Source organism: Agrobacterium sp. 22-209-1, from assembly GCF_053522485.1.
In genome coordinates, this window is the sequence record NZ_JBNWCH010000014.1 from 1 (window position 1) to 56,617 (window position 56,617).

Annotated in this window: 55 protein-coding genes and 1 tRNA gene (1 of these 56 cut by a window edge); 15 read left to right on the top strand and 41 right to left on the bottom strand. The window is 59.3% G+C overall.

The annotated features are described in order from the left end of the window. Window positions 1-158: 158 nt before the first annotated feature. From ACQZ48_RS21660 to ACQZ48_RS21680, 5 genes are all read right to left on the bottom strand, one after another. Window positions 159-617: a hypothetical protein gene (locus tag ACQZ48_RS21660; protein WP_191217378.1), complete on the bottom strand. Its 459-nt coding sequence runs from the start codon at window positions 615-617 to the stop codon at window positions 159-161. Continuing rightward, window positions 614-1,546 (bottom strand): STM4504/CBY_0614 family protein, encoded by a 933-nt coding sequence (locus ACQZ48_RS21665; protein WP_448729450.1) that lies wholly within the window; start codon window positions 1,544-1,546, stop codon window positions 614-616. The genes ACQZ48_RS21660 and ACQZ48_RS21665 overlap by 4 nt, the downstream gene beginning before the upstream one ends. 368 nt (window positions 1,547-1,914) lie before the next feature. Further along, a tRNA-Arg gene (locus ACQZ48_RS21670) sits at window positions 1,915-1,991 on the bottom strand. 217 nt (window positions 1,992-2,208) lie between these two features. Continuing rightward, window positions 2,209-3,627, bottom strand: a complete 1,419-nt coding sequence (locus ACQZ48_RS21675) for an ATP-binding protein (RefSeq protein ID WP_162520446.1) — start codon at window positions 3,625-3,627, stop codon at window positions 2,209-2,211. 250 nt (window positions 3,628-3,877) lie between these two features. Beyond that, entirely contained in the window at window positions 3,878-5,926 is a 2,049-nt protein-coding gene (locus tag ACQZ48_RS21680) for a methyl-accepting chemotaxis protein (RefSeq protein ID WP_448729451.1), read from the bottom strand. Between the two features lie 351 nt (window positions 5,927-6,277). On the opposite strand from ACQZ48_RS21680, the gene rpmH reads away from it, so the two are divergent. From rpmH to yihA, 4 genes are read left to right on the top strand one after another with little or no spacing between them, the layout of a single operon-like run. Continuing rightward, the gene (gene rpmH / locus ACQZ48_RS21685; protein WP_003493611.1) at window positions 6,278-6,415 is read left to right on the top strand and encodes a 50S ribosomal protein L34; all 138 of its coding nucleotides are present in this window, start codon (window positions 6,278-6,280) and stop codon (window positions 6,413-6,415) included. A gap of 36 nt (window positions 6,416-6,451) precedes the next feature. After that, the gene (gene rnpA / locus ACQZ48_RS21690) at window positions 6,452-6,835 is read left to right on the top strand and encodes a ribonuclease P protein component (protein ID WP_077984445.1); all 384 of its coding nucleotides are present in this window, start codon (window positions 6,452-6,454) and stop codon (window positions 6,833-6,835) included. Beyond that, on the top strand, window positions 6,835-8,637 hold the full coding sequence (yidC, locus tag ACQZ48_RS21695; RefSeq protein ID WP_191217376.1) for a membrane protein insertase YidC: 1,803 nt from the start codon (window positions 6,835-6,837) through the stop codon (window positions 8,635-8,637). The genes rnpA and yidC overlap by 1 nt, the downstream gene beginning before the upstream one ends. Next, window positions 8,634-9,287, top strand: a complete 654-nt coding sequence (yihA, locus tag ACQZ48_RS21700; protein WP_035263945.1) for a ribosome biogenesis GTP-binding protein YihA/YsxC — start codon at window positions 8,634-8,636, stop codon at window positions 9,285-9,287. Before yidC ends, yihA begins: the two co-directional genes overlap by 4 nt. A 12-nt stretch (window positions 9,288-9,299) precedes the next feature. Here the strand turns inward: yihA and ACQZ48_RS21705 are convergent, their stop codons facing one another. Further along, complete coding sequence (locus ACQZ48_RS21705) at window positions 9,300-9,677, bottom strand: hypothetical protein (protein WP_080791464.1); 378 nt, start codon at window positions 9,675-9,677, stop codon at window positions 9,300-9,302. A gap of 271 nt (window positions 9,678-9,948) precedes the next feature. Between ACQZ48_RS21705 and argB the strand changes: the two genes are divergently transcribed. Continuing rightward, the gene (argB, locus tag ACQZ48_RS21710; RefSeq protein ID WP_003503698.1) at window positions 9,949-10,833 is read left to right on the top strand and encodes an acetylglutamate kinase; all 885 of its coding nucleotides are present in this window, start codon (window positions 9,949-9,951) and stop codon (window positions 10,831-10,833) included. Between the two features lie 46 nt (window positions 10,834-10,879). On the opposite strand, the gene ACQZ48_RS21715 is transcribed toward argB, so the two are convergent. Then, window positions 10,880-11,797, bottom strand: a complete 918-nt coding sequence (locus ACQZ48_RS21715) for a DMT family transporter (protein ID WP_077984442.1) — start codon at window positions 11,795-11,797, stop codon at window positions 10,880-10,882. Window positions 11,798-11,903: 106 nt separating this feature from the next. Here ACQZ48_RS21715 and ACQZ48_RS21720 point away from each other — a divergent pair, with 106 nt between their 5' ends. Together ACQZ48_RS21720 and ACQZ48_RS21725 are read left to right on the top strand one after the other, a co-directional pair. Continuing rightward, window positions 11,904-12,617: a pyrimidine 5'-nucleotidase gene (locus ACQZ48_RS21720; RefSeq protein WP_077984441.1), complete on the top strand. Its 714-nt coding sequence runs from the start codon at window positions 11,904-11,906 to the stop codon at window positions 12,615-12,617. Between the two features lie 100 nt (window positions 12,618-12,717). Then, the gene (locus ACQZ48_RS21725) at window positions 12,718-13,326 is read left to right on the top strand and encodes an EF-hand domain-containing protein (protein WP_191217374.1); all 609 of its coding nucleotides are present in this window, start codon (window positions 12,718-12,720) and stop codon (window positions 13,324-13,326) included. 40 nt (window positions 13,327-13,366) lie between these two features. Here the strand turns inward: ACQZ48_RS21725 and ACQZ48_RS21730 are convergent, their stop codons facing one another. Further along, on the bottom strand, window positions 13,367-13,624 hold the full coding sequence (locus tag ACQZ48_RS21730) for a BQ00720 family protein (RefSeq protein WP_003520040.1): 258 nt from the start codon (window positions 13,622-13,624) through the stop codon (window positions 13,367-13,369). Between the two features lie 56 nt (window positions 13,625-13,680). Continuing rightward, on the bottom strand, window positions 13,681-14,106 hold the full coding sequence (locus ACQZ48_RS21735) for an Hsp20 family protein (RefSeq protein WP_137409699.1): 426 nt from the start codon (window positions 14,104-14,106) through the stop codon (window positions 13,681-13,683). Between the two features lie 206 nt (window positions 14,107-14,312). On the opposite strand from ACQZ48_RS21735, the gene ACQZ48_RS21740 reads away from it, so the two are divergent. Next, a complete protein-coding gene (locus ACQZ48_RS21740) occupies window positions 14,313-15,257 on the top strand; it encodes a nucleoside hydrolase (protein ID WP_077984438.1) in 945 nt (314 codons plus the stop codon). Window positions 15,258-15,328: 71 nt separating this feature from the next. On the opposite strand, the gene ACQZ48_RS21745 is transcribed toward ACQZ48_RS21740, so the two are convergent. Continuing rightward, window positions 15,329-17,656 carry a methyl-accepting chemotaxis protein gene (locus ACQZ48_RS21745; protein WP_191217373.1) on the bottom strand — a complete coding sequence of 776 codons (2,328 nt, stop codon included), beginning with the start codon at window positions 17,654-17,656 and terminating at the stop codon, window positions 15,329-15,331. Between the two features lie 167 nt (window positions 17,657-17,823). Continuing rightward, complete coding sequence (locus ACQZ48_RS21750; RefSeq protein WP_137409698.1) at window positions 17,824-18,684, bottom strand: LOG family protein; 861 nt, start codon at window positions 18,682-18,684, stop codon at window positions 17,824-17,826. Window positions 18,685-18,829: 145 nt separating this feature from the next. On the opposite strand from ACQZ48_RS21750, the gene dapD reads away from it, so the two are divergent. From dapD to ACQZ48_RS21765, 3 genes are read left to right on the top strand one after another with little or no spacing between them, the layout of a single operon-like run. After that, window positions 18,830-19,684, top strand: coding sequence for a 2,3,4,5-tetrahydropyridine-2,6-dicarboxylate N-succinyltransferase (gene dapD, locus ACQZ48_RS21755; protein WP_059759385.1), 855 nt, complete (start codon window positions 18,830-18,832; stop codon window positions 19,682-19,684). Window positions 19,685-19,698: 14 nt separating this feature from the next. Then, a complete protein-coding gene (gene dapE, locus ACQZ48_RS21760) occupies window positions 19,699-20,895 on the top strand; it encodes a succinyl-diaminopimelate desuccinylase (protein WP_191217372.1) in 1,197 nt (398 codons plus the stop codon). After that, a complete protein-coding gene (locus ACQZ48_RS21765; RefSeq protein ID WP_191217371.1) occupies window positions 20,879-21,475 on the top strand; it encodes a hypothetical protein in 597 nt (198 codons plus the stop codon). Before dapE ends, ACQZ48_RS21765 begins: the two co-directional genes overlap by 17 nt. Before the next feature lie 19 nt (window positions 21,476-21,494). On the opposite strand, the gene truA is transcribed toward ACQZ48_RS21765, so the two are convergent. The 3 genes from truA to def are packed head-to-tail and all read right to left on the bottom strand — an operon-like array spanning window position 21,495 to window position 23,782. Beyond that, window positions 21,495-22,289, bottom strand: a complete 795-nt coding sequence (gene truA / locus ACQZ48_RS21770) for a tRNA pseudouridine(38-40) synthase TruA (protein ID WP_191217370.1) — start codon at window positions 22,287-22,289, stop codon at window positions 21,495-21,497. After that, window positions 22,289-23,224 (bottom strand): methionyl-tRNA formyltransferase, encoded by a 936-nt coding sequence (gene fmt / locus ACQZ48_RS21775; RefSeq protein ID WP_448729452.1) that lies wholly within the window; start codon window positions 23,222-23,224, stop codon window positions 22,289-22,291. The genes truA and fmt overlap by 1 nt, the downstream gene beginning before the upstream one ends. A 45-nt stretch (window positions 23,225-23,269) precedes the next feature. Beyond that, window positions 23,270-23,782 carry a peptide deformylase gene (def, locus tag ACQZ48_RS21780; protein WP_191217368.1) on the bottom strand — a complete coding sequence of 171 codons (513 nt, stop codon included), beginning with the start codon at window positions 23,780-23,782 and terminating at the stop codon, window positions 23,270-23,272. A 149-nt stretch (window positions 23,783-23,931) separates the two neighbouring features. Between def and ACQZ48_RS21785 the strand changes: the two genes are divergently transcribed. Both ACQZ48_RS21785 and ACQZ48_RS21790 read left to right on the top strand, forming a co-directional pair. Further along, window positions 23,932-25,125 (top strand): DNA recombination protein RmuC, encoded by a 1,194-nt coding sequence (locus tag ACQZ48_RS21785; protein ID WP_191217367.1) that lies wholly within the window; start codon window positions 23,932-23,934, stop codon window positions 25,123-25,125. A 54-nt stretch (window positions 25,126-25,179) separates the two neighbouring features. Next, window positions 25,180-26,079, top strand: coding sequence for a ribokinase (locus ACQZ48_RS21790; protein ID WP_191217366.1), 900 nt, complete (start codon window positions 25,180-25,182; stop codon window positions 26,077-26,079). 63 nt (window positions 26,080-26,142) lie between these two features. On the opposite strand, the gene trmB is transcribed toward ACQZ48_RS21790, so the two are convergent. From trmB to sppA, 27 genes are all read right to left on the bottom strand, one after another. Continuing rightward, window positions 26,143-26,841, bottom strand: coding sequence for a tRNA (guanosine(46)-N7)-methyltransferase TrmB (gene trmB, locus ACQZ48_RS21795; protein ID WP_191217365.1), 699 nt, complete (start codon window positions 26,839-26,841; stop codon window positions 26,143-26,145). Window positions 26,842-27,010: 169 nt separating this feature from the next. Beyond that, window positions 27,011-28,273 (bottom strand): methionine adenosyltransferase, encoded by a 1,263-nt coding sequence (gene metK / locus ACQZ48_RS21800; RefSeq protein ID WP_077984429.1) that lies wholly within the window; start codon window positions 28,271-28,273, stop codon window positions 27,011-27,013. A gap of 190 nt (window positions 28,274-28,463) precedes the next feature. Continuing rightward, the gene (locus ACQZ48_RS21805; RefSeq protein WP_077984475.1) at window positions 28,464-28,883 is read right to left on the bottom strand and encodes a helix-turn-helix domain-containing protein; all 420 of its coding nucleotides are present in this window, start codon (window positions 28,881-28,883) and stop codon (window positions 28,464-28,466) included. Window positions 28,884-29,022: 139 nt separating this feature from the next. Then, a complete protein-coding gene (gene lnt, locus ACQZ48_RS21810; RefSeq protein ID WP_191217364.1) occupies window positions 29,023-30,606 on the bottom strand; it encodes an apolipoprotein N-acyltransferase in 1,584 nt (527 codons plus the stop codon). Window positions 30,607-30,828: 222 nt separating this feature from the next. Beyond that, window positions 30,829-31,974, bottom strand: coding sequence for a hemolysin family protein (locus ACQZ48_RS21815; RefSeq protein WP_077984427.1), 1,146 nt, complete (start codon window positions 31,972-31,974; stop codon window positions 30,829-30,831). A 15-nt stretch (window positions 31,975-31,989) separates the two neighbouring features. Beyond that, window positions 31,990-32,496 (bottom strand): rRNA maturation RNase YbeY, encoded by a 507-nt coding sequence (gene ybeY / locus ACQZ48_RS21820; RefSeq protein WP_077984426.1) that lies wholly within the window; start codon window positions 32,494-32,496, stop codon window positions 31,990-31,992. Between the two features lie 10 nt (window positions 32,497-32,506). Then, window positions 32,507-33,562 (bottom strand): PhoH family protein, encoded by a 1,056-nt coding sequence (locus ACQZ48_RS21825; protein WP_077984425.1) that lies wholly within the window; start codon window positions 33,560-33,562, stop codon window positions 32,507-32,509. 40 nt (window positions 33,563-33,602) lie between these two features. Next, a complete protein-coding gene (gene miaB, locus ACQZ48_RS21830; RefSeq protein WP_191217363.1) occupies window positions 33,603-35,006 on the bottom strand; it encodes a tRNA (N6-isopentenyl adenosine(37)-C2)-methylthiotransferase MiaB in 1,404 nt (467 codons plus the stop codon). Window positions 35,007-35,071: 65 nt separating this feature from the next. Next, the gene (olsA, locus tag ACQZ48_RS21835) at window positions 35,072-35,866 is read right to left on the bottom strand and encodes a lyso-ornithine lipid O-acyltransferase (RefSeq protein WP_077984424.1); all 795 of its coding nucleotides are present in this window, start codon (window positions 35,864-35,866) and stop codon (window positions 35,072-35,074) included. 30 nt (window positions 35,867-35,896) lie between these two features. Next, window positions 35,897-36,325 carry a Fur family transcriptional regulator gene (locus tag ACQZ48_RS21840; RefSeq protein WP_142914212.1) on the bottom strand — a complete coding sequence of 143 codons (429 nt, stop codon included), beginning with the start codon at window positions 36,323-36,325 and terminating at the stop codon, window positions 35,897-35,899. A 64-nt stretch (window positions 36,326-36,389) separates the two neighbouring features. Continuing rightward, window positions 36,390-36,884 (bottom strand): GNAT family N-acetyltransferase, encoded by a 495-nt coding sequence (locus ACQZ48_RS21845; RefSeq protein ID WP_077984422.1) that lies wholly within the window; start codon window positions 36,882-36,884, stop codon window positions 36,390-36,392. Window positions 36,885-36,936: 52 nt separating this feature from the next. After that, window positions 36,937-37,605 (bottom strand): tRNA (adenosine(37)-N6)-threonylcarbamoyltransferase complex dimerization subunit type 1 TsaB, encoded by a 669-nt coding sequence (tsaB, locus tag ACQZ48_RS21850; RefSeq protein WP_173987989.1) that lies wholly within the window; start codon window positions 37,603-37,605, stop codon window positions 36,937-36,939. A gap of 19 nt (window positions 37,606-37,624) precedes the next feature. Next, entirely contained in the window at window positions 37,625-38,188 is a 564-nt protein-coding gene (locus ACQZ48_RS21855) for a NifU family protein (protein ID WP_077984420.1), read from the bottom strand. A 145-nt stretch (window positions 38,189-38,333) separates the two neighbouring features. Continuing rightward, window positions 38,334-38,825 (bottom strand): universal stress protein, encoded by a 492-nt coding sequence (locus ACQZ48_RS21860; RefSeq protein WP_003503758.1) that lies wholly within the window; start codon window positions 38,823-38,825, stop codon window positions 38,334-38,336. A 114-nt stretch (window positions 38,826-38,939) separates the two neighbouring features. Next, window positions 38,940-40,004: a tryptophan--tRNA ligase gene (trpS, locus tag ACQZ48_RS21865; RefSeq protein ID WP_077984419.1), complete on the bottom strand. Its 1,065-nt coding sequence runs from the start codon at window positions 40,002-40,004 to the stop codon at window positions 38,940-38,942. Between the two features lie 103 nt (window positions 40,005-40,107). Beyond that, on the bottom strand, window positions 40,108-40,512 hold the full coding sequence (locus ACQZ48_RS21870; RefSeq protein ID WP_137409692.1) for a VOC family protein: 405 nt from the start codon (window positions 40,510-40,512) through the stop codon (window positions 40,108-40,110). Next, complete coding sequence (murJ, locus tag ACQZ48_RS21875; RefSeq protein ID WP_448729453.1) at window positions 40,512-42,101, bottom strand: murein biosynthesis integral membrane protein MurJ; 1,590 nt, start codon at window positions 42,099-42,101, stop codon at window positions 40,512-40,514. The genes ACQZ48_RS21870 and murJ overlap by 1 nt, the downstream gene beginning before the upstream one ends. Before the next feature lie 4 nt (window positions 42,102-42,105). Beyond that, on the bottom strand, window positions 42,106-44,934 hold the full coding sequence (locus tag ACQZ48_RS21880) for a [protein-PII] uridylyltransferase (RefSeq protein ID WP_077984416.1): 2,829 nt from the start codon (window positions 44,932-44,934) through the stop codon (window positions 42,106-42,108). Between the two features lie 96 nt (window positions 44,935-45,030). Beyond that, window positions 45,031-47,682 (bottom strand): DNA mismatch repair protein MutS, encoded by a 2,652-nt coding sequence (mutS, locus tag ACQZ48_RS21885; protein WP_448729458.1) that lies wholly within the window; start codon window positions 47,680-47,682, stop codon window positions 45,031-45,033. A gap of 189 nt (window positions 47,683-47,871) precedes the next feature. Further along, window positions 47,872-48,753 (bottom strand): l-ornithine N(alpha)-acyltransferase, encoded by an 882-nt coding sequence (olsB, locus tag ACQZ48_RS21890; RefSeq protein ID WP_077984415.1) that lies wholly within the window; start codon window positions 48,751-48,753, stop codon window positions 47,872-47,874. 94 nt (window positions 48,754-48,847) lie between these two features. Then, window positions 48,848-51,094 (bottom strand): ATP-binding response regulator, encoded by a 2,247-nt coding sequence (locus tag ACQZ48_RS21895; RefSeq protein ID WP_448729454.1) that lies wholly within the window; start codon window positions 51,092-51,094, stop codon window positions 48,848-48,850. A 55-nt stretch (window positions 51,095-51,149) separates the two neighbouring features. Next, entirely contained in the window at window positions 51,150-51,638 is a 489-nt protein-coding gene (gene lspA, locus ACQZ48_RS21900) for a signal peptidase II (RefSeq protein ID WP_137409688.1), read from the bottom strand. Continuing rightward, window positions 51,638-52,498 carry a TrmH family RNA methyltransferase gene (locus ACQZ48_RS21905; RefSeq protein WP_173987981.1) on the bottom strand — a complete coding sequence of 287 codons (861 nt, stop codon included), beginning with the start codon at window positions 52,496-52,498 and terminating at the stop codon, window positions 51,638-51,640. The genes lspA and ACQZ48_RS21905 overlap by 1 nt, the downstream gene beginning before the upstream one ends. Then, entirely contained in the window at window positions 52,495-53,628 is a 1,134-nt protein-coding gene (locus tag ACQZ48_RS21910; protein WP_089153264.1) for a class I SAM-dependent methyltransferase, read from the bottom strand. Before ACQZ48_RS21910 ends, ACQZ48_RS21905 begins: the two co-directional genes overlap by 4 nt. 93 nt (window positions 53,629-53,721) lie before the next feature. After that, the gene (locus ACQZ48_RS21915) at window positions 53,722-54,063 is read right to left on the bottom strand and encodes a LapA family protein (protein WP_162520623.1); all 342 of its coding nucleotides are present in this window, start codon (window positions 54,061-54,063) and stop codon (window positions 53,722-53,724) included. 66 nt (window positions 54,064-54,129) lie between these two features. Continuing rightward, entirely contained in the window at window positions 54,130-54,456 is a 327-nt protein-coding gene (locus tag ACQZ48_RS21920) for an integration host factor subunit beta (RefSeq protein ID WP_219256707.1), read from the bottom strand. 2 nt (window positions 54,457-54,458) lie between these two features. Continuing rightward, complete coding sequence (sppA, locus tag ACQZ48_RS21925) at window positions 54,459-55,412, bottom strand: signal peptide peptidase SppA (protein ID WP_374636270.1); 954 nt, start codon at window positions 55,410-55,412, stop codon at window positions 54,459-54,461. A 234-nt stretch (window positions 55,413-55,646) separates the two neighbouring features. On the opposite strand from sppA, the gene lptC reads away from it, so the two are divergent. Continuing rightward, window positions 55,647-56,312, top strand: a complete 666-nt coding sequence (lptC, locus tag ACQZ48_RS21930) for an LPS export ABC transporter periplasmic protein LptC (protein WP_077984409.1) — start codon at window positions 55,647-55,649, stop codon at window positions 56,310-56,312. 13 nt (window positions 56,313-56,325) lie between these two features. Then, window positions 56,326-56,617 carry the 5' portion of an LptA/OstA family protein gene (locus ACQZ48_RS21935; protein ID WP_077984408.1) on the top strand. It continues 272 nt past the right edge of the window, so only the first 292 of its 564 coding nucleotides appear in the window; it begins with the start codon at window positions 56,326-56,328; the stop codon falls past the right edge of the window.

The following is a 56,617-nucleotide window of genomic DNA, read 5'->3' on the forward strand; positions in this document are numbered from 1 at the left end:
AGTTCGTAGCGGCGGCGTGTCATCATAGCTCCTAATTCGGAAGCCTTGAATCACGCGGAACGCAATGCGCCAAGAGAATTTATGAGTTTACCGCCTAGGTCCTGATACTCGTGCAATCGAGACCTAAGATATTCTGTATCGTCCATCACCGGCATCGGTCAGTCCTCTTTGTCAGCATCAATGACTTTGTATGTCGCGCCAGAGGTATCTTTCTGCGTGATTTCATCGATGAGGTACTTTGCAAACATCGCCCCTCCCCCGAGAACCATCCATAGCGGTACTCCTACAGCTCCTCCGAGAGCCGCAATTCCCGCGTTGGCACCACCAAATACGGTAATCCCTACAGCGGCTGCACCCATTCCTATTCGCTGTGCAGCAGAGCGGTTATCCCAACCATATTTCTTTGATTGCTTGGCTATTATCTTTAGGGCGGGTAACACGACCTTGCTTTTCGCCGTCAAGGTTAGGGCCTTCTTGGCCTTCATAGGAGCCGAGATTGATTCCCCTCTTATCTCTAATAGCTTTGCTGCCCATTCCCTTATCTCATCCCCTTCGGATTGACTGACCTGCTTTGCAATCGTCACGGCCAACTGACGTTGTTTATCATTCTCAGTCACTTCAGTTCCTTCTCTGCCGTCGTCAGGAAGACAAGTGTGGAGGCCGTCATATGGAGCATGTAAGCCGTGAGGTAGTCGGGAACTTCTTGGGGAACCGCACCTTGCCCATGACCGCTTAGCTTGTTCCGTCCAGTCGGAATGCTGCTTTCGAGGAGGCTTCTCAGTGACGTCATCTGTTGTTGCCAGAATGGGGGAATAAGACCGTTAGACAGGCATACGTCAATCAATGCCTTAGCTGTGTCAGTCGTCTTGTGCGCCCACCCCCTCTTGTCGCAGATGGCCTTCATGGTCGATTCAAACGCCTTTAGGCAATCGTTCAGGGCTTCCTTGTTGTTACCGTGCCTGTAGTGCTCGTAGGCTGACAGGAACTCCTCATGCGGGCCTGCATAGTCCTTTGTGTTCAAGAGTCGGATAGCTGGTTTGACAGCCTCTGTATGGACGAGTTCCGAATCTACGCGGATGATCTCTCCGTCTACGAACCGATAACCGACCCCGCTCTCTTTGAATCGGGTATTCAACTCATCAAGAACCGCATCTACGTTCTCATTGTAACGGTGGTAGCTACTATAATCGATGGTTCGAGTAAGCCTGTCGATGGCTTTCATTGTAAGCTCTACGACATCGAGGCAACGTTCTGTATCTGGCTCACTCACTAAAAACTTATATATTTCCTCATCGGGATCGAGTCTGCGATAATCCTTCCCCGCAAGACGGTAAACTCCATATTCCTTACATAACGTATCAACAATGAGTTTGAAGGTTGCGTAGACACGACCTCTACTTAAATCACCACTGGGATTGAGACCCTGTTTTATCAAGTACTCGATTTGAATCCTAAGCGTTTTAGGTAATTCATCATATGTGTATACGTCAGGGACTTCGCCCCTAACTCGCTTTTGACGCTTCGAATAAAGATCAACTACAGCCATATCATCCACCGACATAGAATCGCAGAGGGTATATTAGCTCACTGAGATTCGAGTGTAAGACGGCATCTCTACCATCCCCCGAAAATCAGGAATTTTTGTGAGAAAATCTTTAGGTGCAATACACTACTGCACTAGGCACCCCGTTCCCCCTCCCTACCGGCTACCCTAGGGGGTATGCACTACGAGCTAGAGAATCTATCGTCCATAGCGAACCGGAGGTTCTTAAGAGCTTCGCTCGACCATTCGAGTGGCGTAGAGGATTTGGCACTGTCAAAGGGATTGTCATTACAGGGTCATTACATTTCCTGCTCACCATCACGAGCAGAAGCAGGCCCAAGAGACTAACGTATTGTAACAGAAGAGAGAAATGGCGCACCCGAAGAGATTCGAACTCCTGACCCCCAGATTCGTAGTCTGGTGCTCTATCCAGCTGAGCTACGGGTGCGTGCCGTTCCGGTCGTTTCCGGTGGCGTGGCGATCCTCTAAAACGTCCTCATTCCGAATGCAAGCGATTTCGCTTCGAAATTGTCATTTTTCCGCAGCAATTCATGTATCTAATTGATTTTGTTTGATATTCCATGAAGATCATTTTCCACGGGCCAGATACCATGTCCGTTTGGGTGTGGAGAACGATTGTGCGAACCCACTGCGGAGCAGGTTTTTCAGGCGGTTCTAGCCGCCTGTACGGAAGCGGCGCGGTCGGCGATCTCGATGCGGAACTGCGTGCCGGGACCGGGCTTTTCGACGAGCGCGATCGTGCCGCCATGGGCAAGCACGAGTTCGCGGGCAATGACCAGCCCGAGGCCCGTGCCGCCGGAGCGAGCCGAACCCCTGAAAGCGGAAAACAGGTTCTCCTTCGCCTTGCGCGGCATTCCCGGTCCATTGTCATCGATGACGATGCTGACGACGCTGCCAGCCCTCTGGGCCGAGATGGAGAGGTGTCGAAGCCCGGCATTCGCGGTATCGGATTGCAAGGCCTGAACGGCATTGCGACAGAGATTGTGGATGACCCGGAAGAGCTGCTCGGAATCCGCATCCACCGTGAGATCGGAGGGAACGCTGTCCTGAAACTCGATGCCACTATCCGGATCGAGCGCCAGAATATCGCGCACATCCCGCACCAGAAGGCTCAACTGCACCATCTTGCGTTTCGGCGCGCCTTCGGTCGCCTGGCCATAGGCCAGAACCTCGCCGGTATAGGCCACGGCGCGGTCGATGGTGCGCAAGAGTTTCGGCGCGAAGCTCCTGACCATCGGGTCCTTGGCATCCACCAGACGGTCTGACATGAGCTGGGCGGAGGAGAGGATATTGCGCATGTCGTGGTTGATCTTCGAGACCGCGAGGCCGAGATCCACGAGGTTCTTCTGCTGCCGCAGGGTCTTCTGCAGTTCGGTCTGCATATCGGCGAGGTGGCGGCCGGCAACCGATAGTTCATCCGTTCCCTCATCAGGTACGAAAATCCGCTCGGGATTGCCCGGGTCCTCGGAGAAGTTCTGCATGCCGAGCGTCAGCCGGCGTATGGGCCGGATCATGATGCGGTTGATGGAGATGAAGATCAGGCCTGCGGTGATCAGCGACAGGACGATGGAAATCAGGAAAACGTTGCGGGCATAAGCAAGCATTGCCGCCCTAAGCTTGTTTTCGCCAAGCACCAGTTCGATGATCGTGTCGCTGTCGCCGACGACGTCGAAAACGCGGATGATGCGGTTGCCGCCGAACAGCAGGGTGGAAAAGGCGTCCCGCACCGCCGCCACCTGCGAAACGTCGGAAAGATCATATTGCTCATCGACGCCCGGCGGCGTTTCCGCCACGGCGAGCAAGCGCGACGTGCCGTCCTTGCGCAGGGCGATAAGCTTCGCTCCGGTTGCCATCAGCGTGTCGTTCTGCACGCTTCTCGGCAGTTCAGCCTGCAGGCCGTCGATGACAGCCCCGGCGGCCGCAGCCGTATTCAGACGGTCGCGCAACCATGAAAGACGCATATTGGCGACGGAAGGTACGAAGATCAGCACTTCGGCGATCATCACGAAGATGACTGTGAGCAACAGCAACCGCCCCGAAAGACCGGCGGTCAATCCCGGCATGCAATGCACCGGATCGTCTTGCGTGCGGTCCAAGCTGTCTACGCCTTTAGAAAACACCGGGCCATGATCCTGTATGCGCGCCGCTGCTTGCGTGGAACGGCTCGGTTTATATGCAGCGATGATAATAGGACCTAATGGATATTTTTCCAATGCGCTGCAAAATAAAGGTTTTCATTGCCGGAAAAACAAACGCCGCCCGGCAGGGGCGGCGTTCGAAGGTAAGCCGGTTTGGAAGCGGACCGCTGGTCGTCTAGAATTCCTGCCAGTCGCCATGTGCGGGTGCTGCCGCAGGCTGGGCATTGAGCGCGCGGCTGACGCTGTTCATCAATTTCCGGGCCGGAGACGCCACCGCCTGCGTCCTGCCGGAGACCGCCACCGGTCCGGCGGAGACCGTCATCGGCCTCACGGGCTGCTCGATGCGGGGGCTGCGCTGCACATTTTCCGCGCCGACATTGAAGCGCGCCACGAGCGTCACGAGATGGTCGGCCTCGCTGCTCAGCTTATGGGTTGCAGCCGAGGTCTCCTCCACCATGGCGGCGTTGCGCTGCGTTACCTGGTCCATCTGGTTGATGGCGGTATTCACCTCATGCAGGCCGGTGGACTGCTCCCTGGCGGCCGTGGCGATCGAATGGATGTGCTCGTTGATTGCCAGAACGCGGGTCTCGATCTCGCTCAGTGCGCCGCCAGTTCTTTGCACCAGCGATACGCCGCGCCCAACCTCCTCGCCCGATTTGGTGATCAGCGCCTTGATGTCCTTCGCAGCGGTTGCGGATCGTTGCGCAAGTTCTCGCACCTCCTGAGCGACGACGGCAAAGCCCTTGCCCGCCTCGCCTGCACGGGCGGCTTCCACACCGGCATTCAGCGCCAGCAGGTTCGTCTGGAAGGCAATTTCGTCGATGACGTTGATGATCTGGCTGATTTCGCGCGAGGCATGCTCGATACGATCCATGGCGGACACGGCGTCGCGCACGACATTGGCGGACTCCTCCGTCTTCTGCTTCGTTTCGGCAACCATGGCGCTGGCTTCCTGCGCACGATCGGTCGAATTGCGAACAACGGCGGTAATCTCATCCAGAGCGGCTGAGGTTTCCTCCAGCGCCGCCGCCTGCTGTTCCGTCCGCTTCGACAGGTCATCGGCCGCCGAGCGCAATTCGTTCGCGTTGCCGCTGATGCCTTCCGTGCTGCCGCGCACTTCGCGCATCGTCTCGCGCAGCTTGGTCAGCGTCTGGTTGACGTTCACCTGAAGTTCGGCGAAAACGCCGCGGAACTCGCCATCCATTCTCTCCGTCAGATCGCCCCGCGCAAAGCCTTCAATGACGCGGCTGGTCTCGGACACGCCATTATGGACCCCGATGAGGAGCGAATTGATCGTCGCGGCAAAACGATTGAGGTTGTCGTCGCCATAATCCTTGTTGATGCGGCGGCTGAAATCGCCCTGGGCCGCAGCGTCGACGACGATGGCCATGCCGGCCTGCAGATCGTCGCTTTTCGCGCGCATGGCGGCTTCCTGCGCATTCATGCGGCGCACTTCGCTGCCGTTTTTCTTGAAGACCTCGACGGCCGCGGCCATTTCGCCGATTTCATCGTTGCGGCCGAGATAGGGGACGGCGGCGTCGAGATTTCCGTCGGCCACAGCATTCATCACCTGCGAAACCCTGCGGATGGGTGCGCTGAGTTGCCGCGTTCCCATATACAGGCCGAAGGCCGCTCCCGCGCCGACACCTGCAACCGTCACCGCGACAATCACCCAGAATATGGCGGTGCTGAAAGAATCGACCCCCGCCTTCACGACTTCGAGTTCGGCAAGGTCGTTTTTCACGACACTGTCGATCTCCGCCTGATAAGCCTTGCGGTTGGTGCGGTTAGCCTCGTTATTACCCTGCTGGTTGGCCGCCTGGGGCCCGACTTCCTTACCGAGACGGACCGTCTCCAAGCGGAAGGACCGAAACTCCTTGGATCGGCTGACAAGCTTGTCGAAACTCGCTTTTTGCTCGGCCGGCACCAGCGGGGCCCAAGTAGCGATCAGCTTTTCCATGGCGTCGAGATTTTTCACCATGCCGTTAGCAAAGGGGGTGGCCGCAGCCACATCGGCGGCCGCATAGATACCGCGCGCGTCCATGACGACTGCCGTCACCAGTCGGTTGAGCGCCTCTCCCTTATAAGCCCTTTCGGCGGCTTTCTCGAAATGATGCGAACGAACCCAGAATTCGTTGATCGCATAGATGGACAGCCCGCCAATGGTACAGGCAACAAGGCTCATCAGCCCGACAAGTAGATTGATACGACCGCGAATTCTCAACTTCGTTCCCCCAACAAAAACCAGCTGCGCGATGAAAATGGGAAGCTGGCATAACTTTTCGCGTCACAAGATTTATCAATGCCGCGTTAAGAAAGAATTTCGGATTTTACCGATGACGCGCTGGAATTGGCCTCTATCGGCTGTCGGCGAAGAAGATGGCGATGCGTTTTCCGCAAAAGGTGAAGCGCGAAAACCCCTTCGGCAATTGACTTTGCTCGGCCTATGCCCTTATAAGCCGCGCACGCTCGGCCATTGAAAGCTCGCCCAGGCGGGGTTAGCCGTGCAAAAAACGAAACGCTCTTGCAAATTATTGCAAATTCAAGAAGGGCCGCACACCGCGGTATTAAATAAATGTCGAAGCGTACTTACCAACCGTCCAAGCTCGTCCGCAAGCGTCGTCATGGCTTCCGCGCCCGTATGGCTACCGCTGGCGGCCGCAAGGTTCTCGCAGCCCGCCGTGCGCGCGGCCGCGCTCGTCTTTCGGCTTAATTGCCGTCTCTGTGACCCGGTGAAAGTCGCGGGCACATGAGTAAGACAGGAAAACTGCCCGGCCGGCTTAAAAACCGGTCGGATTTCCTTGCCGTTCAGGCAGGAGAAAAACGGCGGGGAGGCAGCTTTCTTCTGGAAGTGCTTGACCGGAAAGCCCCGGAAACCGAGCCTCGCGTCGGTTTTACCGTAACGAAAAGACAAGGCAACGCGGTCGAGCGAAATCGCATGCGCCGCCGTCTCAAGGAAGCCGTCAGGCTTTCTGCCGGGGTCGCAATGAAGCCCGGTCATGACTATGTGATTGTCGCCCGCAGGGACGTGCTTGATACAGCCTTCCCGAAACTTCAGTCTCTCCTTAACGAGCGAATTGAAGGAACGGCGAAACCGAAACGGTCCCAGGAGACCCGCTCCAGGAAAGAATGATGGAAAAGAACCGCAATTACTTCATCGCGATAGCCCTTTCGGTTGTCATCGTCCTCGCCTGGCAATTCCTTTACATGAATCCGCGTATCGAGCAGCAGCGCCGCGCCGAAGAGGCCCGCCAGGCGCAGCAGCAAACGACGCAGCAACAGCAGCCTGCGCCGGGCGCCGCACCGGGGGCCGCCGTTGAAGGCGCACCGCCCGCATCCTCCCCGCAGGCCGCCGCCACCGCGACCCGCGAAGAGGCAATCGCAAAGACCCAGCGTGTCGCCATCGAGACCAACGCCATCGCCGGCTCGATCAACCTTACCGGCGCCCGCTTCGACGACATCCGGCTCAAGGACTACCATGAGACCGTCGATGACTCGAGCCCGATCATCACGCTGTTCTCGCCCTCCGACACCAAGGAGGGCTATTTCACCGAACTCGGTTACGTTGCGGCACAGGACGTCGGCGGCGTGCCCGGCCCGACCACCGTTTGGACGCTTGCCAACGGCGACAAGCTGACGGAAACCACTCCGGTCACGCTGACCTACACCAATTCCAAGGGCGTCATCTTCTCGCGTACGGTTTCGATCGACGAGCATTATATGATCTCGGTGGCCGACAAGGTAGAAAACCCGGGACAGGCTGCGATCTCCTTCGCCACCTATGGCCGTGTGACGCGCAACAACAAGCCCGCGGTTCCCCCGGTCTTCGTCATCCATGAAGGTTTCCTCGGCGTCTCCGGCAAGGATGGCAGCCTGACGGAAGAAAAATACAAGGACGTCGAAGAAGCGCCGGTAACAGTTGCAAAGGCGACCGGCGGTTGGCTCGGCATCACCGACAAATATTGGGCCGCGGCCATCGTTCCGCCGCAGACGACACCGTTCGAGACGCGCTACTCGCACATCACCGGCAATCAGCCGAGCTACCAGGCAGACTTCAAGAGCGATGCCCTGACGGTCGAGCCCGGCCAGTCGATCGAGCTGAAGAGCCTCGTCTTTGCCGGCGCCAAGGAAGTGCCGCTGGTCGACCGTTACGAAACGACCTACGCCATTCCGAAGTTCGACCTTCTGATCGACTGGGGCTGGTTCTACTTCATCACCAAGCCGATGTTCAAACTGATGGATTTCTTCTTCCGTTATTTTGGCAATTTCGGCGTGGCGATCCTGCTCACCACCATCGTCGTCAAGGCTCTCTTCTTCCCGCTCGCCAGCAAGCAATATGCCTCCATGGCGAACATGAAGCGCGTGCAGCCGAAGATGGAAGAGCTGAAAGCCAAGCATGGCGATGACCGCATGGCCATGCAGCAGGCGATGATGCAGCTCTACAAGGAAGAGAAGATCAATCCGGTCGCCGGCTGCTGGCCGATGCTTTTGCAGATCCCGGTCTTCTTCGCGCTCTACAAGGTCATCTACGTCACCATCGAAATGCGGCATGCGCCGTTCTTCGGCTGGATCCACGACCTTTCCGCGCCGGATCCGACGTCGCTGTTCAACCTGTTCGGCCTTCTGCCTTACGACGTGCCGCACTTCCTGATGATCGGTGTCTGGCCGCTTGTCATGGGCATCACCATGTTCCTGCAGATGCGTATGAACCCGACGCCCCCCGATCCGACGCAGGCGATGATCTTCAACTGGATGCCGCTGATCTTCACCTTCATGCTGGCCTCCTTCCCGGCCGGTCTGGTCATCTACTGGGCATGGAACAATACGCTCTCCATCACCCAGCAGGCCGTCATCATGAAGCGCCAGGGCGCCAAGATCGAGCTGTTCGATAACATTAAGGGGCTGTTCAAGCGAAAGCCGGTGCAATCGAAATGAGTGAGACCGGCACGGCAACCGAAAAGCCCCTGTTCGGGCGACCCTGGATTTTCATTCGCGGCGTTCCCGCAATGAAATTCCTGCCGCCCGAAGGGCCGCCGGAGATTGCCTTCGCCGGTCGTTCGAATGTCGGCAAGTCCTCGCTCATCAATGCGCTGGTGGGCCACAAGGGGCTTGCCCGCACGTCCAATACGCCCGGACGCACGCAGGAACTGAACTATTTCGTTCCGGATGGTTATTCCGGCGAAGCGGGCGATCTGCCGCCGATGGCGTTGGTCGACATGCCCGGTTACGGTTATGCGCAGGCCCCCAAGGATCAGGTCGACGCCTGGACGAAGCTCGTCTTCGATTATCTGCGCGGCCGTGCGACGCTGAAGCGCGTTTACGTGCTGATCGATTCCCGCCATGGCGTGAAAAAGAATGACGAGGAGGTTCTGACCCTGCTCGACAAGGCGGCCGTTTCCTACCAGATCGTGCTGACGAAGACGGACAAGATCAAGGATGCCGGCGTTCCGCGGCTCATCGGTGAAACGCTGGAGAAAATCCGCAAGCGTCCCGCCGCCTATCCGGAAGTTCTCGCCACATCCTCGGAAAAATCATTCGGGCTGGATAGCCTGCGGGCCGAGATCGTCAGAACGATCTCTCTTTGAGGGGCATGCCTCTCAGGCGATGGTGAAAAGCAGAACGGCGGTCCAGAGCATCGCCGTTAACGCCAGAAGGCGCCAGAAGCGCACGGAATGCCAGACCTCCGAAAATATGGCTGCGAACATGCTGCCGCCCCGTAGCGGCTGGCCCCTGAATGGCAAGCCGGAGCGGCTCGGGTCCCGTTCCAGCAGTGCGGCGACGGTTGCGTTTTCGCGATATTCGGTTTCCGCCAGATTGTCCCGCCAGCGCCTGACCATGGCCGCGAACTGGCGGTCGCGTTTGACGCGCTTGGCAAGCTCCGCCATGCTTTCCGGCGGCAGCGCACCCAGCACATATTCGCCCGCAAGCACTTCATCCTGCAAGCCGCTTTGCTTGTCTCGATCGGGTGCCGTCATGTGGTTTCTCGCTCCTCGGTCGTTCAGGTCAGCATCGCTCCCGCGGCGCGCGACATCACCTGTCACCCTGAAATAACCCCTCCCCTTTTCGGTGTAAGGCTGGTCCCATTGGACCTTTATGTCAATCTCATTACGGGGCCGGGACAGCCAAAAAAAAGAAATTTGACCGTTGCCGACACAATAAGGCCAGGAGGTTATTTCATCCGTCAAAGACTTGCTTTAGAGCGGTGGCAGGCTTTCAACGGCCGCAACCACAGACCGAGGTTTTTAGATGACGTCTTCCGAAAGCGAAACTCAGGCGCGGCTGCTCGCACAGGCTCTGCCTTTCATGCAGAAATACGAGAACAAGACCATCGTGGTGAAATATGGCGGTCACGCCATGGGGGATTCCACGCTCGGCAAGGCTTTCGCGGAAGACATCGCCCTGCTGAAGCAATCGGGCATTAACCCCATCGTTGTGCATGGCGGCGGCCCGCAGATCGGCGCGATGCTGACCAAGATGGGCATCGAATCGAAATTCGAGGGCGGTCTGCGCGTCACCGACGCCAAGACGGTCGAGATCGTCGAAATGGTCCTGGCCGGCTCGATCAACAAGGAAATCGTCGCCCTCATCAACCAGACGGGCGAATGGGCGATCGGCCTGTGCGGCAAGGACGGCAACATGGTCTTTGCCGAAAAGGCGAAAAAGACCGTCATCGATCCTGACAGCAATATCGAACGTGTGCTCGATCTCGGGTTCGTCGGCGAAGTCACCGAAGTCGACCGCACCCTGCTCGACCTGCTCGCCAAGTCGGAAATGATCCCGGTGATCGCCCCGGTCGCGCCCGGCCGCGATGGCGCCACCTACAATATCAATGCCGATACCTTTGCCGGCGCGATTGCGGGTGCGCTTCACGCCTCGCGTCTGCTGTTTCTCACCGACGTTCCCGGCGTTCTCGACAAGAACAAGGAACTCATCAAGGAACTCACCGTCTCGCAGGCGCGTGCGCTCATCAAGGACGGCACGATTTCCGGCGGTATGATCCCGAAGGTCGAGACCTGCATCGACGCCATCAAGGCCGGTGTTCAAGGCGTTGTGATCCTCAACGGTAAGACGCCCCACTCCGTCCTTCTGGAAATCTTCACGGAAGGCGCCGGCACGCTCATCGTGCCCTGATGTGCTTCAGGTGGCGGACGGCAAGCCTGTCCGCCACAACCGACATTCAGCCGAATGCCAAAAGCGACAGCACGCCCACGACAATCAGCAGGCAGCCGGACAGTTCGAGCCGGTTGATTTTCTCCTTGAAGAAAAGCACGGTCGAGGCGAAGGCGAAAAGCATCTCCACCTGCGCCAATGCCTTCACCACGGCGGCCTGCTGCAGGGTCATCGCCGTGAACCAGCCGAACGAGGCCGTTGCGCCCACGAAACCGACCGCAAGCGACGGTTTCCACACCTTGGCGATGCGCCGCAACTCTTCCCGCTCGCGCCAGACGATCCACAGGAACATCGACACCGTCTGCATGACGATGACGACAACCAGAGTAAAGCCCGCCTGCATCATCGCATCCGGAGTGGGAAGGCTCGGCGCAAGCGCGAGCGACGCCGACCGGTAAGCGACTGATGACAGGCCGAAGAAAGCGCCCGAGGCAAGACCGATACCCGCTGTCCGGCTGAAGATCGAGGTGAAGAAGGAAGCGGGCGTGACTTCCGTGCGCGCCACCGAAATCAGCATGACGCCGGCGACCGAGATGGCGATGGCCGCCAATGTGCCGCCATTGACGCTTTCCCCGATGAAAATAACCGCGAACAGTGCCGCCTGCGCCGGTTCTGTGCGGGAATAGGCCGTTCCAACCGCGAAATTACGGAAGGAGAACAGGTGCACGAGCAGGAAGGTGGCGGCAATCTGCGCCATGGCGCCGACCGTCGCCCACACGGCAAAGGACATGTTCGGCACCGGCAGAGGGCGACCGAGCCCGAAATGCAGGAAAGCAAGATAAGCGAGAGCGAAAGGCATGCCGAACACGAAGCGCACGAAGGTCGCGCCCGTGGTGCCCATCATGCCTTTGAGGTGCTTTTGCAGGGTCGAGCGCAGGTTCTGCAGGAACGCGCTTGCGAAAGTGATACCAATCCAGAGTTCCATGGCTTTGGCGGTATCATGCGCGGGAGCCCGCAGCCAAGCCCGATTTTCTGATCAATCGTCGTCTTTTCGATTTTCTTCGGCCTTCGAAACAGGCATAAAGCAGCCCATGGACACAAAGCCGAAAAACCTGCCCGAAGCCGCCGATTTCGCCCATGTGAGCGAATGGGTCTTCGATCTCGACAACACGCTCTATCCGCATCACATCAATCTGTTTTCGCAGATCGACCGTAACATGACGGCCTATGTGGCGGAGCTTCTGAAGCTCGATCCCGACGAGGCGCGGGCGCTGCAGAAGCGCTATTATCACGACCACGGCACGACGCTTCAGGGCCTGATGATCCATTACGGCATCAGCCCGGACGAGTTTCTGGAACGTGCCCATGCCATCGACTATTCGGCGCTGAAACCGCATCCGGAACTTGGCGAGGCGATCAAAGCTCTGCCGGGCCGCAAATTCATCCTTACCAACGGCAGCGTCAAACATGCGCAGGCCGCCGCCGGTGCGCTTGGCATTCTCGATCATTTCGAGGATATTTTCGATATCGTCGCCGCCGGCTATCTGCCGAAACCGGCCAGCGCGACCTATGAGAAGTTCGCGGCGCTTGCGAAGCTCGACACGCAAAAAGCCGCCATGTTCGAGGATTTACCCCGCAATCTCGCGGCGCCCAAGGCGCTTGGCATGAAGACCGTGCTGCTCGTCCCCGCCAATCTCGAGGGTGTCGTCATGGAACGCTGGGAAATCCCGGCCGTCACGGATGCGCATATCGACTACATCACCGACGATCTGACCGGCTTCCTGACGAAAACCATCGCAGGCTGAGCAGCAAACATTACCGAAGCTTCATACACCTTACCGATGTTTAAGTGGTGGGGCTTGCTGGACGTCACTATCTTCTCTTCAGGGACACCAAAGAAAGGTAATGACGATGACCACACGAAAAATCGCCCTGTCTGCTCTTGGCGCAGCCCTTGTGCTCAGCACGGCCTCAACGGCAAGTTTCGCCGCACCCGGCAAAGGCCATAAGGATCGCATGCCAATCCGCCAGGAAGCCGCCTTCGTTCACCTCCTAAAGGTTGCGGATGCCAACAAGGACGGCAAGATTTCCAAGGAAGAATTCGCCTCCCGTCAGGACGCGCTCTTCACCGAGATCGACAAGGACAAGGACGGCTCGATCACGCCGAAGGAAATGCGTGAGTATCGCCAGGCGAAAATGGAAGCTTTCCGCGCCGCCAATCCCCGTCCCGAGCGTGAGGAGGCCAAAGCCGAAGACGGCAAGGGCCCCGAGGGCAAGCGCGCCGAAAGACATGCCGAGCGCGAACATGGCGGCCGTTTCGGCCATCAGGGATGGGGCAAGCATGGCGGCAAGGGCGCAGGTTTCGCGCTGATCCGCTGGGCCGATACCGACGAGAACGGTCAGGTCAGCAAGGCCGAATTCACCGCCGCCGGCGAAAAGATGTTTGAACGGCTGGACAAGAACAAGGACGGCGTCATCTCCATCGACGACATGCCGGACCGCCCGTTCCTTTAACCCGCGAAAGAAAAGCCCGCTCAAAAGCGGGCTTTTTTCTTCAATGCAGGCTGACGGTCTGGAGATCGTCTTCGGCAGCCTTGAAAAACGTACTGGACCGGTTGTCCGTCAGGAGGATCGGCGTACCATCTGCACCGAACAGCGCCCAAAGGTCCAACTGCGGATCGAGATCGGGCGCTTCCGGGAAACAGCGGCTGACGTCTTCCGCGCGAATCTTGCGGATATATCCCACTTCTCCTTCGCCGATATGGGCGAGCTGGGATTGGGTGAGACGCGCATGCGCTTCTTTCAACAGCATATTTCAGCCTCCTTCTTCACGCCGAGCGATTCGTGTCGGATTCCGGCGTTCATGGTCTACTCTGAGACGGAAATATTAATTTTCTTCACCACGTTTGAAATTTCCGGCCGGACCAGATCGATGGAAAGAAGGCCGTTGCGCAGGCGCGCCTCCCTGACCTGCATGCCGTCGGCAAGCACGAAGACCCGCTGGAACTGGCGCGCCGCGATTCCGCGATAAAGAAAATCGCGCTTCTCCTGTTCCTGCTGGCGGCCGCGGATGACAAGCTGGTTATCGGCCGTCGTGACATCCAGATCGTCCTGCGAAAAACCGGCAACCGCGATGGTAATCCTCAGGCGCTCGGGCACGTCATCGTTGCCGGGCAGACGCTCTATGTTATAGGGAGGATAGCCGTCATTGGCCTTAGCCATGCGCTCCAGCGTTTTTTCCATGGCATCAAAACCCAGCAAAAGCGGGTGGGTGAATGGCGTCATGCGGCTCATGTCTCTTTTGTCCTTGCAACCAAGCGACGTTTCGCGGCCCCGCTTCCGGCAGCCTTGCCGGTCAATCGCACCGGCCCCTGCAATATGGGAAGCACAACCGCAATACGCAAGACGCGGCGACGAGCAAAGGGGATACCGGGGAATGAGGCTTGACAAGTGAGCACCCGCCGCTCGAAAAAAGCGCTCATCTCAACGGCGGGCAAGACATGGCAGAACGCAGAAAAATCATTATCGACACCGATCCGGGCCAGGACGACGCGGCGGCAATCATGCTCGCTTTTGGGAGCCCTGACGAAATCGACATTCTCGGGCTGTGCGCTGTTGCCGGCAACGTTCCGCTGAAACTGACCAGCCGCAACATCCGCATCATCTGCGAATTGTGCGGCCGCACCGATATTCCCGTCTATGAGGGCGCGGAGAAGCCGCTGGTGCGCAAGCCCATCACCGCCGAGCATGTTCACGGCAGCACCGGCCTCAACGGCCCGGTTCTCGATGAGCCGACCATGGAAGCGCAAAAGCAGCATGCGGTCGATTTCATCATTGAAACGCTGATGCGGGAACCCGCCGGCACCGTAACGCTCTGCACGCTCGGCGCGCTGACCAACGTGGCGCTGGCGCTCCTGAAGGCCCCGGAAATCGCCGATCGCGTCAAGGAGCTGGTGATGATGGGCGGTGGCTTCTTCGAGGGCGGCAACATCACACCGGCGGCGGAATTCAACATCTATGTCGACCCGCAGGCCGCCGATATCGTCTTCCGCTCCGGCATGCCGATCGTCATGATGCCGCTCGACGTCACCCATCAGTTGCTGACGACCAAGGCTCGGGTCAGCCGCATTCGCGACATTGGCACGCGGCCGGCCATCGCCATGGCTGAAATGCTGGAATTCTTCGAACGTTTCGATATTGAGAAGTACGGTTCGGATGGCGGTCCGCTGCATGACCCGAGCGTCATTGCCTATCTCATCAAGCCCGAGTTGTTCGAAGGTCGCGAATGCAATGTCGAAATCGAGGTCCATTCCGAGCTGACCATGGGCATGACAGTGGTGGACTGGTGGAATGTTACCGAACGGCCCGCCAATGCCCGTGTGATGCGCAAGGTGGACGCCGACGGCTTCTTCGAATTACTGACGGAACGTTTCGCCCGTCTGTGACGGAATACGAACACCAAAAAGGGCCGCTGGTATCCCCAGCGGCCCTTTTTATTTGAAGTCAGGAAGGCCTGTCAGAACTCCGTCCAGTCATCCTGCGCCAGCGCGTTTGCACCGCTGGTTCTCGGACGGGCGCGAGGAGCCGCAGCCTGCGCCCTTGCCGGAGCGGCGGAGGCGCGCATTGCCGCCGCCGTGGCGCGCAGTTGCTGGCTGGAGTGGCCGCCGGAAACGGAGAAACCGGCCACGAGCGACTTCAGCGTTTCGGCTTCGCTGTTCAGCGTCACGCTGGCCGCCGTGGTTTCTTCCACCATCGCCGCATTCTGCTGGGTAACCTGATCCATCTGCGTGACAGCGGAATTGATCTCTTTAAGGCCTACCGCCTGCTCGCTGGCGGAGGCGGAAATCTGCCGTATCAACTGGTTGATCTGCAGAACCTGATCGGCGATCTTTTTCATCGTCGCACCGGCCTTGCCGACCAGTTGGACGCCCTCGTCCACCTGGGTGGCCGAGGTGTTGATGAGGCCCTTGATCTCCTTGGCCGCGGTGGCAGACCGCTGCGCCAGTTCGCGCACCTCCTGTGCTACGACGGCAAAGCCCTTGCCGGCATCACCGGCGCGCGCGGCTTCCACACCCGCATTCAGCGCCAGAAGGTTGGTCTGGAAGGCGATCTCGTCGATAACGCCGATGATGCGGGAGATTTCGGCAGAGGATTGCGCGATGCCTTCCATGGAGTTCACGGCCTGCTGCACGACTTCACCCGATTTGCCCGCATCGTCGCAGGCATGGCTGACGGCTCCGGCCGCCTCTGCGGCGTTTTCCGCGCTGGAATTCACCTGCGCGGTCAGCTCATTGAGGGCGGCGGCGGTTTCTTCCAGGCTTGCGGCCTGCTGTTCCGTGCGGTGCGAAAGATCGCTGGCTGCGCGGGTGATCTCGCCGGTGCCGTTGCCGATGCTGACGACGGTTGCGTTGACCGTGGAAACGGTTTCCTCGAGGCTGGCGAGCGCCGAGTTGAAGTCCTCGCGCAGCTTCGCATATTCGCCGGGGAACTCGTCTTCGATACGGTAGGTGAGATTGCCCTGCGAAAGCGCATTGAGGCCAGCACCCAGCACGCCGACAATGTGCTGCTGCATGCGGCTGTTTTCAGTACGCTCGGATTCCGAGCGCTGGCGCGCCGTTTCCGCGTGACCACGCTGGGCCTCGGCTTCGGCCTCCATCTCGCGGATACCGGCAAGCTTCGCGCGGAAACCTTCAAGTGCAGTAGCCACCGCACCCGTCTCATCCCGGCGCTCCTGTCCGGAAACCGGTACATCGTAGCGACCGTCGCTCAGCGTCCTGACGTCGGAAACCAGCGAGGCAAGCGGATTGCGGACGAAATGGCGCACGGCGAAAGAAAGCGCAGTGATGACGGCAGCGAGAATGACGATCGCACCGATGATCATCATGTAGGTCTGTTCCTGAACCGGTGCGTTCAGGGCCTGATGGGGAATATCCACCAGCACCACCCAGGTCGCGTTGAGGCCCGGAACGGCGAAGGGATAGACGAGACGGTTATAGGGCGCGTCCGTATCGAGGCCGAGATTTTCAATGAGGCCCTGTTTGCCGGAGGTAATCGCAGCCTGCACGGTGCTCGCACCGTCTCCGTCGTAAGCCTTCATGTTCTGCTCGGGCGTCGGCGGCACCAGCCACTGGCCGCCCTGCGAAACGAGCGTTACGCGGCCGGTTTCGAAAGGATGCAGCGCTTGCAGCTTCTGCGACAGCGAGGCCAGCGAGATATCGACACCCGCCACACCGATCATCTTGCCGTCCGACATGACCGGATAGGCAAGCGAGGTCATGGTTGTGGGTACTTCCGTGCCTTCGGCGAGATAAGGCTGGGTAATGGCGCCCTTGCCGGATTTGGCGGCGAGCGCATACCATTCCGCCGCATAATCGTTCTTGAAGGTCGAAAACTGGATGTCGCCCTTCTGGGTCTTCGACCAATAGGGGGCAAACGCGCCGTTTTCATTGGTGCCAAGATCGAGCCTGCCCGCAATCTCCGTGCTCTGTCCATCAAAAAGGCCGAGCTGCTCGCAAAACCAGCTTCCGAAAGCAAAAGTATTCTGCTCGACATTGGCCTTGAGGATGTTGACGATGCCGGGGCGGTCCATCGATTTCGCCTGATGCGCGCGGCCGATGACGCCGGCCATGGAGCGTGCGGCGCTGCCGAGTTCGCCCACATCGGCGGCGATCACATTGGCGATGGCGCGCGCTTCGGTATTGGCCTGATCCATGGTCAGCGCGTGCACGCGCTCACTCGTCTGGGAAATGAGAAAGGAATTCGATGCAACGAGAACCGTGGTGATGGCGCAGCCGGTTACGAGGATCAGCTTCGTCGCAAGCGACTTCACTTGGAAATTGAACATTTTGGCCTCGATCAAATCGCCCGCCCGAAGAAGGCTGACGTCAACGGATGATAAATCTCCGTCATGGAGGCCCGTCCGCAGGGGACAGTGCGCTGCAGCGCGACGAGGTGAAATTAGAAGAAGATTGCTAATTAAACCCTAAAATTACTTCGCCGCGCCAAGCATAATCAGTGTTCGTAGTGGGCCGATATGACTTTCCATGCATCTTCGGCCGTTTCGGCGAAATGCAGCAAATTCATATCATCCGGTGCAATGGTGCCGAAATCCGCCAGGAATTTGAAATTGATTACCGATCGCCAGAACTTCTCACCGAACAGGACGAGCGGAATGGGCTCCATGCGCTTCGTCTGGATAAGCGTCAACGTTTCGAAGAGCTCATCAAGCGTGCCGAAACCGCCGGGAAAGATCACCACCGCTTTCGCCCGCATCAGGAAATGCATCTTGCGAATGGCGAAATAGTGGAAGTTGAAGCTCAGCTCCGGTGTTACATAGGGGTTCGGTGCCTGCTCGTGTGGCAGGACGATGTTGAGGCCGATAGACGGGCCGCCGGCATCGGCAGCGCCGCGATTGCCCGCTTCCATGACACCGGGACCGCCGCCGGTGACCACGACATATTCGAGGTGATCTGATTTCGCGGCATAATCGGTACAGAGACGGGCAAATTTGCGCGCCTCGTCGTAATAAACCGAGGATTGCTCCAGATTGCGCTTCTGCGTCTCGTTGCGCGCCGCCCAGGCCTCGCCGCCGGGTTCAGGAATACGGGCGCCGCCGAACATGACGACGGTGGATTTGATGCCCCGCTCGGCCAGCGCCATTTCTGTCTTCAGAAGTTCCAGCTGAAGCCTGACGGGACGCAGTTCCTCGCGGCAGAGAAAATCCATGTCCGCATAGGCAAGCCGGTAGGACGGGGAATCCGACTGTGGCGTCCTGGGAATGACCTCGGCCTGCTGCTTGTCCGCAGAGCTGCGCTTCAACGGGTCCCATACCCCGTCCTTGCGCCGCAATTTGCCGTTTTTCAGTCGTGTCATTTCCATGCCTTTCGTCTGACGCGCCAAATCATCCAAATCACATTGACGCCTTTCCAACACTCCCTTAGATCAAATGACCAAAGCCTTCCAGCGGCGCGGGACCATCCGTGACCACGAACACCACGCGACATTCAAGGAATTTTCCATGAGCCTTACGGATCTAACCTCCCTCGAAACCATCATCGAAACCGCATTCGACAACCGCGATGGTGTGAACGTATCGACGAAGGGCGAGGTTCGCGATGCCGTGGACACATCTCTTCAACTTCTCGACAGCGGCAAGGCGCGCGTGGCCGAAAAGCAGGCTGACGGAAACTGGAAGGTGAACCAGTGGCTGAAAAAGGCCGTGCTTCTGTCCTTCCGCCTGAACGACATGGAAATCGTGACCGGCGGACCGGGCGAATCCACCTGGTGGGACAAGGTGCCGTCGAAGTTCGAAAACTGGGGTGAAAACCAGTTCCGCGCCGCCGGTTTCCGCGCCGTGCCGAACGCCGTCGTGCGCCGCTCGGCTTACGTTGCCAAGAACGTGGTGCTGATGCCCTCTTTCGTCAATCTCGGCGCCTATGTCGATGAAGGCACGATGGTTGATACCTGGGCGACGGTCGGCTCCTGCGCGCAGATTGGCAAGAATGTGCATCTTTCGGGCGGCGTCGGCATCGGCGGCGTTCTGGAGCCCTTGCAGGCGGGCCCGACGATCATCGAGGACAATTGCTTCATCGGCGCCCGTTCGGAAGTCGTCGAAGGCTGCATCGTGCGCGAAGGTGCGGTTCTCGGTATGGGCGTCTTCATCGGCAAATCCACCAAGATCGTCGATCGCGCCACCGGCGAGATCACCTATGGCGAAGTGCCGCCCTATTCCGTCGTCGTTGCCGGCACCATGCCGGGCAAGCCTTTCCCGAACGGCGAACCGGGCCCAAGCCTCTATTGCGCCGTGATCGTCAAGCGCGTCGATGAAAAGACCCGTTCCAAGACCGGCATCAACGAGCTTCTGCGCGACTGATAAAAGCTGATACCATGACCACGACCGATCCCGTTGCCAATCTCGCCGCCCTCATCCGTTGCCCTTCGGTAACGCCTGCGGAAGGCGGCGCGCTTTCCCTGCTCGACACCCTGCTTTCGCCGCTCGGCTTTGCGGTGGAGCGTGTGATGGCGACGGAGGCCGGCACTCCTGACGTGGAAAACCTCTATGCACGGCTCGGCACCGAAGGTCCGCATCTGATGTTTGCGGGCCATACGGATGTCGTTCCCGTGGGTGATGAGGCCGCATGGAGCCATCCGCCCTTTTCGGCAGACATCGCCGGTGGGGAAATGTACGGTCGCGGTGCGGTGGACATGAAAGGCGGCATCGCCTGTTTCGTGGCGGCCATTGCCCGCCATATCGAAAAACACGGCAAGCCGCAGGGGTCCGTTTCTTTCCTGATTACAGGCGATGAGGAAGGCCCGTCGATCAACGGCACTTCCAAGCTGCTGGAATGGGCAGCCGCCAGAGGCGAGACATGGGACGCCTGTGTCGTGGGCGAGCCGACCAACCCCGACCAGCTGGGCGACATGATCAAGATCGGCCGCCGGGGTTCGCTCTCGGGCCGGATCACGGTCCATGGCGTTCAGGGCCACGCCGCCTATCCGCATCTCGCCGACAACCCCATTCGCGGTCTTTTGCAGCTTACCCATGCGTTGATGCATCCGGCCTTCGATCACGGCACGGATGATTTCCAGCCTTCCAATCTGGAAGTGACGACCGTCGATACCGGCAATGCCGCCACCAATGTGATCCCGGCGCGGGCGACGGCGGCCTTCAACATTCGTTTCAACGATAGCTGGACGGCAGAGAGCCTGCGGGCGGAAATCATCCGCCGCCTCGATGCCGCCGCAGCCGAAGGCGAGCTTCGCCCCGACCGGGCTCCGGTCAAATATGAGATCGTCTGGGCGGACCGTCCGAGCCACGTCTTCCTGACGCGCAACAATGCGCTCATCTCATCGCTGTCAGGTGCGGTGGAAGCCGTGACAGGCAAAGAACCGAAGCTTTCGACCACGGGCGGCACCTCGGATGCGCGCTTCATCAAGGATTATTGCCCTGTCGTGGAATTTGGCCTTGTCGGGCAGACCATGCATATGGTCGACGAGCGCGTGGCCGTTGCCGATCTCGAGATGCTGACACGCATTTACGAGACCTTTATCGAACGCTGGTTCGCCCATGCCGACGGCAAGTGAAGTAAGACTTTATCTGACTGGCCTGTGGCTTCTGCTGCTCGGCGATCATAATGGCGCGCGATATCTCGATCTCTCCGAGCGCGGCATGTGGCGATCCTTCTATTCGGCGCTGTGGTGCCTGCCGGCCATGATGGTTTCCTGGCTGTGGCTGCGCGCCGCCTATCTCGCCAGCTATCCGCCCGGAACGGGAACAGGCTTCATCTTCTTTTTCCGTCTGGCCATGGTCGAGGCCATCTGCTGGATCGTGCCCCTGCTGTTGATCGGCATGCTGCTCTATGCCTTTGGCGCCCGGGAAAAATTCGCGCCGCTCGTCACCACCATGAACTGGCTGTCGCTGCCCTTTTCTTATGCCTATGCGGTTCTCATCCTGATCGCATTCTTCCTGCCGCCGCTGCAGGGGTTGATCGCCATTCTCTGGCTGGCACTGCTTCTGTCGCTGGTCTTCGCTTTTTCGCGGATCGTCAGATTTTTCATCCGCGACCAGTCGCTGCTCGTCTCGGCCGTCGTCATGACGCTGTTGGTGCCCGCCATGTTGCTGTCGGAAGCATTGCAGCGTTTTCTCGGCGTCTATCCCGCCTGAGAGGCCGTGAGGCTTCAGGTCAGTCCGCGTCTTCCGTCACTTCGGGGCGGCGGCGCGGCGGAATGACATCGGGATAATCGACCTGCATGAAATAAAGACCGTCCGGCGGCGCAACGGGACCGCAGGCCTTGCGATCTCGTGCCTCCAGCGCTGCACGCACATCATCAGGCGTCATAGTGCCTTCACCTGCCATCTTCAGCGTGCCGGCGAAGGAGCGTATCTGATTATGCAGGAAGCTTTGCGCGGTCGCGCGGATTTCGATGAGGTCGCCGTTGCGGGTCACGTCCAGCCGGTCGAGCGTGCGGACCGGGCTGTTTGCCTGGCAATGGACAGAACGGAAGGTCGTGAAATCATGCCGGCCGACCAGCATCTGTGCGGCTTCATGCATGCGCTCGTGGTCCATATCCTTCGATACCCACCATGCCCGCTTGTGCTCCAGCGCCAGCCGGGATTTGCGACAGATGATGCGATAGAGATAATGGCGGCGCAGCGCTGAAAAACGGGCGTCGAAATCTTCGGTCACGGCTGCAGCATCGAGCACGGCCACGGCCTCCCCGGCCATGGCGAGATGCGCGTTCAAGGCATTGCGGAGCTTGTAGGGTTCCCAATCGCGGGAAAGATCGATATGGGCGACCTGTCCAACGGCATGCACGCCGGAATCGGTGCGGCCGGCACCGCGAATGGAGACGCTCTCTCCCGTCAACGAGCGAACCGCAGCCTCCAGCGCGCCCTGAACCGAGGGGCCGTTATCCTGTCTCTGCCAGCCGTAATAAGGCGTGCCGTCATATTCGACGGTCATGCGGAAACGTGGCATCAGCCGAGCCTCGTTGCGGTCGGAACCGGTGTGCCGCGCACGAAATCGGCCGCCGACATCGGCTTGCCGCCCGCCTTCTGCAAACGGGTGAGCCGCACGGCGCCGCTACCGCAGGCAATGGTCAGAGCATCGTCGAGCGCTGCGCCCGCTTCTCCCATTCCGCTTGCCAGTTCGGAGGCCAGAACCTTCACGCGCTCCGTCTTGCCGCCGATATCCATTTCCAGCCATGCGCCGGGGAACGGCGACAGGCCACGAATGTGGTTATGGACATCCTGTGCGGGCCTTGAAAAATCGATACGGGTCTCGCCCTTGTCGATCTTCGCGGCGTAGAGAACACCCTCTTCCGCCTGCGTAACGAGGGGCAGGTCGCCCGCCTCCAGCTTGTCCATCGCCTGCCGCATCAGCCGCGCACCCGCCAGCATCAGGCTGTCATGCAGTTCGCCCGCCGTCATATTCTCGTCGATCGCGACCTTTGCGGTGAGCGCGACGGGGCCGGTATCGAGCCCCTTTTCCATTTTCATCACCATCATACCGGTTTCGGCATCGCCGGCCATGATCGCCCTCTGGATGGGGGCAGCCCCGCGCCAGCGCGGCAGCAGGGAGGCGTGACCATTATAACAGCCGAGACGCGTGCCGGAGAGGATCGCTTCAGGCAAAAGCAGACCGTAAGCGACGACGACGGCTACATCGGCGTTGAAATCCCGGAACTGCTTGCGGTCTTCCTCGGTCTTGAAATTTACGGGCGTCAGCACGGGCAGCCCCAGCAATTCGGCTGCCTGATGGACCGGCGACTTCTGCAAATCGAGACCACGGCGGCCGCCGGGACGTGGCGGCTGGGTGTAGACGGCAACGATCTCGTGGCCCGCATCCACCAGTGCACGCAACGTGGGAACGGAAAAATCCGGCGTGCCCATAAAAATGATGCGAAGAGACATCGTCGCCCCCTTCCCTGTCATCCACTCCAGCCCAAAGAGGCCGGATCAGATCTTTGCGCGGGCCGCTTTCGTGAATTTCTTGATGACCATGTCGCGTTTGAGCCGCGAAATATGGTCGATGAAGAGAACGCCGTTCAGGTGGTCGATCTCATGCTGCAGGCAGGTCGCGAGCAGACCGTCCGCCTCGACCGTCTGCTGCTTGCCGTCACGGCCGACATATTGCACGGTGAGCGACGCTGGGCGCTCCACCTCGGCATAATAATCGGGGATGGAGAGGCAGCCTTCCTCATAGGTCGAGACATCGTCCGACACTTTGAGGATTTCCGGATTGATGAAAACGACCGGAGCCTTTTCTTCACCTTCGCGTGCCACGTCGATCACCAGCATGCGGCGCGGCACGCCGATCTGAATGGCGGCGAGGCCGATACCGGGCGCATCATACATGGTTTCGAGCATGTCGTCGGCAAGGCGCAGCACTTCGGCGTCCACCTGTTCGATGAGCTTCGACTGCTGACGCAGCACGGGATCGGGCAAAATGATAAGCGGTTTGATGGTCATGGCTTCCCATAACGTATCTCTCGCGCGGAGGAAATAAAAAACACGAAGGAGAAAACCGCCTCCTGCATCGACCCTTCCCGACTCATTTCCGCCGCAGAAGTGTTCTTGTTTTGATCTTCCGAATCACTGGAAATCTGCTAGATTTAATCATGAACATAGATTTCTCCGTTCTCCTTAATCCCGCGCTGCGGGCCGGCTCCGTCGATATCAGCTTCGGCGCGCTGCTTGTGGCCCTGGTTTTCGGCCTGACCATCACATGGCTGGTCACGATAAACCGCGCAAGAAAAGCGGGAGCCGACGGTGAAATCTCCGATCTCCTGAAAACACAGTCCGAATTGCACGGGCGGATCGCGGCCATGGCGGAAACGCTTGGTACCCGCCAGAGCGAGATGAGCCAGACGCTGAACCAGCGCCTTGACGGCATGTCGCAGCGCCTTGGTGAAACGCTCACCGAGCAGACCCGGTCGACCCATGAAAATCTGAGCCGCCTGCAAGAGCGCCTGGCTGTCATCGATGCCGCGCAGGGCAATATTCAGGATCTGGCGAAGGATGTCGTAGGGCTACAGGCGATCCTTTCCAACAAGCAGACGCGCGGTGCTTTCGGACAGGCGCGCATGGAAACGCTGATCGCCGATGCACTTCCCGCCGGGGCGTTTCAGCTTCAGCCGACGCTTTCCAACGGTTATCGGCCCGACTGCATCATCAAGATGCCGAACAATGCGCCGGCACTGGTCATCGATGCCAAGTTTCCGCTGGAGGCTTGGAACGCGATCAAGGCGGATGAGACGCCCGAAACCAAACGCGCCGCCGTGCAGCAGTTCCGCCGCGATATGGAGGTGCATATTCGCGACGTGGCCGAGAAATATCTCATTCGCGGCGAAACGCAGGATACGGCCTTTATCTTCGTGCCATCGGAGTCGATCTTCGCCGATATTCATCAGCATTTCGAATATCTGGTGCAGCGCGCCCACCGCGCCCGCGTCGTCATCGTTTCGCCATCGCTGCTGATGCTGTCGGTGCAGGTCATCCAGTCGGTTTTGAAAGACCAGCGCATGCGTGAGCAGGCGCATCTTATTCAAGGTGAAGTCGCCCTTCTGATGGACGATGTGCGGCGGCTGGACGACAGGACGCGCAAGCTGCAAGCCCATTTCGGGCTGGCCCAGAAAGACGTCGACATGATGCTGATCTCCTCCGACAAGGTGCTGGCGCGGGGCCAGAAGATCGAAGGCCTCGATTTTTCGCCGACGGAAAAAGAGGCTTCGCATGGAGAAATGGAGCAGGCCCGGCGCTTTGCGGAAAACCGGGCCGGTGCGGCGAAATTGCGGGTAGTTGACGACGAGTGATCGTCTCGGGCAAAGTCGCCGCCTTGCTCAAATTTCATACGGACCCAGCGCCCCATGATTACTGTTTTCGGTTCCATCAACATGGACCTCGTCGCCACCGCCAAACGCCTGCCCAAGCCCGGTGAAACCGTGACCGGTGAGACATTCTCCACCGCCGCCGGTGGCAAGGGCGCCAATCAGGCGCTGGCCGCGCGACGTGCAGGCGCCACGGTGAAGATGGCGGGTGCTGCGGGCGATGACACCTTTGCCGCACCGGCGCTGACCTTGCTGCGTGACGCCGGCACTGATCTCTCACTGGTGAAGACCACGCCCGGCCCTACGGGGACGGCAGTGATCCTTATCGGCGAAGGCGGGGAGAACATGATCTCGGTCATTCCCGCCGCCAATGGCGAAGTCTCCGCTTCCGACGCCGCGAAAGCCCTGGCTGAAATGTCGGTGGGTGATATCTTGATGTTGCAGTTTGAGATACCCGCGTCCGCTATCGAAGCGGCGCTGACGGCTGCGAAGGCAAAGCGCGTCACCACCGTCATCAATACTGCGCCACTGACCGCGGATGGACCGCGCCTTGCGGGCCTTGCCGATATTGTCATCGCCAACGAAACCGAGTTCGAATTGCTGGTCGGAAAGAACGGCCTTTCCGCTTCTGAGCGGGAAAATGAACTGAAAACCCTGCACGACAGGACCGGCCAGACATTGATCGTAACGCTTGGCGCAGACGGCGTGATCGCCATGCGCAACGGCAAGGTTTTCCGGGCTTCCGGCCTGAAGATCGAGCCGGTCGATACGGTCGGTGCGGGCGATACTTTCTGCGGTTATCTTGCCGCCAGCCTCGATCAGGGGATGGATTTCGAAAAGGCGCTGAAGCGCGCCGCTGTCGCAGGCTCGCTCGCCTGCACGCGCGCCGGCGCGCAGCCTTCCATTCCGCTTGCAGCGGAAGTGGATGCGGCTCTCTGAGGGATATTTTCGTTAGCGCATTTTCCGGACGTAAAACCGCTGCGCAATTTTACTGGAAATGCTTTAGCGACGGATGAAGGTGAGATAGGCCGAGCTGCGGCCTTCTCGTTTCGCCTTGTTCTCGTAGCGGGTGCCCGGCCAGTTGGCATAGGGCGTGCGCCAGTCGTCAGCATTTGTTGCCGTCCATTCGAAGCCGCCGTGGCGGGCGCAATGCTGCAGCGTCCAGTTGACGTAAGTATCGATATCCGACGCAAAGCAGAACTTGCCGCCGGGCTTCAACACACGATGGAAACGGGCAAGATTGACGTCGGAGACAAAACGGCGCTTCCAGTGCTTCTTCTTCGGCCACGGATCGGGATAAAGCAGATCGATGTGATCGATCGATCCCTCGGGCAACCAGTCGAGCAACTGCGTCGCATCATCGTCGTAAAGGCGGATATTCATCAGCTCGCGTTCGCGGACCGTGGCGAGCAGCTTGGCCATGGAGTTGACGAAGGGCTCGACGCCGATGAAACCCGTCTCCGGGTTTTCAACCGCGCGGTGAGCGAGATGCTCGCCGCCGCCGAAACCAATCTCCAGACGGATCGACCGCACATCCGCGGGAAAAAGAGCGGCAAGATTTTGCGGCGGGGCGCTTTCCAGATCGATTTTCAGCAAAGGCAACAGGTTCTCGATTGTATCGACCTGCTGATTGCGTAGGGGCTTACCCTTGCGTCTGCCAAAAAACGCTTCCGTCGCGCGCGAACGCCGTTCTTCCGTCATCTCATACTCTCAACAACAAATAGATTTAACCCGCACAGCACCACGTTGGGCACTGTGCGGGTTACAAAAGGTGCAGTCGGTATCTCTCAATCGCCGCCGAATGACAAGCTTAGAAAGAGCCGCGCCTTCTCCGGACGTAAAACCGCAACGCAGTTTTACCGGAAATGCTTCAAGCGCTCAGAGCTTCCTTAAGCGGCTTCACCAGATCCAGCTTCTCCCAGGAGAAGGAGCCGTCGCGGCCGGCTTTCCGGCCGAAATGGCCATAGGAGGAGGTCTTGGCGTAGATCGGCTTGTTAAGATCGAGATGACGGCGAATGCCCGACGGCGACAGGTCCATGACCTTGCGGATCGCGGCTTCGACCTGATCTTCGCTGACCTTGCCGGTGCCATGCAGATCGACATAGATCGACAGCGGCTGGGCGACGCCGATCGCATAGGAAATCTGGATCGTGCAGCGCTCCGCCAGACCAGCAGCCACGACGTTTTTGGCGAGATAGCGGGCGGCATAGGCGGCGGAACGGTCGACCTTGGTCGTGTCCTTGCCGGAGAATGCGCCGCCGCCATGGGGAGCAGCACCGCCATAGGTATCGACAATGATCTTGCGGCCAGTCAGGCCGGCATCGCCATCGGGACCGCCGATGACGAACTTGCCCGTCGGGTTGATATACCACTGGCAATCGTCAGCGATCTTCAGGTCACCCAGAGCTTCGCGAATATAGGGTTCGACGACCTCACGCACCTTCTTCGAGTCCCAGCTGGCATCGAGGTGTTGGGTGGACAGAACGATGGACACGGCTTCCGAAGCCTTGCCGTCGACGTAACGAACGGTCACCTGGCTCTTGGCGTCGGGGCCGAGCTTTGCCGCTTCGCCCTCACCGCTCTTACGGGCGGTAGCCAGCAGCTGCAAAATGCGGTGGGAATAATAGATCGGCGCCGGCATCAGGTCCGGCGTTTCCTTGCAGGCGTAACCGAACATGATGCCCTGGTCACCGGCGCCCTCGTCGCCCTGCTTGTCGGAGGCGTTATCCACGCCCTGCGCGATATCGGCAGACTGCGGGTGCAGGAGAACGTCGATCTTGGCGGTCTTCCAGTGGAAACCATCCTGCTCATAGCCGATATCGCGGATCGCCTTGCGGGCAGCGGACTTGAACTTGGAAGGGTTGATGACCGGGTGGCCAGCGGCGTCCTTGAGAACCTTGCCGTCCTTGTCCTTCTTCAGAAGCGTGTCGGGAACGCGAACCTCACCGGCGATAACGACGCGGTTGGTGGTCGCAAGCGTTTCGCATGCGATGCGCACGGTCCACGGGTCAACGCCCGTCTTGGACGCTTCACGATAAATGAGATCCACGATTTCATCGGAGATACGATCACAAACCTTGTCCGGATGACCCTCAGCCACGGACTCGCTGGTGAACAGATAATTGGCACGCATGCGGGATTCCCCTCAAAGAACGGTCTTGGAGTTTGTTAGTCATTTCGGCCGTGAAAAACAAGGACACAACCACATAAATATATCTTTATGTGAGAATTCCTTTCTAATCGCGCACAAAAAAACGGTCCTTGCGGACCGTTGAGTGCCCGGCATCCCGTGCCGGAAATTTTCTGCGTCGCGCGGGCTGCGCTTACTCGGCGTCACCCTCAGCGGCGAGCGCCTTGACGAGATCGACGAGACGGCGGCGAACCTTCGGATCGGCGATCTTCACGAAGGCGCGGTTCAGCTGCAGACCTTCAGCCGAGGACAGAAAGTCGACCACGTAATTGGAGCTAGAGGCTTCTGCCATACCGGTCGTGCCACCGGCCTGATCGCCGGGTGCATCCTCGAAGAAAAAGGAAACGGGCACATTGAGAATACCGGAAATATTCTGGAGGCGGCTGGCGCCCACGCGGTTCGTGCCTTTTTCATATTTCTGGATTTGCTGAAAGGTAATTCCGAGGCTTTCGCCAAGCTTTTCCTGACTCATGCCCAGCATGGTTCTGCGAAGGCGAATTCGGCTTCCGACATGAATGTCGATCGGGTTAGGCTTTTTCTTATTCTCGGTCATCATGCGGTCCTGACACTCGGAAAGGGTTGATATCTCGCTTCATTACATTTCGAAGAAATGAGTCGGCAATTCGACAGCGTCTAAACTTGTTTTACGACTGACGTATTCACTATGCAATTACAGGGGTTCCCGGTCAATTCTAGCGCCGAGCGAAACTCAAGGCGGGAAATACCGCAACGATCATCAAGATAGAAAAAATCAACCAGAAATACGTCCGATGTGTGTCGTAAGTAAATGCGTCGTTTGACCCACCACTCAAAGTGGCGTCAACAATTCCCACCCGACCGTAATCGAGCCCCGCAATAATGCGGCCATAGGGGTCTATGACGGCTGAAATCCCGGTATTGGCGCCGCGAATCACCGGCACGCCCGTCTCAACGGCCCGGACTCTCGCCTGTAGAAAATGCTGATAGGGGCCAGGCGTATCACCGAACCAGCCATCATTGGTCACATTCAGGATGGCGGCCGAGCCGGCCAGCCCCGGCGTCATCTCACCCGGGAAAATGATCTCGTAACAGATGAGAGGATAGAAGGTTTTACCCGAAGGAAGAGTGAGCGGCGTGCGCGAGGAAGCGGCGGAAAAGCCTCCCGGCAAAGCGATGACATTGTCGATGCCGAATTCCCGCAGGATACCTTCAAAGGGAACGTATTCGCCAAAGGGGGTCAGATGCACCTTGTCGGTCGCGCCGATGATCTCGCCCTGGCTGTCGATCGCATAGACCGAATTGTAATAACGCGGCGGACGGCCTGCACCCTGATCTTCCATTCTGACGGCGCCGGTGAACAGCACCTGCCCATCCTCCAGCGTTTTGGCGATTTCCGCCAAAGCATCCGGATTTTGCGTCAGAATGAACGGCACGGAGGTTTCCGGCCAGACGATGATATCAGGGCGCTTTTTCCCTTCGCCCGGCGGCAGAGCCGAGAGCCTCAGATGCTCGCCGAAAATCTCCGCCCTGTCCGCGTTCAGCATCTTGCGTGACTGATCGATGGAAGGCTGCACAATCCGAACGGTCAGTGCGTCTACGGGCACCTCCGCCGGCGTCTGGAGACGGTAAAAGCCATACCCGAAATGGCCGGCCAGCAGCAGGCCCGCCACAGCGAGACCCGGCCACATGCCTTTTTTCGTGCCTATCAGTGCGGGCGAGGCGAAGATGAAAACCGCAAGCGTCGTTATGCTGAAAAGGCCAAGCAGATGCACCGATTGCATCATGATCGGGACGGGCATGATGCCGTAGCCAATCGCGTTCCAGGGAAAGCCGGTGGCCAGGAAGCTGCGCAGCCATTCTGAAAAACCGAACGCGGCAGCAAGTGCAGCGATACGGCCGAGGCCCTCCGACCAGAGGAGGTTGGCTGCCGCAACCGCAAAACCGTAAAACAATGCCAGAAAAGCGGGGAGGCCAAGAATGGCGAGCGGCAGCGCCCAGGCGAATTCATCGGCCTCCAGCAGAAGCGCATTGCCGAGCCACCATAGGCCCGCCACGAAGTAACCGAGCCCGAAACACCAGCCGATGCCGAAGGCCGGCATGACGCGGCTGAAGAGGCCGCCCCCAGGTTTGCCGGTGCAGCCGTCCACGAGCCAGACAAGTAGGGTGAAAGAGAAAAACAGCGCCGCGAAAAAGCCGAATGGAGGCAGAGCAAGCGCCCCGACCGCACCTGCAGCAATCGCCATAACTGCGCGGCTCATGCCGCCGGCCAGCATTACCCTGCCTGCAAGACGCTCCATGCCATCTCCGTTTATGCGCGTCGGGAAAAGCCCGCAGCCGACAAGGCCGCGCCGCGGAATTTTCCCTCAGACCCGACGTAAAGGAAAAAAGATTCGCAGTCCACAGGAGGCATGGCGACCGAAGCGCCATATGTTCTTTTCGACGCCGAACACGGCCTTCATAGCTGCCGGATTGAGAGATGTCGAAAAAGGGCGCGACGGGGAAAACCCCGTCGACCTTTCTTAATCGGCATTCTGCTGATGCGTGATGAGGCGAACATCGGGCGCAGGCAGCGCAATCACCTCATTGGCGTCCGCTTCGCCCGGAGCGCGATCATCCTCACCTTCGGAGCCGTGATCCCGGACGATACGAACGCCCTTGATGCGCCTGCTATCGGCATCGAGTATCTGGAACTCGAAACCTGGCACGGCCCGAACCACCTCGCCCTTGGCCGGAATACGGCCGAGCGCGAAGAAGATGAGACCGCCGAGCGTATCTATTTCCTCCAGGTGTTCACGAACATCGAATGCCGGACCGATCGCCTCGGCAAGTTCGGTGAGTTCCGCACGTGCATCCGCGACAAGCACATCGGCGGAAAGACGCGAAAACATCGCCTCGTCCTTGTCGTGCTCGTCATCGATGTCGCCTATGACCATTTCGACGATATCCTCGTGGCTGACGAGACCGTCGGTGCCGCCATATTCATCGATCACCAGCGCAAGCTGGGTTCTCTGGGCCTGCATCGTCTTCAAAAGGTCGGAGGCCAGCATGGAGGGCGGCGCAAAAAGAATTTTGCGAACCAGTCCGGCATCGGCGACCGTCTGCTCCAGATCGACACGTCCCAGGTCGAAATTCGGCCGCGGTGAACGCGGCGCCTTCACCTCACCGAAAGCAACGCTTCGCGAACCGGCCCGGCGTTTGTTGCGGGCCTGCTTGGCGACATAGGCCAGCAGATCGCGAATGTGGATCATGCCCTTCGGGTTATCCAGCGTCTCGTCATAGACAGGCATACGGGAACGCCCCGTTTCCTCGAAGAGGATCAGCGCCTCGCCGATCGTCATATTCTCATCGAGGCCATCAATATCCACGCGAGGGATCATGATGTCTTCGACCCGAACCTCGCGGAAACGCAGGATATTGTTGAGCATAGCCCGTTCTTCGGGCGAAAAGGCCGCACCGATTTCGGTGTCGTCCATCAGCGCGTCGGTCAAATCCTCGCGCAGGCGCTCGCCCTGAGATGGTTTCAGCAACCGTGCGATGCGTGACCAGATGGTCGATTTCGGTTTGGCATTGTAGTCCTGACGTAAGTGACTACTGCCCTCCTCCGAAGAGGACTGCTCGCCGTTTTCTCTGCCCTCATTGGCAGGTCGTGCAGAATGTTCGTTCATGGCTCCAGACAATATTTAAAGCGGTTCCTGACCCGCGTAAGGATCAGATAGGCCAAGCACCGCCAAAATGCGAGTCTCAAGCGACTCCATTTCTTCCGCTTCTTCCTCGTCCATATGGTCATAACCGAACAAATGCAGGAACCCATGAACGAGCAGATGGGTCAGATGATCCTCGAAACTCTTCTCAAGTTCAAGGGCTTCGCGCTCAACCGTCTCGCGCGCGATGACGATATCGCCCAGCATGGGGCCCGGCATTGCGCCCGGCTCCAGCGGAAAAGCCGGGAAAGACAGGACATTGGTCGCCTTGTCCTTGTCACGCCATTCGGCGTTGATTTCCCGGATATTTTCGTCGTCGGTGAAGACCAGCGACAGCTCCACTGGCATTTTCGGGAAGGGTTGGTCCTCTTCCCGCTTCAGGAAATCGACCGCCGCATCCAGCACCCTGGTGGCAAAGGCAGCCAAGTCCTCTTCCGAGGACCAGCCTTCGGCCTCGACGCTGATTTGAATATCCAGAACTGTCATCGTCTTTATGTCAGTCGCCCTTCAGGAGGCTCTCATCCGGCACCGCCGTATGGGACTCATAGGCCCGGACGATACGCGCCACCATCGGATGGCGAACAACATCGACGTCCTTGAAGCGCACGACGGACACGCCTTCCACATCGCCAAGGATTTGCAGGGCCTCGACAAGACCGGATTTCACGCCGCGCGGCAAATCCACCTGGCTCGGGTCGCCGGTCACGATCATGCGGCCGTTCTCGCCAAGGCGGGTAAGGAACATCTTCATCTGCATGGTCGTGGTATTCTGGGCTTCGTCCAGAATGACAGCAGCGTTGGCCAGCGTGCGGCCGCGCATGAAGGCGAGCGGCGCGATTTCGATGACGCCCGCCTGAATGGCGCGCTCCACCTTGTCTCCCGGCATCATGTCATAAAGCGCGTCGTAAAGCGGGCGCAGATACGGATCGACCTTTTCCTTCATGTCGCCCGGCAGGAAGCCAAGACGCTCACCCGCTTCGACGGCGGGGCGTGAGAGGATGATGCGGTCAACCGCACCGCGCTCCAGAAGCTGCGCCGCATGAGCGACGGCAAGATAGGTCTTGCCGGTGCCGGCGGGACCGACACCGAAAACCAGTTCGGATTGTTCCAGCGCCCGCATATAGACGTCCTGCGTCGGCGTGCGGGCAGCGATGGTCTTCTTGCGTGTGGAAATCTGCGCCATGGAAATCTTCGCCTTGCGTTCCATCGTCGGCAAGGTCAACTGGTCGTCCGCGGCCACAGCCATGCGAATCGCGCCTTCGACATCGGAAACCTCGGCGGTTCCGCCCTTGAGCAGCCGTTCATAAAGGAAATCCAACGCCCGACGAGCCTGATTGGTGGCAACGACATCGCCGGTGATGGCGACGGAATTGCCGCGCGGTCGAGCGTCGATATTGAGGCGCTGCTCCAGGAGCTTCAGGTTCTGATCGAACTGACCGAATAGCTCTCCCGCTATCCTGTTATTCTCGAACGTGAGGACGAAGTGATTGGCGTCGGTCGCGGCTTGGCGTGGCTGGCGCGATGAATTTGATACCAATTCGTGTGCGTTCAAGCGGTCAGGCTCCTGTCCCAATCAGTGTCGGCTCCTCACTCTAACTCCCTGCCACCTCGGCAAACAAGCTGTTTGGACCCGTTGCGGTGATTCGTACATTAACAATGTCACCGATTTTCAACGTCTTTGCATCAAGATTCACGGATTGCAGCCACGGAGAGCGACCTATCAACTGCTCAGGCATGCGACCGGGCTTTTCCAGCAACACATCCATGGTTTTTCCGACCAGCGATTCAGCAAATTCCTTCTGCTGCCGCAGCAACAGGGCCTGCAATCTTTCCAGTCGTTCGGCCTTCACCTCTTCCGCAACCTGATCGGTGAGATCGGCTCCCGGCGTGCCGGGGCGGGTGGAGTATTTGAACGAGAAGGCCTGCGCATATTTCACGGTCTCGACCATCGCCATCGTATCTTCGAAATCGCGATCCGTCTCGCCGGGGAAGCCGACAATAAAATCCCCCGACATGGCGATATCAGGGCGCGCGCTCCGGATTTTTTCAATGAGCTGGATATATTCCTCACCCGTATGGCGACGGTTCATCGCTTTGAGAATGCGATCCGAGCCGGACTGAACAGGCAGGTGCAGATAGGGCATCAGGATGCGCAGATCGCGATGCGCGCCGATCAGGCGCTCGTCCATGTCGCGCGGATGGCTTGTGGTGTAGCGAAGCCGTGCAAGGCCGGGAATTTCCGCCAGCCGGTAAAGCAGTTCGGCAAGGCCCCATTTCTCGCCCTTCGGGCCTTCGCCCTGCCAGGCATTGACGTTTTGGCCCAGCAGCGTGATCTCGCGCACGCCGGCATCGACGAGCTTCATCGCCTCATCGACGATCTGGCGCACGGGGCGGGAGACTTCCGAACCGCGCGTATAAGGCACGACACAGAAGGTACAGAACTTGTCGCAACCTTCCTGCACGGTCAGGAACGCCGTGACGCCGCGTGTCCGCAATGTCGCTTTCTCCGCGACCGGCAGGTGCTCGAACTTGTCCTCAACCGCATATTCGGTCTCGATGACGCGCTCACCGCCGCGCACCCGCTTTAAGGCGTCAGGCAGGCGGTGATAGGTCTGCGGGCCGATCACGACATCGACGGCGGGCGCGCGGCGCAGGATTTCCTCGCCTTCCGCCTGCGCGACACAGCCGGCAACGCCGATCATGAATTCGCGGCCCTGCTCTTCACGCGATTTTTTCATGTCGCGCAGGCGGCCAAGCGCCGAATAGACCTTTTCAGCCGCCTTTTCACGGATATGACAGGTGTTCAGCAGAACCAGATCCGCCTCGCCCATATCCTCGGTCTGAACGTAACCGTCCTTCGCCAACGCATCGCTCATACGGACGGAATCGTAGACATTCATCTGACAGCCATAGGTCTTGATGAAGACCTTTCGGCTGTTCGAACCGTCGCGGGCGATCATGGGTGTGGCGTCAGGGCCAAGCGTTTCCTGGGTCATGGCGGCTATCTAGTGTTTTTCCCGGCCAGATTAAACAGAAAAATGCCGGAAAAGCTACGATCTCGCTAATTCCGCCAGCCGCCGCGCAGGCTGAAGGCCAGCATGGAGCGGATGGCGGCGGCAACATCGGTCGCCAAGCGCTTACGGTTATCCGTGCTGTGGAACGGAACGCTGTCACCGAATGTCACGTCGACATCGATGGCGCCGGCCCTGATGATGCCGAGCAGATGCGGCACGAGCGTGATGCTGCCCGGCCAGGCGGCGATGACGCGATGGTAACGCCCCATGGCCATGCCCTGCACCCTTGTATAGGCAATGGCGACCGGCTGGACATAAACCAGCTTTCCCGGCACCTGTTCAGCGGCGGTGGAGGCCGCACCGAACAGCGAGGATTTGACGGCGAGCATGCGGTTGCCGTCCGAGGTGGTGCCTTCGGGGAACAGGACGACAATTTCGCCATCCGCCATGCGACTGGCGATCTCGCTCACCTGCGCGCCGGTGCTGCGCTTCTGCTCACGCTGAACGAAGATGCTTTTCTGCAAGCGGGCGAGCCAGCCGAACACCGGCCAGTCCCGCACCTCGGTCTTGGCAATGAACACCACATCGGCAATGCTGCCCAAAACGAGGATATCCTTCCACGAGGCATGATTGACCGCCAGCATCAACGGTTTCGCCCGCTCCACATCGCCGTGCACATGAACGCGGATGCCGAGGACATGGCAGGCGATGCGATGCCAGAGGCGCGGAATGCGACGGCGAAGCCGCCAGTCGAAGGCAAGGCCCAGCAGTTGAAGCGGCAGCAAGACAAGCGTGACGATCAGGAGAATGACCGCAATATAGGCTGTCCGGAGCCACATCATGGGGAAAACGCCCGCTCGTTCACCGGGGTCTCAACGTTCGTCTGGCTTCAACGGCACGCCGTAAAGTTCCAGCCGGTGATCCACGAGCTTGAAGCCGTGTTCACGGGCGATCTTTTCCTGAAGGGCCTCAATCTCGGCCGAATGAAATTCGATGACCACGCCGTTCTTCAAATCGATCAGGTGATCATGATGTTCTTCGGGCACGGTCTCGTAGCGCGAGCGGCCGTCGCGAAAATCGTGACGCTCGATGATGCCGGCATCCTCGAACAGCTTCACCGTTCTGTAGACGGTGGAAATCGAGATGCGCGGGTCCACGGCGGAGGAACGGCGGTAAAGCTCTTCGACATCGGGATGGTCGGCTGACTCCTGAAGGACGCGGGCGATAACACGGCGTTGATCCGTCATCCGCATGCCGCGTTCGGCACAAAGCTCCTCCAGCGTTTTCGAAAGGTCTGTCACGTCTTCTGGCCTTTTGAGACTCGCGGTTTGCGGCTTTCGCCGAAAAAATGCCTGTCGCAGGGAACTAGCGAAGATCGCGGCGCATGACAAGCGCCGTCGACTTCGTTCCGTCCTTGGCGGTGTAATAGGCCTTGCGTTCCGCGACAGTTTTGAAGCCGAGCTTCTTATAGAGCCCGACGGCGGAGGCGTTATTATTATCCACCTCGAGAAACATGGTTTCCGCGCCGCGCATCATCGCCTCGCGGATAGCCGATTGCATCAGACGCCAGCCGAGCCCCGCGCGTGCGAACTTGTCGGCCACGGCAACGGTCAGGATTTCCGCCTCGCCCGCCACTTCCCGCGCCAGCACGAAACCACCGAGCGGCTTGCTGAAAAAGGCGTTGGTCTGGCGTGCGACAGCACCGAAAACAGCCCCTTGCGTGAGCAGGCCGGAAAACTCCCCGTCGTTCCACGGGCGCGGAAAGCGCAGCGCATGCAACTCCGCCACCGCGGCGCAATCCTCATGCTGCATCGGCACAATCTCGAAATAGGGTTTCCAGGTCAGATAGTCGTCAAACATAACAGGAATCGGGCATCACGGGAATCATTCGCACAGGCTGACGAATGCCCTATCAGGCAACGCCCTGACGTGCCAGCGCAAAACCGGTCTGCGGCCGGGCGTCCGGCCCGCGCAGGTAAAGCGGCGAAGGTTTCGGCTGGCCAGCCGGCTTACGCGCAGCAGCAAACGCGACCGAAGCGACCGGGAAGTGATCCGGCCCCGAACCCGCCTCCGACCCTGCCAAAAGCGGCGCGGCTGAACCGATGACGACGCCGTCGAAACAACTAGTGGCCGTTCGGGCGTCGTCCAGAGACAGAAGCGCGGCATCGCGCAGCGGCGATCCATCCGCACCGAATGTCTGGAGATAAGCTTCGCCGCGCTTGGCATCCAGCGCAACGGCCACGGGCCGGCCGGGATTTTCGAGCAGATGATGAAGCGCCAGCGTTTCAAGCGTGGTGACGCCCACGGCCTCGACGCCGAGCGACAGGGCAAAGCCGCGTGCGGCAGCGACCCCGACGCGGATACCGGTGAAAGACCCCGGCCCGATCGTCACGGCAATGCGTTCGACATTCTGGAGCGACAGTTGCGCCTGCTCCAGAGCGCCGTCGATCACCGCCATCAACCTTTCGGCATGGCCCTTGCCGATCGTTTCGCATACCTCGCCGAGCACCCTGTCGGAGACGCTGTCATAAACGCAGGCGGAACAATCCACACCTGAGGTGTCGAGTGCGAGAACAATCATGATGGCCTGGCTTGCGCTTTTATACCGCTTCGACTTCGCGCACTTCCGGCACGAAATGGCGAAGCAGATTCTGAACGCCGTGTTTCAGCGTGGCGGTGGAGGACGGGCAACCCGAGCAGGCGCCCTTCATGTTCAGGAACACCGTACCATCGCGGAAACCGCGGAAGGTGATATCGCCGCCATCCTGCGCCACGGCGGGGCGGACACGGGTATCCAGCAGTTCCTTGATGGTGGCGACGATGGTTTCGTCACCCTCTTCGAAGAACTCGCCTTCCTCATCCGAGACTTCGGCCGCAATCGCCGTACCCATGATCGGCCGGCCGGACATGAAATGTTCCATGATCGAGCCGAGGATGGCAGGTTTCAGATGCTGCCATTCCGCATCGTCCTTGGTCACGGTGATGAAATCAAAACCGAAATAGACCCCGGTCACACCCGGAATGGTGAAAAGGCGTTCCGCCAGGGGCGAGGCCTGCGCCTGCGACGCATTGAGAAATTCCGCTGTGCCGCTTTCCAGCACCACCTTGCCCGGCAGGAACTTCAGCGTGGCGGGATTGGGCGTGGCTTCCGTCTGAATGAACATCGTCGTCTCCTTCGAGGCCGCGGTTCACGCCCCGTAATTTAGAATTCTTCCAAAAAATACGCCCGGCGAAGCTACACTTCAAGCCCTGACATGATAATTACATTCAAGAAATCGTCAGCCCCTAAATCTTGCCCCAACCCCGTCGTCAGCAGAGTGCGTCGATTTCCTCGTCCGACAGCGTATCCGGCAGTACGGTGACGGGGATCGGGAAGGCTGCCCCTCGCCCGGCGATGGAGGAAACGAGCGGTCCCGGCCCTTCTTTGGTCGAGCCTGCTGCCAGAACGAGAATCGCGATATCGCGGTCTTCCTCGATCAACCCGTGGATCTGCTCGGTTGCGCTGCCTTCACGGATCACCGCTTCCGGCTCGATGCCGATGGTCTCACGCACCTTCTGGGCAATCTTCGCAAGCGTGGCTTCCGCCTCCTCCCGCGCCTCGGCCCGCATGATCTGCTCGACACCCAGCCATTGCTGGAAATCGCCTTCCGGGATCATGTAGAGCAGTACCAGACCGCCATTGGAGTTCTTGGCGCGACGACCGGCATAGTGCACGGCCCTTTCGCATTCCGGTGTGTCATCGATAACAGCGAGAAACTTGCGACGATGCCCTTCCAGACGCGACAGCCGTTTTGAAACCATTCTGCACTCCCTAGGTCCGCCGTGATCCGCAAAACCGCCCGACGGTTCGGGCGGAGATTATATCAAATCACGGCAGGCGCAAACCGCCAGCCGCATTCGCGCAGCAGCGACCTGTCAGCGCAGGAAGCCGATGATGTCGCGCACTTCGTTCATCGTCTTTTCGGCAATGGTGCGCGCCCGCTCGCCGCCTTGGCTGAGGATGGCGTCGATATGGGTCGGGTCATCGAGAAGGCGGCGCATCTCGTTGTTGACGGGGGCCAGAACATGGACGGCAAGCTCGACCAGGGCCGGCTTGAAGGCCGAGAACTGCTGTCCGCCGAATTCGGAAAGAACATCCGCCTTGGTCCTGTCGGAAAGCGCGGCATAGATGCCAACGAGGTTTTCGGCCTCGGGGCGACCCTTCAGGCCTTCCACTTCGCTCGGCAGCGCATCCGGATCGGTCTTTGCCTTCTTGATCTTCTTCGAGATCGCATCGACATCGTCCATCAGATTGATGCGCGACAGATCGGAGGGATCGGACTTCGACATCTTCTTGGTGCCGTCCTTCAGCGACATCACGCGCGGCGCCGGACCACCGATCAGCGGCTCCACCATAGGGAAATAGGCGTGCACCGGCTCATCGCCCACGGTGATATCCAGCCCGAGGCCCGCCTTGCGGATATGGTCGCCGAAATCGATGTTGAATTTCTGGGCTATATCGCGGGCAAGTTCAAGATGCTGCTTCTGGTCGTCGCCGACAGGAACGTGGGTGGCGCGATAAACAAGGATGTCCGCGGCCATCAGGCTCGGATAGGCGAGCAGTCCAAGCGACACCTGCTCGGTATTCTTGCCGGACTTGTCCTTGAACTGCGTCATGCGCTCCATCCAGCCGATGCGCGCCACGCAGTTGAACACCCAGGCCAGTTCGGCATGCTGCGGCACCGCCGATTGGTTGAAGACGATGTGCTTCACGGGGTCGATGCCGGCGGCGATAAAGGCGGCCGCAATCGAGCGGGTCTGCGCCTTCAGGTCGGAGTGAACGAGTTGGGCGGTGATGGCATGCATATCGACGACGCAATAGATGCAGTCGTTATCTTCCTGCAGCGCCACAAATTTGCGGATGGCGCCGAGATAATTGCCGAGATGCAGATTGCCGGTCGGCTGGACGCCCGAGAAAACCAGCGGCTTGAATGCGTTCATTGTCGTCCTCGAAAAGGCTTGTGGAGGGCCCCGCCCCATGGTTGGAATTGCACGCGCGCTTATGCACCCGCAGCCCCCAGCAATCAAGCGGTTTCAGGGCATGTCAGCCGCGCGGTTCCAGAAGATCCCAGCGATTTCCATAAGGATCGGCAAAGACCGCAACGGAGCCGTAAATCTCATGGCGCGGCTCTTCCAGAAAGCGCACACCGCGCGCAATCATGGTTTCATAGTCACGTGCAAAATCGTCGGTATGCAGGAAAAATCCGACGCGCCCGCCGGTCTGGTTGCCGATAGCAAGCGTCTGCGGCTCACCATCCGCCTCGGCAAGCAGGAGGCCGCCGCCCTCGGTTCCTTGTGGCTTCACCACCAGCCATCTTTTGCCGTCGCCAAGCGGCTGATCGGAAAGGCACTCAAATCCGAGAACGTCGCAATAAAACGCCTTCGCCCGATCGTAATCGTCCACGACAAGCGTGACGAGCGCGATGCGGCGGTTCTCGGCAAAGCACATCAGCCCGCCTCCGTCTCGATGTTCTTCTTGCCGCGCTTGCGGATGGCTCGTTTGACCATGCCGATATCGGCGCCGCCGGAAACGAAAGCGAGCACGAAATAAACCAGCATGGCCGCGAAGACGAGAGCCATGATGGTGCCTGCCCGCACGAAAATGGACGAAGCGGAAGACAATTCGAAAGTCAAATAGGTCAGCGCATAGTGCACGAAACCGGCCATCAAGGCCGCAGCCAGCAGCAGGCGCGGAATGCGGGTGAGCAGTGGAATATCCACCTGCCAGTGACCGCGCCACAAAAGCACGCCGAACAGCAGGATGGCGTTCACCCAGCCGGCGGTGATTTCGGCAATGGCGATGCCCGGGCCTCCAAGCCGCGGAAACAGTGTCAGCGCCAGGGAAACATTCACGACGACGGAAATCGCCGCGAAGATCATCGGTGTGCGCGTATCCTCGCGGGCGAAGAAGCCCGGAATGAAGGCCTTGATCAGTACGAAAGCCGGCAGGCCCAGACCGTAAATGCCAAGGATTTGCGCGACGGTGACGGTGGCCGAAGGCGAGAAGTTGCCGCGCTCGTAAAGAAAACGAACGATAGGTTCCGCCATTACCAAAAGGGCGGCAGCAGCGGGCAATGTCAGGAACAGTACGAATTCGACCGAGCGGTTCTGCAGGCTTCCCGCCTCCACCATGTGCCCGCCGCGCAACGCCCGCGCCAGTTCCGGCAGAAGCACGGTGGCCACCGCGATGCCGACGACACCGAGCGGCAGCTGGTAAATCCGGTCGGCATAGGCAAGCGAGGAGATCACGCCTTCGCCGGCCGATGCGATATTGGTGTTGATCAAAAGATTGATCTGGGTGATGCCGCCGGTGATGGCTGCCGGCAGGGCCAGAACCAGAAGGCGCTGCACGTTCTTCGTCAGCCGCGGCCTGCGGAAACCGATGCGCATGCCGGCATTGCGCACGGCGATCCAGACGATGGCGAGTTGCACCAGACCCGCCGCCATGACGCCCCATGAGAGCGCGTAACCGACCTGCAGGGGATCGTAATTCTTCCACCATGCCAGGGCGAGCACGCCGATGAGAATGATGTTCAGGAAAACAGGCGCGATCGCCGCCGCAAAGTAACGATGCAGCGAGTTCAGCATGCCGCCCATCATCGCCGCCAAAGACATGCAGGCGAGATAAGGAAACATGATGGTGGCGAGATGAACGGTGTTTTCGAATTTCACCGGGTCTTCCAGAAAGCCCGGCGCAATAACGGTGCGCACGATGAACGGCATCGACAATTCCATCAGAATTGTCAGGGCCAGAAGCACGGTGAACAGAACGCCGAAGACCTCTTCGGAAAAACGTCTTGCGCCCTCCATGCCGTTCGCCTCGATCTCCTTGGCGAAAAGCGGCACGAAAGCCGAGTTGAACGCACCTTCGGCAAAAAGCCGCCGAAAGGTGTTGGGAAACCGGAACGCGGCGTTGAAGGCGTCGGCCACAGGCCCCGTGCCGACGGCGGCGGCCATCAGGGTTTCGCGCAGGAAGCCGAAAATGCGGCTGCCGAGCGTGGCGGTGCCAACGGTGGCGAACTTGCCGATCAGGCTCATGATATCAAGCCTTCGCCGTGCGCGCGGCCGGCAGAGCCGCCACGTCTGGATGGGCGATGATGCCGTTCGGCATGCGGTCGCGCAATTCGTCTTCCTGCTCGCTCATCACAGCCTTCAAGCGCTGCGCAATGCTGGCCTGCCGATTATCATTCGTCACCTTCTGGCCGAAGAGGTCAGTCACATAAAAGGTGTCGATGACCTTTTCGCCGAAGGTAGTGATGCGGGCAGAGTGAATATCGAGCGACAGATCGGCGATAACGGCCGTCATATCCGCCAGAAGCCCCGGTCGGTCGAGGCACTCGACCTCGATGACAGTGAATTTATTCGAAAGCCCGTTGGAAATGATGACCGACGGCGGAATGGTGAAAGCGCTCTTCTTCTTGCGGCTTTTGGTGCGCGTGGCGATCATTTCCGGGAGGCGCTGCTTGCCGGACAGGACCTCCTCGATGAGCTTACCGATATTATTGCCGCGCCGTGTCTCGTCCTCATCGATCGGAAATTCGCGATTGATGAGGATCGTATCCAGCGCCCGCCCGTCGGACGTCGTGAAGATTTGCGCGTCGGCGATGTTTGCGCCCGCCGCCGCGCAGGCGCCGGTGATGATGGATAGCAGGCGCGGATGGTCCGGCGCCAGCACGGTAATCTCCGTAATGGCATGGAAGGAGTGGGTGCGCACCATGGTCGACAGCGCTTTTTCCTGCTTGTCGGCCTCGCGGATGAAGCGAGTGTGGCGCACCTGGTCTTCCAGCGCCACTGTCAGCAGATAGGGCTCATAGTGCAGCTTGGTGTATTTGCGCCGCGCCTTCTGCCCCCAATCCTCAAGGGCGTCGTATAGCGCCTGCCGGGCGATCTGCGCGCGCTCCTTGCGGGAAACTTCCGAGAACCCGCCTGACAGCAGCAGTTCGGTTTCGTAATAGAGCGAACGCAGCAGCTGCCCCTTCCAGCCGTTCCAGACGCCCGGGCCGACGGCGCGAATATCGCAGACCGTCAGAATGAGCAACATCTTCAGCCGCTCCATGGATTGCACCTTGTCGGCGAAATCGGTGATGGTCTTGCGGTCGTGCAGGTCGCGCGTCTGGGCGACCATGGACATCAAAAGATGCTGCTCGATCAGCCAGACAACCGTTTCGGTCTGTTTGCCGGTGAGGCGGAAACGCTGGCAGAGCTTGCGGGCGACGCGGGCACCGGCAATCGAATGATCCTCCTGCCGACCCTTCGCCACATCGTGCAGCAGCACGGCCACATAAAGCGCCTCGCGTTCCTCGACGCTTGGCATCAACTGGTTGGCGAGCGGATGGGCGTCAATGGCCGTTCCCTTGTCCACTTCCGACAGAACGCCGACAGAGCGGATCAGATGCTCATCCACCGTGTAATGATGATACATGTTGAACTGCATCATCGCGACGATCTTGCCGAATTCGGGGATGAACTTGCCGAGAACGCCGGCCTCGTTCATGCGGCGCAGGGTCAGCGCCGGATCGCGCCGGGACGTCAGGATCGACAGGAAAAGCCGGTTTGCCTCTTCGTTTTCCCTCAACTCGTCATTGATGAGCGACAGTGAGCGCGTGACGACACGAAGCGCGTCGGGATGCAGTTCGAGATTGTTGATATCGGCAATGTGGAACAGCCGGATCAGATTGACCCGGTCGTTCTTGAAGACATCCGGTTTGGCCAGCGCGATGCGGCCGCGATCCTCAACAAACTCCACCGAGCCGGGAATCTTGCGCACACGGTGGGCAAAACGGCTGAGGACGCCGGAAAGACCGGGCACGTCCTTCGCCTGCCGGTCTTCAAGTGCGGCACAGACGATACGAGTCAGGTCTCCGACGTCCTTCGCCACGAGGAAATAGTGCTTCATGAAGCGTTCGACAGCGGAAAGGCCGGGGCGCGACTGATAACCCAGCGCATCGGCAATCTCGCGTTGAATGTCGAACGACAATCGCTCCTCGGCCTTGTTGGTGATGAAATGCATCTGGCAGCGAACCGCCCAGAGAAAATCATCGGCCTTTTCGAACAGCTTCAGTTCTGATCTCGACAGGACGCCGAGCTTCACCAGATCCGCCGTATCGCGAACGTGGTAATAATATTTGGCGATCCAGAACAGCGTGTGCAGGTCGCGCAACCCGCCCTTGCCTTCCTTGACGTTCGGCTCCACCAGATAACGCGTATCGCCCGCCTTGCGGTGGCGCTGGTCGCGCTCGGCGAGCTTTGCGGCGATGAATTCCGGACCGGTGCCGGTAACGACTTCCGACTCGAAGCGTTTTTCCAGATCGTCGGTCAGGGATTTTTTGCCGCAGATCGCCCGCACTTCCAGAATGGCGGTGCGGATCGTCATATCTGATTTGGAGAGGCGGATGCATTCATCCACCGTGCGGGTGGCGTGTCCGACCTTGAAACCGAGATCCCACAGCAGATAGAGCACGAACTCCACGGCTTTGTGCATATCCGGCGTATTCTTGGCCGGCAGCAGGAACAGAAGGTCGATGTCCGATCCCGGCGCCAGCGTGCCGCGACCGTAACCGCCGACCGCAGCGACGGCAATGTGCGGCGCATCTTTCGGATAGACATATTGGCACGCGAGATCATAGAGGATTTCGATCAGCCGATCCTGAAGCCAGGAGAGGCGTCTGGCGCAATCGATGCCGCTGCCATCGGCTTTCAGCAGATTTCTGGCCTTTTCCCGACCTTCCGTACTGGCCCTGCGAAAGATCGGCAGCAGATCGGAGCGAATATCGGCAATACGTTTGCCATCTTCCCTGAAGATGATGTCGCATTCGCGCTTGAGCGCCGATACATCGAGAATGTCGGAAAAATCCAGGTCCTTGATGGCCATCTATGCCGGTATCCATGTCCTGTGGGAAATCCCACCACTTGCGATGGGAGTGTCCTATAGCGAGTTTTAAAGGCGATGGACAGGCAATCTATTCCTTCAAGCCTTGCCAAGTTCTTTCTTCAACGCATAGAGCGCGTCCAATGCCTCACGCGGCGTCATTTCGTCAGGGTTGAACCCCATCAGAGCTTCCTCCACCTTTGATGCGCCAGTCTTGCGGCTTTCCTCGCGGCGAACCGCGATCTGGAACAGCGGCAGATCGTCGATCAGCTGGCTAGCCGGGTTCTTGCGGTCGGCATCTTCGAGCTTCGTCAGCACCTCGCGGGCGCGCTCCACAACCGATGCGGGCAGGCCCGCAAGCCGCGCCACCTGAATGCCATAGGAACGATCCGCAGCCCCCGGTCCAACCTCGTGCAGGAAGATGACGTCGCCTTCCCACTCCTTCACCCGCATCGTGGCATTGGAAAGGCGGCCAAGTTTTTCCGACAGCACCGTCAATTCGTGGAAATGGGTGGCAAAGAGACCACGGCAGCGATTGACCTCGTGCAGATGCTCCACCGCAGCCCAGGCGATGGAAAGACCGTCAAAGGTCGCCGTGCCGCGGCCGATCTCGTCCAGAATGACCAGCGAACGATCCGTCGCCTGATTGAGAATGGCGGCGGTTTCCACCATTTCCACCATGAAGGTCGAGCGGCCGCGCGCCAGATCGTCCGATGCGCCGACACGCGAGAAAAGGCGATCCACGACGCCGATATGAGCAGCTTCCGCCGGCACGAAAGACCCGATCTGCGCGAGGATGGCTATCAGGGCATTCTGGCGCAGGAAGGTCGATTTACCGCCCATGTTGGGACCGGTGAGCAGCCAGATGGCACCGTTTTTGCCGTTATTGACGGCCGACAGATCGCAATTATTGGCAATAAACGGTCCGGCGGATTGGCGCCGCAAGGCCTGCTCCACCACGGGATGGCGCCCGCCCTTGATGGAAAAGGTCATGGAGGCATCGACGATCGGGCGGCAATAGGCCTGCTCGGTAGCGAGATAGGCAAGGCTCGAGGCGACATCGATCACCGCAAGCGCCAGCGCACCGGCCTTGATCGCTTCCGCCTGTTGCACAACAGCCTTGACCATGCGCTCGAAGGCTTCCAGTTCCATGGTCAAAGCCTGCGCAGCGGCGTTGGCAATGCGGCTTTCGAGATCCGCAAGCTCGGTGGTGGTGAAACGCATTGCGCCGGCCATGGTCTGGCGGTGGATAAAGCGCGCCTTGGCCTCATCCGTCGTCGTCATCACATCGGCATTGCCCGCCGTGACCTCAATGAAATAACCCAGCACATTGTTATGCTTGATTTTGAGCGACTTGATGCCGGTCTCATCGGCGTATCTCAGCTGCAGCCCGGCGATCACACGACGTGACTGGTCTCGCAGCGCCCGTACCTCATCGAGTTCGGAATTAGCGCCTTCGCGCAGAAATCCGCCATCACGCTTCAGAAGCGGAAGTTCATCGGCCAGCATCGAGCCGAGCATGGCTTCCAGACCACCCGGCAGGGCTTTCAAATCCGCGAGCGCCGCGGCAAGCTCATCCGGCAACAATCCCTGATCGAGAATGGCCGCGATCTTTTCTGCCGAAGCAAGGCCTTGCCTGATGGCGCCGAGGTCGCGCGGGCCGCCACGCTCCAGCGCAAGACGGGAAAGCGCACGCGGCATGTCCGCCACCTGTTTCAGCGCATCGCGCAAGCCATCGCAAAGGGAGACGTCATCGATGAGATAGGCGACCGCATCGAGACGGGCATTGATCCTTTCCGGATCGGTCAAGGGAGACATCAGCCGTTCGGCCAGAAGCCGAGCACCGCCGCCCGTCACGGTGCGGTTGAGGGCATGCAGGAGCGATCCGTCCCTTTCGCCTGACAGCGTCTTCACAAGTTCCAGATTGGCGCGGGTGGCGGGATCGATGAAAAGCGTGGAGGCCGCGCTTTCGCGTTCCGGCGCGCCGAGTGGCGGGCGTTCGGCAATCTGGGTTTTTTCGACATAAGCGACGGCAGCGGCGGCGGCCGCCAGTTCCACGCGCGAAAAAGTGCCGAAACCATCAAGCGTCGAGACATTGAAATAGCGCGCAATGCGCCCTTCCGCCGTGGCGCTGTCAAAGAGGATCGCCGGTTGCGGCACCGCGACCCGGCCCAGCACATCGAAAACCGGCCGCAGCTCTTCATCATGGAACAGGCTATCGGCGACGATCAGCTCGCGCGGATCGATGCGCCAGATATCGGCCAGAAGCCGGGTCAGCGTGGTTTCCGCCAGACGGAAGACGCCGGTGGAAATTTCGATCCAGGCGAGCGCGAACTGCGCCTCCGCACTACCCCGAATACGGGCCAGCGCCATCAGATAGTTGGATTCCGTCGGCGATAACAGTTTTTCTTCGGTCAGCGTGCCGGGCGTGACAAGTCGCACCACATCACGTTTGACCACCGATTTCGAGCCGCGCTTCTTCGCTTCCGCCGGGTCTTCCACCTGTTCGCACACGGCGACACGATAACCACGCAGGATGAGTTTCTGGAGATAGTCATCCGCCGCATGGACGGGGACGCCGCACATCGGGATATCATGACCCATATGCTGGCCGCGTTTCGTCAGCGTGATGCCGAGAGCGCGGGAAGCCTCCACCGCATCGTCGAAGAACAATTCGTAAAAATCGCCCATGCGGTAGAACAGCAGCGAACCGGGATTGTTCGCCTTGATCTCGATATATTGCTCCATCATCGGAGTGGCCGTCGCGCGGCTCTCTTCCGAGATCAGGGAAGCGGTTGTCAGAACGTCCGTCAATGGCCTGCCGATGTCATATCGTGTTGCGGAAAAGAGCGCCGACACTAGCGGCTTTGCCCGCACCAACACAACACACACGGCACCGCTGCCCACAGGAACATCCTGAAGGTCTCGATCAAAACCCGGTCAGCCGTTGATGCGTTCGGCCTCACCGCCATAATAGCTGATGTAACGGCCGGCGATGGACGAAACCGGCAGGACCACAAGCACATCCGTGGTGTTGAAGGCATGATCCACGACCGCGCCGGAGCCGAACATGGCGCCGAGACGCATATAGCCCTTGATCAGCGGCGGCATGGCGTTCAGCGCCTTGCGGGCGTTTAGCGCCTCTGCCGGCACGAGGTCCATCTCACGATAAAGCTCGGGAAGGGCGAAAGCTTCCCACTCGCCTTTGGCCAGACAATTATGGTGCAGGAAAGACAAAGCAAGCGCGTGGGCTTCCGGCTGCACGCCGGGAAAGGAGGCGCAACCGATCATGGCATCCATGCGGTGTTTGACGGCATAGGCCCAGTTGCCCTGCCACAGAAGTTCCACGGTGCGCTTGGTGCGATATTCCGGCAGCACGCAGGAACGGCCAAGCTCCATGAAGCGCTTGCCGGGATGGCGCGCGACGAGACCGGCAATATCGAATTCGCTGGCGGAATAAAAACCGTTATTGGCAAGCGCGATTTCCTGCCGCAGCAGGCGATAGGTGCCGACGATCTGGTCCTCACTATCGCCTTCAATCGCCTTGTCGAGCACGAGAAGATGGTCGCAGACGCTGTCCCACGCATCGATGTCGCGCTCGCGGCGCATCGCTTCCGCGGGAAGCCGCGCCTTCATTTCCTCGACGAAAACCCGATAACGCACGGATTGCGCGGCATCGATTTCGCGTTCATTTCTGGCGAGCCGCGTTTCCAGCGTGCCTATGCGGCCGAAAAGACCCTCATTGTCCTGAGTTGTCTCGGGACGGGGGCTAATGACAACATTGTTTTCACAAATGTCGTGATTGAGGATTTCGGCAACCATGGGGAATCGCTCCGCCACCAAACAATTTTCCTGTCATAAATCACTAATTGACGACAGAATAGTGACAAAACGCCGCCAGTGCGAGTCTGTCAAGTTATGACAGCGACAGCCGTTTCGCCCCCACCAGGCGGCGAATTTCCTCAATCAGCCGTCGCGGATCGGCAGGCTTGGCCAAAACTGCGCCGACACCAGCCTTCAGCAGGATTTCGGCGGTTGCGTCACTCGCATCTGCGCTGAGCACGATGACGGGAATATTTCTTTCGCCCTTCAGCGTATGGAGAAGCTCGGGAAGAACATTGAGCCCCTCGCCGCCCGGCATGTTGAGATCGGACACGATGAGATCAGGGAGGCGGGATGCCCCCGGCTCCACAGATTGCCGCAACGCTTCAAAGTCCTCGACAGCGCGGACGATGTAGCCGCCTTTTTCCAGAACGACGCGAATGATGCGCTGATTTACGGCATCATCTTCGGCAACGAGTATCTCGATACCGCTTTCCCCTTCCGTCACCCGCGAAGAAAAACCCACATCCGGGTGGTTGTCGTTTATGGCGTCGCGCCGCTCAATGCCGCGCAGACGGCCGCACAGGACGTCGATCAGGGATTTTTCCCGCAACGGCCGAATCAACCAGGCATCGAAGGCCACATGCATGGTCGACGGCCGCTCTTCGGGGCTGACCAACAGCGTGCGGCGGACATTCTGCTGCGGCCAATCTTTCAGGGCATCCCTGAACAGCGGCGAACTGCGCTGGTCGACGATGATATCGGTAAGCTCGACCGGCCGCGTGGCAGAACCCTTCCTCAGTTCTTCCAGATCCTCAGGCTGATGAATGAGCGTGCATCGACCGCCGAAAGCCTCGATCGCCTCCATCGTCACCGCCGCCGCCACGCCTTTTGGTGCGATGAGCAGGACATTTGTATGCCTCAGGCAATGACGCCGTCCTGGATCCGCCATTTCGGCAGGGGCGCCCGCCGGGCGAAACGCCAGTTTGAAAGTACTGCCCTTGCCCTTGCGGCTCGAGACCGTGAGATGGCCGCCGAATTCCCGCACGATACGGGCGGAAATCGCAAGTCCGAGGCCCGTACCGGCGCTTCGTTGCGACAAAGGGCCTGCCTGTTCGAATTCCCCGAAAATACGGGTCTGTTCCGCCCGGCTCATGCCCGGGCCGGTATCTTCGACGGTGATGTGCAACTCGTCGTCGGACATGCGCGCCCGGATGACGACGCCGCCTTCCTGCGTGAATTTGACGGCATTGCCGAGGAGATTGAAGAGGACCTGACGTAGCCTCGCCGGATCAAAATCGAGATGATCAGGCACATTCGGCGCGACGAAAGAGGTGATCTCTATGCCTTTTTCATGGGCGCGATGGGCCAGCATCTCGACGATGCTCTCGATCAGCCGGCGCAGGTTTTCCGCGCGCGGATTGAGCCTGAAGCGGCCGGCCTCCATGGTCGAATAATCCAGAAGATCCTCGACAAGCTGCACCAGCGACTGGCCGGATTGGCGCATGCCATCGAGATAATTTCGCTGCTCTTCGTTGAGCCTCGTCTTCGACAGAAGATGGTTCATGCCCAGCATACCGGAAAGCGGCAGGCGGATTTCATGGCTTACCGTTGCAAGCAGCCGCGCTTTTTCAGCATCGGCCTGTTCGGCGCGCAGCCTGGCGTCTTCCCTTTCGGCCAGCGCAAGCCGCTCCTCGGTCACATCCCGGGCAATGCTGCTGATGAGAAGACGGCTGCTTGCCAGATCGCGGGTCACGACATCATGCCAGGAAAAGATGCGCTGGCCGAACGGGGTCGCGATCTCCACATCATAGGCATGGATCTTGTCGCCCGGACGGAAAGCGATGCCGATTTCCTCGCAGCTGAGCCCTTCGGGCGCGGCGCAGCCGGTGATTTCCCGAAAGACCCCGTTCGCCTCGACAATGCGCCGGTTCATGTCGCGGACCACGACGATATCACCCATGAATTCCTGCATTTCGGCAATCAGCGAGCGGTTTTGCGCTTGTCTCAGCCGGAGATCGGATCCTTCATCCAGCGCAGGGGGATGCCGGGAAGGTTCGCCGAAGAGCGCGTAGAGCAGGACGCCGACGAGCACGGCGCCAAACAAGGTCGCCAGCGCGACGGTAACCGCGTAAGGCATGGCAAGCGCAATCAAGGCGGCGGAAAAAGCCCCGAGCGATAACGACACGGCGACATAGAATGCGATCGATCTGGCATCGGGCGCATGTTCTTCATCTGCATGGCGCGTTATTGCCTCGACACGATCCGCCGGCTGCGCCGCCGTCGCGGCCAGGCCCAGCTCATCTGAAACTTTTTGACGAAGTCTTGTCAGTTCGCTCATAGGCAACCGCTACCACGGCAGCGGTTTTGATATGTTTGGCTGAAACCCTAAAATTTTACTTTTTAGCCGTCCGGGCGTGCAAAAACTCGTCGAGAATGACGCAGGCTGCGCCGATGGTTATGAAACTGTCAGCCAGATTGAAGACTGCGAAAGACCATGTCTGCGTGTGGAACAGGATATAGTCGATGACATGACCGTAAAAAAAACGGTCGAGCAGATTACCGGCAGCACCTGCGATGATGAAGGCGAAACCGAGATGGGCAAAAGTACGGTCCTCCGCCGTCTTTCGCCACAGCCACAAGACGAAGACCACGATGACGAGCCGCATGCTGACGATGAACCAGCCGTGCATGTCCTCCAGCATCGAAAAGGCCACGCCGAGATTGTAGGTGCGATAAAGCGCCAGGAACGGGACAACGGGAACCATCTCCTGCAGCGGCAGATAGGCTTCGACCAGCTGCTTGACGATCTGGTCCAGCACCAGCGCGGCGGCGATCAGCGCGAAAGCCGGGCCGAATTTCGAGAACAATGCCGCTTTGGCCATTACGTCACCGGTGCGAGTTGGAGGAGATGTCGCCGCGCCTCAAACAGCATGACGGCGGTTGCGATGGCGAGATTGAGGCTGTCGGCGCGGCCCTGCTGGGGAATGCGCGCCAACTGGTCGGCCTTGCCGGCGAGTTCCGGCGGCAGGCCGGATTGTTCGTTGCCCATCAAGAGCACGACCGGCTTTCCGGCGTAGTCGATCTTTCGATAGTCCACCGAACCGGCCAGATGGGTGGCTACGACGCTGACCTGCGCCGATTTTTTCCAGGACAGGAATTCCTCGGCCGAAGCGCGGACGACGGGCGTGGCGAAGACCGACCCCATGGTGGCGCGCACCGTTTCCAGCGAAAACGGATCGGTGCAGTCGCCGACAAGAATGACGCCCGAAGCACCCGCCGCATCGGCAGTGCGGATGATGGTGCCCAGATTGCCGGGATCGCGAACCCGGTCGAGCGCGATGTAGGTCTCGCCCTTTTCCGGGCGGATCTCCTTCAGCGGTTTCCATTTCTGTTCAAAAATACCGACGACCATCTGCGGATTGTCGCGGCGGGTGATCGAGGCGATGACCTTTTCACTGACTTCGAGAACCAGTCCGCCCGACGCGACCGTTTTGACCGCCGCCTGCTCCACCAGCGGCTTGCCCTTGGCGGCCTTTGCGTAAACCAGCGTCTTGATCGTCCAGCCCAGTTCGAGCGCGTCAATGACCAGCTTCAGGCCTTCTGCCATGAAGGTGCCGGTCTCTTCCCTACCCTTTTTCTGTGTGAGCGCCTTGATGTCCTTGATGATGGGATTGGCAAGGCTGGTCACTTCCTTGACCTGGCCAACGCGGCGCGTGGTATTTTCGCGCATATCTTTCATCATTTCGGCTCCCAGCGGCTGAACAGCGATGTGGACAGCACACGGCCCGGCGTCTTGCCATCAAGCCCGGCCTCGCGAATGACGAGCTCGCCGGACGCGACGACACCGCCGGCGCCGCGCATGGTTTCACGCATCAGCTCATGCATCGAATAGAAGCTGGCCCTGATCGAATAGGCCGTCAGCACGAGACCGAGCGCCTTGGGCGACAGGATTTCGCGGCAGATATCCAGCATCAGCGGCAGATGGTCGAATAATTGCCAGACTTCGCCATGGGTGCCGCGGCCGAATTTCGGCGGGTCGGTGAGGATGATGTCGTAGCTGCTGCCCCGGCGTTCCTCACGCTGGATGAACTTCATCGCGTCTTCACAAATCCAGCGGATCGGCGCCTGCTCGAGCCCGGCAAGTGCCTGATTTTCCTTGGCCCAGCCAATCGCCTTCTTGGAAGCATCGACATGGGTGACTTCAGCGCCTGCGGCCGCCGCGACCAGCGACGCGACGCCGGTATAACCGAAGAGGTTCAGCACTTTCAGCGGGCGATCGGCCGTTTCGACGGCATGTTTCAGCCATTCCCAATGCACGATCTGTTCCGGAAAGACGCCGACATGACGAAAGGCCGTGAAGCGGCCGAGAAATTCGATGCCAAGCAGGGAAAGGGGCCAGGTTTCGCCGAGCGCCGCCTTCGGGAAGCGCCAGCGGCCCATGCCATCCTCATCCGTATCGCCGGTAAAGACAGCATCGGCATTCTGCCATACGCGGTCCGGGATCGAAGGCTTCCAGAGAGCCTGCGCCTCGGGGCGAACGATGCGGTAATCGCCATATTGTTCGAGCTTCAGGCCGTTACCGCTGTCGATCAGGTGAAAATCACCCGCGCCGCTCGATTCCAGAATGACAGGAACCTGTTCCGCTGGCAGTTCACCGGTGCGATGCTTGAGGGGCCGCGCGGGCACCTGTTCAACGGCCGCCACCGGAATGGCCTTTTCCCTTGGCGCAGGTTTCGGCACGCTGCGGACTGCGTCCGGCTCGCGCTTCTTCGGCGCCGTATCCGTGCGCCGCGCCGGCTTCGCGGCATGGACCTGTTTTTTTTCGCTCCCGGCACGCGCACGATTGCCCGGCCGGCTGTCTTTTTTCTTCAATGGAAATCTTTCCGCTTCTGCCCGCGTCTTATTGCGCCAGCAAATAGCATTCCGCACGCCGCTCGACTAGAGCCGCAGCGACTGTCGGCACCATCACTTTGCCGGGAGTTGTCCCGCATGCGGCAGTTGCCCTGTGGTGGCCGCCTTCTGGCGGTTCGCCTCATCGTGCCAGCGAACGGCCTCTTTTGCTTCGATACGGGCACGTTTGCGATGTTTGCCCTGCGCAAACCATGTGGCCGCCGAGCCCATGAGAACGCCAAAAATGACCGCCAGAAACAGGAAAACAAAAAACGGCGCGGTGAAGGACAGAACGCCGTCTTCCGGCCGGAACGGATTGAGCGCCAGGGTTACCGACTGACGATTGGCCACGCAAAGGATGACGAGGATGATCGCCAGTGGAAGCAGGATGATGAGGTTGATGATTTTTTTCGACATCCGACAATACTCCATCGCTGCGGGCGTTTCGCAGGCTCCTCTTCAGTCGCCCGGCGTCAAGAACGATCAATCGTCCTCTTCGTCGCCCATACCCGGGTTCAGGCGCTCGCGCAGTTCCTTGCCCGTTTTAAAGAAAGGCACCCATTTTTCCTCGACGAAAACCGACTCACCCGTACGCGGGTTCCGGCCCGAGCGGGACGGACGGTTCTTCACCGAAAATGCGCCGAAACCACGAAGTTCGACACGATTTCCTGCCGCCAGGGCATCGGTGATTTCATCCAGCACCGCATTGACGATGTTTTCCACGTCGCGGTGATAAAGGTGCGGGTTACGCGCAGCAACGATCTGCACCAGTTCAGACTTGATCACGGTTGCCCCCTGAAAGAATTGGATTTTTAACGCGGCTCAACCTGCCAAACGGAAACAAGACCGTCAAGAAACAACTTGTCCGCACCGAGCTGGCTGGGGCCTGCGAAGGGAATTAAATCATCATATCCCAGAAGTTTCGCTATTTGCGCAACACTAAAAAGCGCAAAAGGCGAACGGGACGATGGCGCGCGCCATTCGACGATCGGTAAATCCTTGGCAACACCGCGTGTCTCGAAATAGCTGCGAATTTCCTTTTCGCCGCCGAGCGTATCGACGAGCTTGTTGGCAAGCGCCTGCCGGCCGGTGTAAATTGAACCGTCCGCCAGTTTCAGCACGTCCTCGCGCGGCAATTTGCGACGGTCGGCAACGAGATCGACAAACCAGCCGTAGCTGTCCATCACCATGGCGCGGATCATGGTCTTTGCCTCTTCGGGCGCCTCATGGAAAGGCGAAGGCTCGGCCTTCATCGGTGACGACTTGATTTCCTGCAGCGAGACGCCGAGCTTGTCCATCAGCTGGCCGATCTGGGGGTATTGGAAAATCACCCCGATCGAGCCGGTGATCGAGGTTTCACCGGCAATGATGACATCGCCTGCCGATGCGATCATATAACCGGCGGAAGCGGCAAGCGTGCGGACATCGGACACAACCGGCTTCTTTTCGGCCACACCTCTGATAGCCTTGAAGATGCGCTCCCCGCCATAGGTGGTGCCGCCTGGCGAGGAAATCGACACGATCAGCCCTTTGACATTCTCGCTCCTTGCGATCTTGTCGAGCCGCTCGAGCAGTTCGCTATTGTCGGTGATCAGGCCGGAAACCTCGACGCGGGCAATATGAGGCTTCGCACTTTGCTGCGGTCCATCCCATAAAAACCGGTAAAGACCGAAAGCGCCGGCGACAAGCAGCAGAACGGCGGCAATCCGCCAGAAACTCAGCTTGCGGCGCAACCGCCTGCGATCCGCTATCGCCATGTTGTCCATAAAAACCCCTGTCATCCGCTTTTGCGCTTCAGGCCATATGGTTCTTCTAACGCGAAGCCGCAAGGAAACAATAAGGAAACCAGAATTAAGATAAAATTCGCATTTCCCTTGCACCTATCCAGACAAAAACCATATTGGCAGGACAAAGCACACATGCCAAAGACATTTAGATAGAGACACAAGCTTCGATGATGCGCCATTATGGCGCCCTAGAGGCATTCCGGACCCGCTCTTATGCTCGAAAGACTCCGCGAACCCGCGCCAGCATTTTCGCTGCGCAATGACCAGAACGGCGCCTATGACACCGCGCTGCGGCATTCCACGCGCGTGAAGCGGCTGAAGATCATTCTGCCGCTCGGCGCGGCAATCATTTCGCTCGCCTTCATCGCGGTTTCGGTTATCCGAACCTGGGCCCCCGACGAGGTCTCTCTTGAGAGCGCACGAATTGAAGACGGCAAGATCGTGATGGAAAAGCCTGCTGTCGCCGGCCGCAACGAGAAGGGGATCGATTATTCCATGAACGCCGACCGTGCGTTGCAGGACATCGCCAACCCCAATCTCATGACGCTTGAAAAGGTTCTGGCGGCAGTGCCGGTAAACGACAGTGTTGCGCAGGTGATCGCCCAGGAAGGCATTTTCGACCGGGCGACCAACACGCTGAAGATGACTGCGCCTTTTGACATCAATCTCAGCAATGGCATACAAGCGAAGTTCCAGTCTGCGGATGTCGATCTGAAGGCCGGAAAAATGAGCAGCAAAGAGCCGGTTTCGATCAAAACAAACGACGGCTCGATTGTTGCGCAATCGATTGACATCGCCGATAATGGCAAAACAATTACATTTTCGGGGCAGGTACGGGCACGTATCGCTGCATCCAATATCAAGAATGAAGGCAAGTGAGAGCCCGGTCCAGATGATGCAAATTTCCCGTCCCGTTTCCCTCGGCAAATCCGCCGGCCTTGCAGCCGCAGGTCTTGTTCTTTCGTGTCTTGCAACTGTGGCCTTCGCCCAGAACACCACCAGCAACATGCAGGGCGTCAAACTCTCCGGTGACCAGCCTATCGCGATTGAAAGCGATCAGCTCGAGATTCGCGATCAGGAGCGCAAGGCCTATTTCACCGGCAATGTGAAAGTGGTGCAGGGAACGACCACCCTTCAGGCTGGCAAGATGACGGTGAATTACAAGGGCGAGGGTTCTTCGCTCA

What these genes read in the sequence shown, in the direction of transcription:
- ACQZ48_RS21665 (WP_448729450.1), bottom strand. Translation starts at nt 1,546, where the DNA reads ATGGCTGTAGTTGATCTTTATTCGAAGCGTCAAAAGCGAGTTAGGGGC.
- ACQZ48_RS21675 (WP_162520446.1), bottom strand. Translation starts at nt 3,627, where the DNA reads ATGCCGGGATTGACCGCCGGTCTTTCGGGGCGGTTGCTGTTGCTCACA.
- rpmH (WP_003493611.1), top strand. Translation starts at nt 6,278, where the DNA reads ATGTCGAAGCGTACTTACCAACCGTCCAAGCTCGTCCGCAAGCGTCGT.
- rnpA (WP_077984445.1), top strand. Translation starts at nt 6,452, where the DNA reads ATGAGTAAGACAGGAAAACTGCCCGGCCGGCTTAAAAACCGGTCGGAT.
- yidC (WP_191217376.1), top strand. Translation starts at nt 6,835, where the DNA reads ATGGAAAAGAACCGCAATTACTTCATCGCGATAGCCCTTTCGGTTGTC.
- yihA (WP_035263945.1), top strand. Translation starts at nt 8,634, where the DNA reads ATGAGTGAGACCGGCACGGCAACCGAAAAGCCCCTGTTCGGGCGACCC.
- ACQZ48_RS21705 (WP_080791464.1), bottom strand. Translation starts at nt 9,677, where the DNA reads ATGACGGCACCCGATCGAGACAAGCAAAGCGGCTTGCAGGATGAAGTG.
- argB (WP_003503698.1), top strand. Translation starts at nt 9,949, where the DNA reads ATGACGTCTTCCGAAAGCGAAACTCAGGCGCGGCTGCTCGCACAGGCT.
- ACQZ48_RS21715 (WP_077984442.1), bottom strand. Translation starts at nt 11,797, where the DNA reads ATGGAACTCTGGATTGGTATCACTTTCGCAAGCGCGTTCCTGCAGAAC.
- ACQZ48_RS21720 (WP_077984441.1), top strand. Translation starts at nt 11,904, where the DNA reads ATGGACACAAAGCCGAAAAACCTGCCCGAAGCCGCCGATTTCGCCCAT.
- ACQZ48_RS21725 (WP_191217374.1), top strand. Translation starts at nt 12,718, where the DNA reads ATGACGATGACCACACGAAAAATCGCCCTGTCTGCTCTTGGCGCAGCC.
- ACQZ48_RS21730 (WP_003520040.1), bottom strand. Translation starts at nt 13,624, where the DNA reads ATGCTGTTGAAAGAAGCGCATGCGCGTCTCACCCAATCCCAGCTCGCC.
- ACQZ48_RS21735 (WP_137409699.1), bottom strand. Translation starts at nt 14,106, where the DNA reads ATGAGCCGCATGACGCCATTCACCCACCCGCTTTTGCTGGGTTTTGAT.
- ACQZ48_RS21740 (WP_077984438.1), top strand. Translation starts at nt 14,313, where the DNA reads ATGGCAGAACGCAGAAAAATCATTATCGACACCGATCCGGGCCAGGAC.
- ACQZ48_RS21745 (WP_191217373.1), bottom strand. Translation starts at nt 17,656, where the DNA reads ATGTTCAATTTCCAAGTGAAGTCGCTTGCGACGAAGCTGATCCTCGTA.
- ACQZ48_RS21750 (WP_137409698.1), bottom strand. Translation starts at nt 18,684, where the DNA reads ATGACACGACTGAAAAACGGCAAATTGCGGCGCAAGGACGGGGTATGG.
- dapD (WP_059759385.1), top strand. Translation starts at nt 18,830, where the DNA reads ATGAGCCTTACGGATCTAACCTCCCTCGAAACCATCATCGAAACCGCA.
- dapE (WP_191217372.1), top strand. Translation starts at nt 19,699, where the DNA reads ATGACCACGACCGATCCCGTTGCCAATCTCGCCGCCCTCATCCGTTGC.
- ACQZ48_RS21765 (WP_191217371.1), top strand. Translation starts at nt 20,879, where the DNA reads ATGCCGACGGCAAGTGAAGTAAGACTTTATCTGACTGGCCTGTGGCTT.
- truA (WP_191217370.1), bottom strand. Translation starts at nt 22,289, where the DNA reads ATGCCACGTTTCCGCATGACCGTCGAATATGACGGCACGCCTTATTAC.
- fmt (WP_448729452.1), bottom strand. Translation starts at nt 23,224, where the DNA reads ATGTCTCTTCGCATCATTTTTATGGGCACGCCGGATTTTTCCGTTCCC.
- def (WP_191217368.1), bottom strand. Translation starts at nt 23,782, where the DNA reads ATGACCATCAAACCGCTTATCATTTTGCCCGATCCCGTGCTGCGTCAG.
- ACQZ48_RS21785 (WP_191217367.1), top strand. Translation starts at nt 23,932, where the DNA reads ATGAACATAGATTTCTCCGTTCTCCTTAATCCCGCGCTGCGGGCCGGC.
- ACQZ48_RS21790 (WP_191217366.1), top strand. Translation starts at nt 25,180, where the DNA reads ATGATTACTGTTTTCGGTTCCATCAACATGGACCTCGTCGCCACCGCC.
- trmB (WP_191217365.1), bottom strand. Translation starts at nt 26,841, where the DNA reads ATGACGGAAGAACGGCGTTCGCGCGCGACGGAAGCGTTTTTTGGCAGA.
- metK (WP_077984429.1), bottom strand. Translation starts at nt 28,273, where the DNA reads ATGCGTGCCAATTATCTGTTCACCAGCGAGTCCGTGGCTGAGGGTCAT.
- ACQZ48_RS21805 (WP_077984475.1), bottom strand. Translation starts at nt 28,883, where the DNA reads ATGACCGAGAATAAGAAAAAGCCTAACCCGATCGACATTCATGTCGGA.
- lnt (WP_191217364.1), bottom strand. Translation starts at nt 30,606, where the DNA reads ATGGAGCGTCTTGCAGGCAGGGTAATGCTGGCCGGCGGCATGAGCCGC.
- ACQZ48_RS21815 (WP_077984427.1), bottom strand. Translation starts at nt 31,974, where the DNA reads ATGAACGAACATTCTGCACGACCTGCCAATGAGGGCAGAGAAAACGGC.
- ybeY (WP_077984426.1), bottom strand. Translation starts at nt 32,496, where the DNA reads ATGACAGTTCTGGATATTCAAATCAGCGTCGAGGCCGAAGGCTGGTCC.
- miaB (WP_191217363.1), bottom strand. Translation starts at nt 35,006, where the DNA reads ATGACCCAGGAAACGCTTGGCCCTGACGCCACACCCATGATCGCCCGC.
- olsA (WP_077984424.1), bottom strand. Translation starts at nt 35,866, where the DNA reads ATGATGTGGCTCCGGACAGCCTATATTGCGGTCATTCTCCTGATCGTC.
- ACQZ48_RS21845 (WP_077984422.1), bottom strand. Translation starts at nt 36,884, where the DNA reads ATGTTTGACGACTATCTGACCTGGAAACCCTATTTCGAGATTGTGCCG.
- tsaB (WP_173987989.1), bottom strand. Translation starts at nt 37,605, where the DNA reads ATGATTGTTCTCGCACTCGACACCTCAGGTGTGGATTGTTCCGCCTGC.
- ACQZ48_RS21855 (WP_077984420.1), bottom strand. Translation starts at nt 38,188, where the DNA reads ATGTTCATTCAGACGGAAGCCACGCCCAATCCCGCCACGCTGAAGTTC.
- ACQZ48_RS21860 (WP_003503758.1), bottom strand. Translation starts at nt 38,825, where the DNA reads ATGGTTTCAAAACGGCTGTCGCGTCTGGAAGGGCATCGTCGCAAGTTT.
- trpS (WP_077984419.1), bottom strand. Translation starts at nt 40,004, where the DNA reads ATGAACGCATTCAAGCCGCTGGTTTTCTCGGGCGTCCAGCCGACCGGC.
- ACQZ48_RS21870 (WP_137409692.1), bottom strand. Translation starts at nt 40,512, where the DNA reads ATGTGCTTTGCCGAGAACCGCCGCATCGCGCTCGTCACGCTTGTCGTG.
- murJ (WP_448729453.1), bottom strand. Translation starts at nt 42,101, where the DNA reads ATGAGCCTGATCGGCAAGTTCGCCACCGTTGGCACCGCCACGCTCGGC.
- ACQZ48_RS21880 (WP_077984416.1), bottom strand. Translation starts at nt 44,934, where the DNA reads ATGGCCATCAAGGACCTGGATTTTTCCGACATTCTCGATGTATCGGCG.
- mutS (WP_448729458.1), bottom strand. Translation starts at nt 47,682, where the DNA reads ATGATGGAGCAATATATCGAGATCAAGGCGAACAATCCCGGTTCGCTG.
- olsB (WP_077984415.1), bottom strand. Translation starts at nt 48,753, where the DNA reads ATGGTTGCCGAAATCCTCAATCACGACATTTGTGAAAACAATGTTGTC.
- ACQZ48_RS21895 (WP_448729454.1), bottom strand. Translation starts at nt 51,094, where the DNA reads ATGAGCGAACTGACAAGACTTCGTCAAAAAGTTTCAGATGAGCTGGGC.
- lspA (WP_137409688.1), bottom strand. Translation starts at nt 51,638, where the DNA reads ATGGCCAAAGCGGCATTGTTCTCGAAATTCGGCCCGGCTTTCGCGCTG.
- ACQZ48_RS21905 (WP_173987981.1), bottom strand. Translation starts at nt 52,498, where the DNA reads ATGATGAAAGATATGCGCGAAAATACCACGCGCCGCGTTGGCCAGGTC.
- ACQZ48_RS21915 (WP_162520623.1), bottom strand. Translation starts at nt 54,063, where the DNA reads ATGTCGAAAAAAATCATCAACCTCATCATCCTGCTTCCACTGGCGATC.
- sppA (WP_374636270.1), bottom strand. Translation starts at nt 55,412, where the DNA reads ATGGACAACATGGCGATAGCGGATCGCAGGCGGTTGCGCCGCAAGCTG.
- lptC (WP_077984409.1), top strand. Translation starts at nt 55,647, where the DNA reads ATGCTCGAAAGACTCCGCGAACCCGCGCCAGCATTTTCGCTGCGCAAT.